This is a genomic window from Nocardia sp. NPDC052254 (assembly GCF_040679495.1).
GTDB lineage: Bacteria > Actinomycetota > Actinomycetes > Mycobacteriales > Mycobacteriaceae > Nocardia.
Genome location: NZ_JBFAUW010000026.1, coordinates 1 through 43086, shown reverse-complemented (window position 1 = coordinate 43086; position 43086 = coordinate 1). Strand labels below are relative to the sequence as shown.

Here is a 43086-nt window from a genome sequence, read left to right as displayed (position 1 = left end):
CCCCGGCCTGCAATACCTCGCCGCCAACTACGAAGCCGACCAACACGGCAACCTCGCTCCCACAGCGCAGACACCAACCGGCTACGGCACACACGCCCTGTCCCAGTTCCCCATCCGCGGAAACCCCGACACACCCGAACCCGCCGCCGGTCTCGGTCCATCGCGCCGCGATCCGAAGCCCGAGGACGGTACCCGGACGGTGAGCGGCCGGGCCACTCCCGGCCCCTCACCGTGGTCGGCCGCCACGCCCGAGCCCAGACGCGGTGGCAGTGCGCGGACCACCACCGGCGATAGCGGCACCGGTGACACCATCGCCCCGCCCCCCACCGCGACCCCCTGGACGGAAAAAGGTGGCGCAGCGGGTCCGGAGAAGTCGACCGGCACTCCGACGGCGACGCAGCCGACCGGCCGAAGGCCCGATCGCAGTGGCAATTCCGTGTCACGCTCGAATTGGCGGCAGCACAAGATGCGCGAGATCGGGATCGCCACCGACCGCTATCACCGGCCCGAGACGCGGGCCGCCGCGCTGGCTGCCCTGGACGCCACACTCACGGTGCTGTCCAAGTTGTTCCCGGAAGCGACGACCGAGCAGATCTACCGAACAACCGGTGCACGGGAAAACCCCCTCTGGGGAGGGGCGATGCCGGATCACGTGACGCTCGAAACATTGCGCAGAGAAGGCAATCTGCGCGAGATCATGGCCGCATACCTCAATCTCACCGTACGCAACGCCGAACTACGTTACGGTACAACAGGTTTCACCCTGGACGAAGGTATCGCCCGACTACTGAACCGACCGGACTGGGAGCAGGCCGCACGCGAGCTGGAAGCCGATATCGATGTCGACATGCTGCGGGCGGCGATCCGAGAATTCCGGAAGGACCATCCGGACAAGCCCATCACCGCGGCCGATCTGCGCGAGGTTCGGTATACGCGCGTCCGGAACAGCCACGCCGACGCCATATTCGACGCATACGACATACGCAAGGAAATCAGCTACAACCGTACGCCGGTCGACCAGCGACGCCGGTCGCTGACCTCCCGCGACCTGGCGGCAATGGGTACGCCGCTGTCACCACGCGAGTTCGCCGCGCTCATCGCACGCCCGCGGGTCCTGCGTATCGAACGGATCGAAACTCCGACCGGCCGCGAGTTCCGGCGCGATCACCGCGGCCGTGTCGACGCGGATCGGCTCGAGGCACAGCTACGAGAGACAGATCCCACAGTCGAATACGTCGTGCCGGTCTACGCGGTCGATGAATCCGGTGCGCGTATTCGTGATGACGACGGCATCTGCCCGGTGGAATTCGTCGAGGTGTACCACCATGCCGGATACATCGATCCGGTCAACGCGGGACGATTGGACCACACGAAGTTCACGGTGGAACTGTCCTGGCGGCAAGGCAGCGCCCTGGTCGAATTCAAAGCGACGTCGGATTACTTCCGCCGGGTCGCCGTCGAACTGGGAACAGCGCTGACAGCGGGGATTTCGGGCACAACCACTCGCATGCTGTGGCGTCTTCTCCTGCTGCGCCCGGACGGGGTGCCCGAGCGCGACTTCATCGACGCGATGGTGGCTTTCATGGTGCCCCATCATCATTCGCTCTACGAGATCGAGCTGGGGCTGCGCATGATGGGCCGTTCGCTGCTCGATGACCCTGACGACGGTGTTGTCGACGCCGAGGTCCTCGCCGCGGTGTACGACGCTCTGGATCCCGGGCCGGAATCGGCACATCGGCCACCGGCCGATGGTGTCCCCGTCTATTCCGGACCGGCGCCGGCCGAACCCGAACCGCCCGCCGGCATGGTGCGGGCTCGAGCGGCCACATACGGACGCGCCCACGATGTGCCCGTGCCGGCCGACCATCTGCCGGTCCTGCAGATCGAGCAGCTCGACCCCGGGTACGCGCTGCCACGGACCCGAAGCGGCCTGGTCGACCTCAGCGCACTCGAAACACAGCTGAAGGCAGCCGATCCGGCGGTCGAACATGTCGCGGTGACATACGCCGACGACGAGCGCACCGTCGAGGCGGTCCTGGTCCACCGGCGCGTCGGAACGGTCGATCCGGGCAATGCTCGACGACTGGACCCCGCTCGCTACATCGTCCCCGGCGCCGACGACATCGCCGGGACGACACCGCGGCCGTCGACCACCGGCACCGAGCCACAGGCGACCACGTGGCCCGGGCGGGCGGCGATGCCGACCGCCGCCGACCGGATCACCCGGCAGTTCGAGAGAGCCGCCACCATCGCCCCGCCCAATGTCACCAAGGGCGAATCACCATGGGTTTTCAACCGTTTCGACCCGGGCACCACTCCACCCGGCGCCGCGGACGCGCGCGCCGGCCGACCCGGTGATGCCGCCACCGACGCGGACGAGCAACTGATCGGAGAGATCTATCACCGGGTCGGCGATCGAGAGCTGGCTCGCACGATCATCGCCACCGCACGGGCACAACGACCGGCCACACCCGATCAGCTCCGAGTGACCGCTCGCGAGCTGGCTGTACAACATGGTCGCTTCGCGCGTATGCGGCAAGCGGTCCTGATCGACCTCGTCATCGGAGCCGACGACTGGAATGACGCCAACGGCCGGCGTGTCCACGTCGACGCGACGCTGATCGAGGCTGTGCATTCCGCAACGCGCGAGCAGTGGGACCGCGCGCTGGCCACACTCGATCCGGGTCGCGCCGAACCACTGATGCGCGAGTACTGGGAGGGACAGCGTCCCGACTACGCCCCCGGCGGCCCCCGTCACGCGGCGGTGCTCGAACTCGCCACGGCGTTACGCGGTACACAATCCGCGGAGCGCGATCGAGAGTCCACGAACCCGGCACCGCGAAGTTCCGATCGCGAGGGGGAAGCCGCCGCGTCCCAGCAGATCCCCGGTCTCCGCCCGCGAGACGAATACCGTTTCCTCGGTGGCGAATCCGGCGTCGAACTCGACGACGAGATGGCACACACTCTCATCGCGACGGCGCTGAGCAGTATGGACGAGGCGGTATCGGGTAGCTGGAATCTCAATATCCCGGTCGGTGACCCCGAGACCGGCCGATTCATGGTGCGGATCGCGAAACATGGTGGTGACGGCATGGACACCCGGGTCGCCGCGGAATGGCGGATCCTGGAACTCCTGGCCGAATTCGGTGTCGGGAACATCCCCCGGGTGTACCGGGTTCTGCCGGATGTCGAACTTCCCGACGGTAGCCGTGCCACCGTTCAGATTCAGAGCTTCTTCGACGACGCCGTGACCGTCGCCGATATGAGCCGTACGACGGTTCCGCTCGACCGTGTCCTCGAAGGTATCAGGCAGATCCGGCGCGAACTGAGCTGCACACAGATCGGCGAGGGTGATCCGGGACTGTTCATTCGGCAATTGGTCGCGGAGAAGCGGAAACTGTGGAATTCACTGCGCGCCGAATTCGGCCCGGTCTTCGATCGACTGCGGGTCTCGGAGGATCCGTTCGAATACGTCGTCGAGCAGTCCCGAGGTCTGGACCCGGTTCGGTTCGCAGTCATCCACGGCGACCTGCATTTCGGGAATCTGATGCTCACCTTGGTCGACGGGCAGCTGGTGGTCGACACCACCGAAGTCGTGGCGCTCGATTGGGAGATGGCCCGCTTCGGCGACAGCGCCTACGACCCGGAGTGGTTCAACCACCTCGCCGGCCGGACCGGCCTGGCCGACGAGTTGCCCGGCGGGCACGTCTACGCGCTCTTCTTCGATGTGCAACGGATAATCCACGACACGGTGCGCCTGGCACGTGCGGCGGCAGTCGGGCGGCTGACCCCCGCACAGATCAAGTTCGCGCAGACGGAGCTTTTCAATGCGCTCATCGCCGCATCGGTCGAATGGCACGACGACCGGCATCGGAGCGTATCTCCCGCGCTGACGAACTACCGCTTCTTCGAAGCGATCGAAGCAACGAATCCGCCGCCGGCGCAATGGACCGAGCCCACCTTCGCCCCCGCCACCGACCTCCCTGCCAACAGCCTCCCGTACAGGTTCTCCGCCGCCGCCAGCGGTCTGCCCGGGCCCGCCCCCACACCGATCACCCCACCGGCCGAACTGTCCTCGCACGACCTGGCGACCGTGGCGGACCGCGTCACGCCACTGAGCGCGCACTCATTCGATGCACTGCTGGAGCGGCTGCGAGCACTGTCCGACGATGAGGCGCGCACCCTTCTGGACGATCTCGCCGGCGCGGTCGTCACCTCGGTGAACATGCTTCGCCGCGGCGAGACCATGCCGTCACGGCAGCTGGCGAACACCTTGCGGGTGTTGAACGTCCTCCTGCTGGAAGTTCAGGCGCGACCGGGCAATTCGCCCGCACCGATCGACGACTACTCGACGTTGTTCCGCACAGCCCGCCAGCTCGTCGACCGGATCCCACTGCAGCGATCGATCGCCGCCGCCGGTGATGCCCTGATCGACGGTGTGGGAGCCCTGACCGTGCTGGACCCGATCTTCGCGATGTCAACGCTGGAGGAGTTCGTCACGCGGGCGCACCGGGCCGCGGTGCTGATGGAACGACTCCACACCCAGGTGCCATGGCATCTCGAGGCGACAGCCGACGACACGGCCGAACCGGACAGCGATCATCGGGGCCCGGTCCGGGCCGCCGATCGCAACCTGGTGATCCTGGAAGAGACGTGGCAGTCATATTTCGCCCGAGCCGACGTACTCGACAGATTCCTGCGGAACGACCGCGCCTCGACGACCACTCAGGAACTCCCCGCGCTGTTCCGCGAGCACGCCGATCTGACCGCGGCATTCGACCGTGCGCACCAGGGCACCGATGCCGAATTCGCCGGATCCGCCGCATTCCACCTGGCGAGCCTGATCGATGTGGCGTCCTACTACCTGATCAACACCCGCGACACCGCCACCGGTGTCGAACTCATCGGGCGCCTCTGCGACGATCTCGCCGCAGTGAGCGAGCGGCTGCCGCGTCTGCATATCGAAGAAACCGTCGACCAGTTGCGCAAGCTGCACATCGTACTGAGCGATCTGCGCGACACCATGGCCGGTTATGCCAGTCCCCGCCCGATTCGGAAGGAGGCCATTCTCGCGCTCGATCGCAACTCCGCGATGATGACCGCGCTCGACCATGTCCTGGCCGACCTGCGCACGGCGGGCGGCCTGTTGCCGCCGCAGGCCGGCGACGACAACAACGGCGCCCCGCCCGAAGGCCGACCGATTGCGATCACCACCGAGCTGGCCGACGCACTCCTGCGCGAGGCCACTTTCGGTGGCCTGCAGATTCGGTTGGCGGAACTCACCGACGCCGAGGCGACAACCCTGCTCGCACGGATACGCGCCCGGCTCGACGAACAGCTCGCGGCACTGGACCGCGGCGTCGCCCCATCCGGCACCGAAATGGCCGATGACACAAGGCTGCTCAACGGACTCGTAGCCGAGTTGACGCTCCGCATCGGATCTCAGCTCCCGGAGCACATCCCCGACTACCGAGCCCTTTTCGATGTCAGCACCAAGCTGGCGGCGGTGGCACCGATCGTCGCCGACATCGCGAAAGCCACGAGCACACTGTTCGACAGCGTTGGCACCGTCACCGACCGAGGCGTGGATCTGTCGCACCTGCTCGTCTTCGCCTCCCAGATCACGCGAACAGCGGACCAGATCGACGACAAGGTGCGCCATATTCGCGCGATCCGTCTTCTTCCAGGCAGCGACCGCGGTGTTCGAGCACTCGACGGTGAACCACTCCCCGCGCACCGAAACGCGGTGACGGGACTGCTGGCCAAACTCGACCGCGGCTGGCGCGTCGACCACGCGGCCATCGATGCGGCGGTGCGGACCCACCGGCACAGCTCCCCGACAGCCTTCGAGCTGTTCGCGACGGTGAATCGGACGGCGGCGGCCTTCGAGGAGGCGAAAGCGGCGTCGGAGATATCGAATCGCGAGTTCGGGGCACTGGCCGCCGACCACGTGTACGCAACTCTCGACGCCGCGGCCCACCTGCTGATTTACCGCCACCATACGTTTGCCGGCCGGGAAATGCTGGCCCGAGCCGTCGACATTCTCGGCCGCACCGCGAGCCGGCTGTCCGGCCGGGCGAGCGCCGAGCATGCGGCATTCGAACTCGGACGCTCGATCGATTTCGCGCGCCGCGGTGCGGACCGCTTCGCGGTCGATCAGACCGACATCATCATGCTGCTGCACCGCGACAGCCCTACGGCCCATGCTCTGGGTAAGGCACTCCACGAGCTTCGATACCCGGACGATCCGGCGACACCGCTGTCGTGGTTCGGCCAGCTGCCACCGACATGGCACCGATTCCACGCGAGCAAGTTCAGCCAGACCGATGTCGAACTCGTGGCCGCGAACCGGACTGTCACCGGGGATGACGAACTCATCGTCCCCGGAAACCCGGACGGGACTGCCGGCACCGGCAGCGAGGACCCATTCGTTGTCGCCGCAACCTCGAACGACGACGCCACCAGCGACGAGGACGAATTCGTCATCGTCGGCACACCGGACGACATCGGCGAACCGGCCGACCGGATCGAGGACGAGCACGTTGCCTCGGCCCGAGATCGCTTGCGTCGCGACACCACCGCCTTCGAACGAGCACGCTCCGAAAACAGCTCCGACCTCGACCTCACCACCGCAACCGCCAACTACGTCACCGATCTACTCACCGTCGCCACCCACGAATTCACCAGCGCCGGAACGCACACCGGAATCGAGCACCTCGGCTGGGCGATCGACGCGCTCGGTGTGGCCGCCGAACGCCTGCCCAACCACCCCGTGCTCACCGACGCCACCCACGCCCTGCGACAACTCCACCAGCAACTCACCACCGCGAAACGCGCCGCCGTTCGCGATATCGCCCGCACCGCACTCACCGGAAACACCCCTCTGCACAACACGATCGACGAAGCCCTGGCACTGCTACGTCGCATCGGATGCGCCACCCACGCCGCCCGGACCCTTTGGGCCTACGGCAACGACGAACAGGACGAACTCGAGAACGAGAACATCACCACCGGCGAGCGCCTCGAAGATGTCATCGTCGCCCGGCTGCGCAAGATGCCCGACGGCGCCGACTGGCTCCACGACATCGCAGAGAAGCTCGAACGAGACGGCACGGCGGTCCTCACCGCCGACAACGGCCGAAACGCCCACGCCTGGGTCATCACCAACATCAACGGCCTGCTGTTCATCACCGACACCCTCATCGACACCGAACCGGGCATCCCCCGCACCCGCGAGCTCACCGACGACTGGCAGACCGAATACGACATCACCCGCGACACCTTCCACGTCGCCTACTTCGACAAGCACGTCGTCGCGAAAGCCGAGCACGCTTTCGACACCGAAGCAGAACCCGGGCTCCCCACCAACCTCCAAGGTCCGGCCGGCACCCCTGACCGCGAACCGGACACCTCCGGTAGCCGACTGCATGTCGACACTCCCTACGAAGAGCTGACCGAGCTGGTCAAAGTCGCTTTCGCGCGGGGGAACCGGGATCGAGCGATCGAAGTACTGCGAGAGCGGTTCGGCGACAAGATATATCGCTGGCTTTCGCGCGGCTACGGCGAAGGCAGGTTGGCCCGAGAACTCACCGACGAAATGATCACACGCGCCGTCGATGGCATCCCGCTGAAACCCGCCGACCTTCATATCGAACGCTGGATCATCGCCAAAGCCACCCGCCTCATGCGCGAGTACGACGCTTTCGTCGAATTCCGGGATCGGCTCGTCCGAGTGGCCACGTCGTATGACTTCAGCACTCCCGATCGCGACCAACTCGGCCAGGCAACCGTCGCGGAGCTCGAACTCGCACTGGAGTCCATCCGCCTCACCGGCGAGGGGCGAGCGAAATTGGACGCGCTCAGATCGGGTTCGCACGTTTCGAGCACCGAACCCGCGGCAATCGAGAGCGACGGATCTCCCGATCCGGAGCTGGCCACAGCCCTACACCTTCTCACCCGAGAGTTGCGGCTGGCCGGCACCAACATGCGCAGGGGCACCGCTGCCGAGGTGTTGAGAAGGCTCGCCAGCGCCCCGGATGAACAGATTGCGCAGGAGCTGAACCTCACCGCGGCGGGGCTCAATCAGATATTCATCGAACTCGCGCGGCAATTGGGCATCGATTATCACCACGAGCTGGCCCGAGCGGCACAGCAGCGGATGGACTCCGACCCGACCTGGTCATCGCGATTGGCCGCGCGCCATATCGAGCTCATCGGCTTGTTGAACCAGGGCATGACCGCGAAGCAATGCGCAGCAGCGATGGGGTTGTCTGTCATCACCGTGCGCGGTTATATCCAACGAATAAGCGCCAGGTCGGGCATCAAGCTGCGCGACTTCGTGCTTCTGCACGCTGCCCGACGGGGGATCGTCGAAACACCGATCGGAGAAATCGCCCGGATACGACTGACCGATCGCGAAAAACAAATCATCGTCGCTCGCGCACAGGATCTTTCCTACACCGAGATATCCGAGCAACTGGGAATCACCAGGACCACGGCGGAAGACTTCGGAAAAGATATTCTCGCCAAATTATCGACCGGAAATTGGAAAGAAGTATTCGATTTTGCGATCACCGAGGGCCTCATCGAGAAACATCCTGATGAGATTCGATGGGAGAAAATCCTCCTACTCCTCGCCGGCGGACACACCAGAACCAGCGCCGCCGCCGCGCTGAATCGGTCGTACCAATGGCTGATTCGGCACACTGCCAGCCTCGCGTCCGAGCTCGGCACTGTCGACAAAACCAGTGCGCTGGTGACGTACGGAATACATCGCGGGCTCATAGACGCACCCGCACAGTTCCCCATCGAACTGACGCCGCTGGAACGATTCTTCCTCACAGCCATTGCATACGGAGCGACGCACGAACAAATCGCGGAGCAGGTCTCCATGTCGAAATCCAACGTCACTGGGCGAATTATTTCGCTGCGCAATCGAACCCACTCCGCGACCACAGCCGAACTGATCACGAAGACAGTCGAACAACTATATTTCGCGCCCAATCACTCCCACGTGCTGAGCCTGCTCGGCACGGCGACAGATGCCGAAATTTCAGAAGAATTGAGCATCAGCCGAAGAGCCTTGTATCGTCTGTACAACGAGATCGCGCACAATTTGTATATCGATTACCATAGCGCGCTCGCCGCGGCGGCGGAGCACAGCGAATCCGAGGGCACTCCACCGCGGTTTCAAGCCCGCCATCTGGAACTGATCGACCTGTTCCGGCGAGGAAAGACTCCCGGCGAGTGCGCCGCACTCATGGGATTGTCGACCAATAGCATCCACAGATATACACAGGAAATCGGCAACACGCTGGGCTTGAAACTGCGGGATGTGATACGCGAGCGCGCAATCCGGCTGGGGATGATCGAGGGATCGCCGGAGGAAGACGGGCGGATACGACTGTCCGATCGCGAAATACAGGTGGTCGAAGCCCGCGCGCAAAACATGTCCTACGCCGACATCGCCGAACAGCTCGATATTTCGAGAGAAACAGCATGGGACATCGCAGGCAACATATTCCGCAAACTCTCCACAGACAGCTGGCCGGAGGTATTCGCATTCGCGGTCGGCGAAGATCTGCTTCTGGAATACCCGGAAGAGAAGCTTCGACGCGACATTCTGACACTTCTCGCGGCGGGCCACACCATCCCCGGTGCCGCAGCCGCCCTGGACCGGTCACACGATTGGCTACTCCACCGCGCCGCCGACCTGTCGAGGGAGCTCGCTACCGTCGTCCACAGCACCGCCACCACGTGGACAGTCGACCACAGCACCGCGCTGGTGGTGGCCGGAATTCGGCGCGAGCTCATCGATGCCCCTCCGCAGTTTCCCATCGTCCTGACGCCACGGCAACGAGCGATCGTCACAGCGAAGGCATTGGGTAATACAGTCGAGCAGATCGCTGAGGACGTGGACCTGGGTACCACCCAGATCAGAAACATACTCGCCCAACTGCGAGAAACCACCCACTCCGCGACCACAACCCAACTTGTCGCGAAGACAATCCACCAGCTCGACACGACCACCACCGATTCCGACGAGCAACAGCACGCCGAATTGATGCGCATCGTCGCCATGATCGCGCGCGGCTACGACCGGAGCGAGATAGCTTCCGCATTCGACCGGCCTCGCTCCTGGGTCGACGTCCGGCTCTCGGCACTCGCGGAAATTCTCCAGGTTCCCAACCATCTGGCGGCACTGGCCGCGGCCACCGTCCGCGCCGGTGTCATCGCACCTCTGCCCACGTCGGTCGAGCCTGCACTCGACGATCCCCGCGCACGCCGGATCATCCAGCTCAAGGCCGCGGGGAGATCCGACCGGGCGATCGCGAAGGAACTGCGGGTATCCACCTGGACCGTGCACACCACGATCGCGCGCCTGCGAGCGCTGACCGGCAGTGGTACCACAGCGGAGCTGATCGCCATGACGATTCGACAGGTGGATGCTGGGGCAGCCGAGCATCCCGGCCCCGAGGCCACTTCGGGCGGTACCACTCTGGCAATCCTGCGTGACCTGGCACAGGCGGTGCGGCTGCACACAGCCACCGATCGCGAGCGCACGTTCATTCGCCAGGCCGCGGCCGGTCGCTCGTTCAAGCAGATCGCCGACGAGTGGGGCGTCTCCGATTCCACCGTGCGCAGCGACCTCATGGCGCTCGCGAGCAAACTCGGTACCGACCAGGACACGCTGCTCCAGACCGCCAGGGATATCCGGTCACCGGACATCGGCACCGAACCGACCGGCGGTTTCGACCTGCTGTCCCCGAGGGAAAAGGAGATCCTCCGACTGCTGCCTCGCCGGCTTTCGGACGCGGCCATGGCCGAAGAACTCGGCATGTCCACCAATGCGGTGGGGATGGCGAAGTTCAAGATGCGAAACAAACTCGGTGTCAGGGATATCGACACGATCATCAAGTGGGCGGTGCGGGGCGGTTTCGCCGAGGCGCCCGGCGGCGGCGGTCAGCCGGCCACCACGACCACAGCCAACGCCGCGGAACTGCGCGCACGGGTCGCTCCATTGCTGGCGACAGCGAGCCCCGACATGGCCACGTCCGGGGAGGCACCGGCCGACAACCCGGCAGGCGCCCCCGCGCCCGGCACGGATTCACCCGTTCCGACCACGCCCGCCTCGCCTGCGCACGCTCGTTCCACGTCGGCACCCGCCGCACCTACGCCCTCCGACGAGGCTCCCGGTCCGCCACGCCGCACGCCTGCCGGTACACCGGATCCGGCGGCGGACCCACTCGACAACCCGCCGGGTCGCGACTCGACGCGCGACGCCCCGGCGGCCACACCCGGCGCCGGGCGCCGGGCGGCAGCACAGACGCCGTGGGGCCGTCGGCCCGGCACCGAGAGTGCCGCCGCACCGAAGCCCGCATCACGAGCCACGCCCTGGAGTGGGGTTCCTCAGCCCACCACCGGCGGCCGGGGCGACAACGCGGTCCAGGCAGCGAGCAATCCCCCGTCCAACTCCGGCCACGCCGCGCCGCACATGTCCGCGCCCTCCGAGCCTTCGACCGACGCACCGCCGAAGGCAAACAGTGGCCGACGATTCGCAATTCCTCCAGAAGAGGCCCGGCAGTTGCTCGAACAGATCCGGAACCGGAAGCCGGATTTCGATGGAACCGGCAGCGACGTCTATCGGGTCGACACAAGCGCGGGCCCAGCGGTGATAAGAGCCAAAAAGGGCGAACGTCCAGCGAGCTTCATGCGAAATTGGATGCACGAGAATGCGGCGATCGAATACGCGCGTGCGGGCAACGTGAGAACACCCGAGATCCTCCACGCTGGAGTGGACCCCAATACGTCCCGCGAATTTACGATAATGAGGTTTGTTCCCGGCAAGACTCCCGCCAGCGACGATCCCCAGCTGATCGATTGGCTACCCGATCTTTTGGATCAGGTTCAGTTGACGTCAGCGCAGCCCTTGCCGGAAGAAATGGCAATCGATATTCCAACATGGCAGCGACTGGTGATCCAGCATGCCGACAACGAGTACTACAAACTGCCGCGAGATCAGCTGTCGAAACTCCGGGAGCTCGGCATCGGCCCGTTGTCGGACTACATTCAGGCCGACGACAGCCGTGCGGGCGAACCGGTCATCTTTGTCCACAATGATCTTTGGCCTCCCAACATTCGGCTCGATGATGAAGGAAAAGTTTGGATACTGGATTGGGAACGTGCCGGGGCAGGCGATCCGTTCTATGACGCGTCATTCTTCCTGGAGCGTCTGTGGGGGACGGAAGAGGCGACCCGAGCTCGAGCTACCGAAATGTGGATCGATCGGATACCATCCGCGAATCCTGCCGTCGATCCCGGGGCGGTCCTCGCCATGTACCGTACGATCTCCGACTGGAGGGGGACCGTGCACAGCGCGGAGGACCTGGTACCCAAGGTGCGCGAGAAGAATAACTTGGACACCTGGGTCGATCTGCTTCACGCGCGATTCTCTCGGCAGTCCGGTTTTCCCGACTTTTCACGGGATGAACTACACACCCGGCTAAGCGGATGGCTGAACGAGCCGGAGTAGGCGGTAAGCCCCGTTCGGCGACCGACCGCGAAGACGGCCGCGCTCGGCCCCACCGGTCGTACCATGGCTCTCATGACCGAACGCGACATCCTCGCCCATATCCAGGACCTGGTGAAGCAGGAACATCAGCTGCGGTCCAAGACCACGAGCGGAGACCTCGACCCCGAGGCCGAACGCGCGAAACTGGCCGATCTCGAGGTGATGCTCGATCAGTGCTGGGATCTGCTGCGACAGCGCCGAGCCCGGCTCGACCAGGGGACGAACCCGGACGAGGCCCAGGCCAACCCCGTCAAGCAGGTCGAAGGGTACCTGCAGTAACGGTTACCATCGGGTGATGGTTGACATCTCGACCGCCGACGGCGTTGTCCGCGGTCTCCGCCGGCGTCGGATCGCTCAGTGGCGGTCCATTCCGTATGCCGCGCCAGCGGTCGGTGACCTGCGATTCCGTGCCCCGCAGCCGGTCGAGCCGTGGTCGGGGGTGCGGGAGGCCACCGAATACGGCTTCGCCGCGATGCAGCAGCGCGACGGCGCTCGGATCGGGCCACGCGGGCCGCAGCCCACCAGCGAGGACTGCCTGACTCTCAATGTCACCGCACCGCTGGCCCCGGCCGCCGCACCGCGTCCGGTCATGGTCTTCATCCACGGCGGTGGCTATGTGCTGGGCACGTCGGCGCTGCGGCTGTACTCGGGTGGCAGGCTCGCACTGCGCGGCGATGTGGTCGTGGTGTCGTTCAATTACCGGCTCGGCGCCTTCGGGTACGTCGATTTCAGCGAATTCGCCACCCCGGAAAGGTCTTTCGATTCCAATCTGGGTCTGCGCGATCAGGTCGCGGCACTGGAATGGGTGCAGCGCAATATCGCGGCCTTCGGCGGTGACCCGAACAATGTCACGATCTTCGGCGAATCGGCCGGAGCGCATGCGGTGGTGAGCCTGCTGGCCACCCCCGCCGCGGCCGGGCTGTTCCATCGCGCGATCGCTCAGAGCGCACCGGCGGACTGGTCGATGACCGCGGCGGAGGCGCGTAGTTTCGCCCGGCGCTGCGTGGACAATCTCGGCGCCACACCGGATCGGGCCGTTCAGGCGCTGACCACGGCCGGCGCCAACGAGATCCGCAAGGCCGCCGATCGTGCGATCGGCGAGGTGCTGTGGCAGCAGCCGGGGAGCTTTCCCGCCGCACCGGTCGTCGACGGCGATTTCCTGCCCCGGGATCCGATCGATGCCATCGCGGGCGGGCACGCGCATGCCGTCCCGCTGATCATCGGCACCAACCGCAACGAGGCGACGCTGTTCAAACGCTTCGATCGCAGTCTGCCCACCACACCGGAGCAGTTGCACGTGGCGCTGGCACGCTGCGGCGACGCCGATCTCGAAAAGCGCGTCGTGGCGGCCTATCCCGGCTATCCGGACCGCCGGGTCGCGGTGCGTATGGGTGGCGACTTCGTCTTCTGGCGGCCCACCATCGAGGTGCTGGAAGGCCACAGCCGGCACGCTCCGACCTATGCCTACCGGCTCGACTTCGCCCCGCGCGCAGTGCAATTGGCGGGATTCGGCGCCACCCACGCGCTCGATCTGATTCCGGTGTTCGGTGGCGTCGACAGCGTCATCGGCCGCGGACTGGGCGCGGCGGGTGGATACCGCGACTTCCTGGCGGTGCAGCGCGAATTCCAGGACAACTGGCTGGAATTCGCCAAGAAGGGGCAGCCGTTGCCATCCTGGCCGCAGTACACCGAGCAACGTCGCAACACCCGGATCATCGACAGCCCGGCTCGGATCGAGGTCGATCCCGATCGGACCAGACGCCTTGCCTGGCATGGAGTTCGAGTTCCGGCGCTGGTCTGATCTATTTCAGCAGCCTGGACATGCGCCGGTCGGCGAGGATCTTGCCGCCGGTCTGACAGGTCGGGCAGTACTGGAAGGATTTGTCGGCGTAGGCGACCTCGCGCACCGTGTCACCGCACACCGGGCACGGCAGCCCGGTCCGCGCGTGCACCCGCATTCCCGAGCGCTTCTCCCCCTTGAGCCGGGCCGCGTCCTGGCCGACGGATCGGGTGATCGCGTCGGTGAGGATCTCGCGCATCGCCCGGTACAGATCGGCGACCTTGTCCGCGCTCAGGGCGGATGCGGTCGCGAACGGGGAAAGCCTTGCCGCATGGAGGATTTCGTCGGAGTAAGCATTGCCGATACCGGCCAGGACGGTCTGGTCGGCCAATACCGTCTTCAATCGCTGCGAGGTGCCGGCGAGCAGTTCGGCGAACCGGTCCTCGGAGATCGCGAGTGCGTCGGGGCCGAGGCGGGCGATACTCGGCACGGACCGCGGTTCCTCGGTGATCCAGACCGCGAGCCGTTTCTTGGTTCCGGCCTCGGTGAGATCGAAGGCGGGGGTGGCGCCCTCGCGGGTGAAGAAGTGGACGCGCAACGCCAGCGGGCCTTTACCCGGTTTCGGCGGTGCCGCGCCGGGCTCGTCGATCCAGCGCAGCCAGCCGCCGCGAGACAGATGGGTGATCAGCCAGAGACCGTCGCAATTCAGGCCGAGATGCTTACCCCAGTGCGCCGCACCGGTGACATCGCGGCCGGACAGCGCGGTCGCCGGCGGGTCGAATGTCTTGAGCACACTCAGTGCCGCGACATCCACCCGCCCGACGACCGCGCCGACGGCGTGCTCGACCAGGAACTGTTCGAGCGCCATGATCTCCGGCAACTCGGGCACTCCAGCAGCTTACCGGCGTGCGCCGACAACTCCGCCGTACCGCGAATCGCGGAGGATCACACCGCGGCCGGGCCCGGCTGCGGCGGGGTGGCGACACCCGGCACGACCGCGCCCTCGATCGCACCGACTCCGGCGCCGATCGCGGCACCGGCGGCGGCCGCGGGTGCCGCGATCACCGCGTAACCGATGGCCGCGCCGACGAGCGGCATCACCACCAGGCCCGCGGGCAGGAACGGAATACCGGCCACCAGGCCCGCGACCCCGCCGATCACCGCGCTGGTGGACGCGATGGGGCTGCTGACGATGTTGCCGACACTGGAGCCGATCACGGCGCCGCCGAGGGTGTCCGCGGCGATGCGATCCGAACGCGACGGCGCGAAACCGACCGAGTCCAGCCCCTGGGCCAGTCCCGCCTCGCTCTGTGCCGCCGAATCGTTGATCTGCGCGGTCAGCTGCGGATCGATGAAATCGGGCCGCTGCGTCTGGACCGAGCCGATCCGGATCGTGTTGTCGGGCGCCTTGATCGGCGCGACGGCCGGGGCCATGTGCGCGAGGTCGGGCATGTGCAGCGCGCTCGGGTCGACCGCGGCGGGTGCGGCGAGATCGGGGACCGCACGAGTCCCGCCGACGATGTTGCGGCCCGAGGTGACCCCGGCGGAAGCCACGGGATTCGGTGCCGGAGCGGCGGCCGGGGCCGGTGCGACATCGTCGATCGGCGCGACCGCCGGATCCGCGGCCGACGCCGGCTGGAACTGCCACGGCGCCGACGGCGTGGCACGCGACAGCGCCTGAGCCGCGGCGTCGAGTGGATTCGGTGCCGACATCACCTGGTTGGCGGTGGCCAGCGCGTCATCCAGCGGTGAGACACCGGGCTGTGCGGCGGGCGCGTCCGGCGCCTCCGCTCCCGCGGCGGCCGACTGCCATAGCGCCATACTCAGCGGCAATGCGCTGATCACGAGTAGAGATCCGCCGCGTTTGTACCACTGCCCCGATGCCGCAGAATGCCGCCCTGCCATGAACAACCTCCCAGTCGGATACCGATTCGATGACAGTCATTCGCACCGGCTGGTGGTGCGGATCACATTGCGGCGAATATTTTCCGAAGGCGTCCGAAAGGTCCGTTCAGGTGGCGGGTTCACATCATCGCTGTGCCGTCCTGCGGAGTAAGTAGATGTCGAAGACCCAGCCCTTGGCGGCGCGCAGTTCCTCGCGTCGGCGCTCGATGGAATCCGCCACCTCGCGCAGCGGGCCCTCGATCAGCGTCTGATCCGGCAGGCCGAGATTGGCGCCCCACCAGATGTGCAGATCCCCGGCGGGAATCCGCGCGAACGAGCATTCGCCGTCGAGCATCACCACCGTCGACCCGTCGGCGGCGGCGCCCTCGGCGCGCAGGCGACGTCCGGTGGTGATGTGCACGGGCTCGCCGATCTCGTGCAGAACGACCCGATGTGCGGCGGCCAGGGCCTGCACGCTGGTGACCCCCGGAATCACCGTGCAGTCGAACTCGGCCCCGGCGGTACGGACGTGCCCGACCATCCGCAGCGTGCTGTCGTAGAGAGCGGGATCGCCCCAGACCAGAATGGCGCCGACCCCGGTCGTGGTGTCGAACGCCGCCCCGAGCAGTTCGGCGCGGCGCCGATGCCAGTCGGCGACCACCTCGCGATAGTCACCGGCGTCGTCGCCGACGCGGTCGCGAGGCGGATCGGCGATCTCGACCACTCGATGCCCGGGACTCGCGTACGCGTCGAGCATGGCCGCGCGAACCTCGGTCAGCTCCCGCTTCACCTCGCCCTTGCCGATGACGAAGAAGGTGTCGGCCTCGCGGATCGCCTCGATCGCCTGCACCGTCAGCTGCCGCCGATCACCGGCGCCGATTCCGATCACATAGAGCTTTCGCACGATGATCAAGCTATTGGCGTCTGCCCGGCGACCTGCGACCGGGATCCCCTCGCCCGGGATCGGTACCCCGCGGATCACCGTGGCCGAGTCGCGCCGCGTGGCCCGCGACTAAGCTGCCAGTCATGGACAGCGCACCCATCGATCCCACAGCTTCCGGTGCGCACCCCACCGGCGGCGCCATGTCCGGGAAGACGGACAGCCAGTACGAGGATCTGCTGCGGCTGGTCCTCGAGCACGGGACTCCCAAGGCGGATCGCACCGGTACGGGCACACGATCGGTCTTCGGGCACCAGCTGCGCTACGACCTGTCGGCCGGATTCCCCCTGGTCACCACGAAACGGGTCCATCTGAAGTCGATCGTGTACGAACTGCTGTGGTTCCTGCGCGGCGATTCCAATGTCGAGTGGTTGCACGAGCACGGCGTCACCATCTGGGACGAGTGGGCCGATCACATGGGTGATCTCGGCCCGGTCTACGGCGTGCAGTGGCGCAGCTGGCCCACTCCCGACGGCAACCACATCGATCAGATCTCGCAGGTGCTGCACACCCTGCGCACCGATCCGGATTCGCGGCGCATCATGGTGTCCGCGTGGAATGTGGCGGAACTGGACAAGATGGCGCTGGCGCCGTGCCACGCGTTCTTCCAGTTCCACGTGGCCGACGGCAGACTCTCGTGCCAGCTGTATCAGCGCAGTGCCGATCTGTTCCTCGGGGTGCCGTTCAATATCGCCAGTTACGCGCTGCTGACCCACATGGTGGCGCAGCAGACCGAACTCGAACCCGGTGACTTCATCTGGACCGGCGGCGACTGTCACATCTACGACAATCACGTCGAGCAGGTGCGCGAACAGCTGAGCCGCGCACCGTATGCGTTCCCGCGGTTGCATCTGCGGCCCGCGCCCAGCCTGTTCGATTACGCGTACGAGGATGTGGAGATCGTGGACTACCGCCATCATCCGGCGATCAAGGCTCCGGTGGCCGTATGAGCCGGGTGGGACTGATCTGGGCGCAGACACCGGCCGGAGTGATCGGCGTCGACAACGCCATCCCGTGGCGGGTGCCCGAGGACATGGCGCATTTCCGGACCGTCACCGCGGACCATCCGGTCCTGATGGGCCGGCGCACCTGGGATTCGCTGCCCGCCAAATTCCGGCCCCTGCCGGGGCGGCGCAATATCGTGATCACCCGGCAGGCGGACTGGTCGGCTCCCGGCGCCGAGCGCGCCGAGTCGATCTCCGGCGCGATCGCACTGGCCGCGGCCGATACCGTCTGGATCATGGGCGGCGGCGAAATCTACCGCGAGGCAATGGATTACGCGACAGATCTGATGGTGACCGATATCGACGCCGATATCGCCGGCGACGTGTACGCGCCCGCGATCGACGGTGACTGGACGGTCGAGGACGCACCCTGGCAGGTGTCCCGCTCGGGATTGCGCTACCGCATCCGGCGCTTCGCTCGCGACAGCGCGCCCGCCGTCGCCCGCTGATCGCCGCGGCGGGTATCGAACCCGAATCGCATCGGCGAAACGCCCGAACGCGCGAGATGGGTCCGGCATACTCAGCGATATCCAGCCTGTGACACAGCCCGATGCCGGGAACCGCGAGAGGCAGATCATGGACAAGAAATCGCTGACGGCGGTGGCTCGCCAGCAGCTGAAGACAGCCGCATCCGCCTCGAGTGGACGTAGTTCGCAGACCATCTACGGTGGCCACACCCACAGCCTGCGCCAGACCGTGATCGCGCTGACCGCCGGGCAGAGCCTGGCCGAACACGAAACCCAGAGCGAGGCCACACTGCAGGTCCTCACCGGGACCCTGATCCTGATCAGCGGCACCAACGAGTGGAAGGGATCGCCGGGAGATCTGCTGGTGATCCCCTCGGCACGGCACAGCGTGAAGGCGATCGACGACGCGGTATTCCTGCTGACCGTCGCGAAATGAGCCCGCTCGCCCGGGCGGGTGAAACCGGCCTCGCCAGGGCATCGTGGCAGGCCGCACGCCGGTGGTAGCGGTGTCGGCGCACCGCGGATCGCCGACCGTGTGCACGGATTGTCGGCCGCGGACCGTACCCTGTTGATCATGGGTGAGCCGCAGCCGATCCTCGATCCGCTATCGCGCGCCGCGACCTTCCTCGTCGTGACCATCGACGAGGGGGGCGAGCCGGCGGTACGCGATCTGCTCGCCGATCTCGCGGGATTGCGACGGTCGGTCGGCTTCCGGGTTCCGGATGCGCACCTGACCTGCGTCACCAGTATCGGTTCCGCCGCGTGGGATCGGCTTTTCGCCGGTCCGAAACCCGCTGAGCTGCACGAATTCCCGGGCTACGTCGGCGCCCGTCATGAAGCACCGGCCACCCCGGGCGATCTGCTGTTCCACCTCAAGAGCGATACGCCGGATGCCTGCTTCGAGCTGGCCATGGCGATCGGTTCGCGCCTGAGTGGTGCGGCGACGATCGTCGACGAGACCGTCGGGTTCCGGTATTTCGAGCAGCGGGATCTGCTCGGATTCGTCGACGGCACCGAGAATCCCGAGGGTTCCGATGCCGTGGCCGCGGCGCTGATCGGCGACGACGATCCCGAATTCGCCGGTGGCAGTTATGTTGTCGTGCAGAAGTATCTGCACGATCTGCAGGCGTGGAATGCGCTGACGGTCGAGGAGCAGCAGCTGGTCATCGGCCGCACGAAACTCGAGGATCTGGAACTGTCCGACGAGGACAAGCCCGCGAATTCCCATGTCGCGGTGAACACTCTCATCGATCCCGACGGCACCGAGCGGCAGATCCTGCGCGCCAACATGCCCTTCGGCAGTGTGCGCGAAGGGGAATTCGGCACGTACTACATCGCGTACGCGGCCACTCCGGAGGTCACCGAACGCATGCTCATCCGGATGTTCGTCGGCAGCGACCAGGCGTCCTACGACCGCATCCTCGATTTCTCCACCGCGATCACCGGCACCCTGTTGTTCACCCCGCCCGCCGGGTTCTTCGACAACCTCCCGGATGCCCCCGATCAGGACCGGGAGTCCACGGCAGCCACCGAGCTGCCCGCGGCCGCGCCGACCGGCGACGGCTCCCTCGGTATCGGCACGTTGAAAAGGATCCCGCTATGAACAATCTGCACCGCGAGCTCGCGCCGATCACTTCCGAAGCGTGGTCGGCCATCGAGGAGGAGGCGACGCGGACCTTCCGGCGGCATATCGCCGGTCGCCGGGTGGTGGATCTGTCCGGTCCGCACGGCACCGACTACTCCGCGGTCGGGTTGGGCCGCACCACCGTCATCGATGCCCCGGATCGAGACGTTCAGGCACGACAGCGCCTGGTCGCACCGCTGGTGGAGCTGCGGGTGCCCTTCACACTGTCTCGCGAGGAGCTCGACAACGTCGAGCGGGGCGCGCAGGACGCAGATCTGGACGCGGTCAAGGACGCCGCCAGGAAGATCGCGTTCGCCGAGGATCGTGCGGTCTTCGAGGGCTACCCGGCGGCGGGCATCACCGGTATCCGGGCGGCCTCCTCGAACGCTCCGGTCGCCGTGCCGAGTGAGACCCGGCTGATTCCCGAGGCGCTGTCCCAGGCACTCAGTGAACTGCGGCTGGCCGGTGTGGACGGTCCCTATTCGGTGCTGTTGAGCGCCGAGCTGTACACCGCGGTCAGCGAGACCTCCGACCACGGCTATCCGATCCGCACACATATCGAGCGGCTGATTCCGGACGGCCAGATCATCTGGGCGCCCGCGATCGACGGCGCGTTCGTGCTCACCACGCGCGGCGGCGACTTCGACCTGCAACTGGGCCAGGATCTGTCGATCGGCTATCTGTCCCACGATGCCGACACGGTGCAGCTGTACTTCCAGGAGAGCCTGACCTTCCTGGTCTACACCGCCGAGGCCGCGGTCCCACTGGCCGGCTGAGCACCGCGCACCCGCCGCCTCCGCATTCCGAGAGCAGATGGACAAAGGTCTCGGAATCGGTACCGTGGACGCGACATGTCGGCGGGTGCGGAGGGACAGAGCATGAGCGACGAGGGGCAGCCCACGCCGGACGAACGATCCGAGACCGCCCCCCGAACCGAGGATCCGCCGCGGCAGGTACGGGCGGGCGTCGTGACCGGCCGCCGGACCGTCGCCTACGCCTCGCTCGCGGCGCTGTCGGTTGTGGTGATCTGTGCTGCGGCGGCCGCCCTGTTCGGATGGCCACGTATCTTCCCGGCGCTGCTGGTGGGTGCGGTCGTGGCGACCGCACTGCTGGTGGCATTGTTCGGCCGTGACGCCGTGGTACTCACCGATCGCGCGATCTACCGCCGCACCCCGTGGGCGGAATCCCGGCTGGAATGGGATCGGGTGGTGGCCGGACGTTTCGCCCTCGACGAGCAGGCTCGCTGGTCGCTGGCCCTGGATCTGTCCGGTGGCGACGAGCAGCACTCCGAGCTGGTGCTGTTGAACATCCCGCCGGTCCGGCATCCGGTGTCGAACGCCTACGAGCAGCGCAAACGCGAGCAGGTCGCCGAGATCCGGCGCATCCTGCGGGACAAGCGCATTCCGGTGACGCTGCTGCCCGAGATCGCGACGGCGCTGCACGATCATTGGAAACTGGCGCCCGCCGCCCGGTGACAAGCTTTCGTCCGCACGAATCCGACCGCGATGTGAAGGTGTCGTCCATGATTCGTACCGCCGCCCTGGCGCATGTGCGTGATCGCCGTCTGCTGCAGGCACGTTCGGCCGGCAAGGATGTGTTCTACATGGCCGGCGGGAAGATCGATCCCGGTGAGTCGCCGACGCAGGCGCTGTATCGCGAGGTCCGGGAGGAACTCGGCGTGGATGTGACGGCGCACGACGAACTCGGGATCTTCGAGTGCGAGGCCTACGGGCATACTCCCGGCACCGCCCTGCACATGACGTGTTTCACCGCCGAACTCACCGGTGAACCCACCCCGAGCAGCGAGATCGCCGAACTGCGCTATTTCACGGTGGCCGAGTACGCGGCGATGCCGCAGGTGGCCCCCGGCTCGATGCTGGTGTTCCGTCATCTGGCCGAACTCGGGCTCATCGACTGAGGAATACCGGTGCCGGTCCGCTAGCTCCGGCCGGAATCGGATTCGACCGGTTCGGCCCCCGTATCCGGTTCGGCGATGCCGGCGGCGGGCGCCGGTACCGCATCGTCGGGCACCGCACTCGCATCCCGCTTCGGTTCCAGGGGAATTCGAGTGGCCGCGAGGAAGGCCAGCAGTAATGCGATCGCCGCGCCGAGCAGGGCCACGCGGGTGGCGTCGGCGAATCCCGCGGCCAGCGCATCGGTGACCACGCCGGGTGCGTGCCCGGCGCGCAGACCGCCGATCGCACCGCCCGCCGAGTCGCGGGTCGCCTCGGCCACGGCATCGGCGGCGCCGGGGACCAGCCCACCGACGGTGCCGAGCCGGTCGGGCAGGAAGTGGCCGAGTGCGATCGACAGCGTGCCGCCGAGCACCGCCACCCCGAGCGCGGCACCCGCACAGCGCGCGGTCAGCACGGTCGCCGACCCCGCGTCCGAGGAACTGCGGGGTGCGGCGATCGAGAGCCGTCCGGTCAGTGGTGGGGTCGCGAAGCCGATTCCGATGCCGTAACAGGTGAGCAGTATCGCCGGCACCCAGGCCGATGTGGTCGCCGTCAGGGCGAAGGCGGTCACCAAGATCGTGATCATCGCGATCGCCAGCCCGACCCGCACCCGCCACACCGGATGCAGCGGCCGCGCCGGGCCGAGACTCAGCAGGCCCGCCACCAGGGCCCCACCGGTCAGCGCCGCCACGACGAAACCGCTGCGCAGCGTGGACAATCCGAGACTGTTCACCAGATACAACGGCAGCGCGAACAGCAGGCCGAACTGCGCGAAGGCCACCAGGAACATCGCGGCGTCACCCCAGTGCCGGGGTTCACCCAACCGCGAGAAGTCCACCAGCGCGGCATGTTCCACCTTCACCCGGTGTCGTTCCCAGAATACGAACAGCACCAGCAGGAATACCCCGATGACGAGAATCAGAGGCAACGGAGACGTCGACGAGTTCATCGACCATTTCAGTCCGAGGACGGTGAATTGCAGCTGCGGCTTGCCCCAGCCGTACCGTTGCGCCTCGACGAGGGCGTAGATCGTCAGTGCGAAACCGGCGGTGGCCAGAAGCCAGCCGTCCACGTCCGGTCCGGATGCCGCTGCGCCGATCCGGGTTTCGGGAAGTACTCGGCTGCCGATCAGCACCACGATGCCGATCGGCACATTGATCAGGAAGATCCACGGCCAGGTGAACGAGTGGGTGAACCACCCGCCCAGCAGTGCGCCGACGACCGCGCTCGCCGCGATCGCGATCCCCCAGACCGTGAATGCCACCGCACGGTGACGTCCCCGCAAGGCCGTCAGCATCACCGACAGCGATCCGGCCAGCACCGCGGCGGCACCCACTCCCTGCACGATCCGGCCCCAGACCAAGGGACCGGGGGTATCGGCGGCGGCGGCGATGATGCTGCCGACGACGAAGAGCACAACCCCCGCGATGAGCGTCATGCGTCGGCCGAATCGGTCACCCATCCGGCTCAGCACGATCAGCAACACCGCGATCAGCAGCGGATACACGCACAGGACCCATTGCGCCTGGGTGAAATCGAGGTCCAGGTCGTCGATGATCGACGGCAGCGAGACGCCGACGATGGTGCCGTCCATGGTCACCATGGCCACCGCCAGCGCCAAGACCGCGATCATCATCCGGCGCTGGGGGGCGACCGGCGGAATGTACGTCCCGGTCGACTCGGGCTCAACGCCTGTTCGAGCGTGGTCAGCCATGCGCCGCTCCCGTCGTCGACCCTATGTCGCTGGGAAGTAACTGGTATCGGTTGAGTCTACCAAGACACATATAACGGACAGGCCGCTCTCAGCGACGAGAAGGCCGATGAGCGGGGTCGGCCCGGCACCGACCGAGACCGTATAAGACCAGCTCACAGCGAGTTTTAACCGATGACAATCGCCGCGATACACCGCCCGGTTCCGGTCGGGAGCCACCTCGGAGTGCGGGCGACGGACTCGACCGCGTGCGGGTTGCCTGGGCTTCTGCGCATACTGGAAACGAGGGACGACGAACAGGTCGATCTCGCTGTACGGCTCGTTGCGATCATCCGAGAGTCGGACAGCCGGACAATCCGTGCCCTTCCATCGAAGGAGCGAAGATGAAGAGGCTGATTGCCGGAAGCCTCACCGCCCTGGCGATGTTCGGAGCGCCGGTCGGATATGAAGCCGACACCGCCGACGCCCAGTCCGCGGATCTCATCACCGTGGGACCGGGTACCGCAATCCTGTCGCCGCTGCCGTGCACCATCGCCACGACCGGGCACGATGCGGCGGGCAACACCGTGGCGCTCACCGCCGGGCATTGCATGCTGATCCCGGGATCCGACGTGTTCGTGGGACCGATCAAGATCGGGCACTATGCGTCGTGGACGAGCAACTGGGCTCTGCTGCAATCGGATTCCTCCACCGACTGGGCGATCATCCAGCTCGATCCGGATATCCGCACCGACAAGATGATCCCCGGCGGGGCCACGATCACCACACTCGGCACCAACCCCGCCGCCGGGCCGCTGACCAAGTTCGGCACCACCACCCGCACGACACAGGGCACCGTGAACGAGACGACGAACAACGTCATCCACGCCACGAACACATCACTGTGGGGCGATTCGGGTGGGCCCGCCTACATCGACCACGCCCTGGTGGGACTGACATCCGCGATCGATCTGTCCTCGCTCTCATCGGGCATCGACACCCTCTTCTCCGGCATCGACGGAATCCTGTCGGACCTCGACTCGCGACCGGGCATCGTCGGATACGGATTCTCGATCGGCTGACCGCGCGGACGAATCGTCAGTCCGTGACCCGCCCCGCCTCGGGGAAGGTGGCATCTCGAATGCGGCGGAGACCGGCGATCATGGCCTCGCACTGCTCGGGTGTCAGCGAGCCGTAGAACCAGGTGTCGACGACCTTCAGATACTCCGGCAGCACCTTCGCCACCCGAGTCGCACCGGCGGCGGTCAGCGCGGCGTAGGAGCTGCGCCGGTCGGCGGGATCGGGTACGCGGCGGGCGAATCCGTTGCGCTCGAGCCGGTCCACCAGCCGGGTCACGCCGCTGGTGGACAACTGGGTCTGATCGGCCAGGTCGGTCATCCGCAGCCGCCGGCCGGGTGAGCGGCTCAGGCGCATGAGGGCGGCGAAGTCCAGAACGGATATGCCGTGGTCGGACCAGATGGCTTCGAGTTTGCGCTGGATCCCGTTGGTCGCCTCGAACAGGATCCCGATATCGGTGAGGCGGGGGTCGTCGAAGACATCGGCGTCGGTCTGGTCCACCCGATCAGCCTACCGTGCTGTTGCCGCGCGGATAGTTGACGTGAGGAACATTTTGCATATTATTGCTGCGGGGATATTCCTCATATCAACTAAATGGAGATGTCATGAACAGCACCTGGCTCGCCGGATTCCGCTCCGCGATCATCAGCCCCTACGAGCAGTTCCAGTTGACCGAGCCGCGTGGATTCGAGGATCGGACGGTGCGGCAGGTGCTGCACATGGCCGGCGGCGGACAGCGGCTGCGCATCCGGTTGAGCAACCGCTACGGACGGGATGCGCTGGCGATCGGCGCGGCCCGCATCGCGCTGCGCAAGACCGGCGCCACCCCGATCGCCGAGACCGACACCGTGGTGCGCTTCGGCGGCGCGGATCACGTGAGCATTCCGGCAGGTGGCGAATTGATCAGCGACACCGTCGATCTCGCGGTCGCCGCCGGAGAGGATCTCCTGCTGAGCATGTATCTGCCCGGCCCCACCGGCCTGGCCACCTTCTCCCATCAGGCCATGGAGATCTCCTACGTCGCCGTGGGCGACCGGACCGCGGATCTCGAACTGCCCGGGGCCGAGGAGGTATCGTCGCGCTTCTACGTCACCGGCGTGGATGTCCTCGGCGCGGTCGGGACACCGGTGGTGGTGGCGTTCGGGGATTCCTGGTTCGACGGTGCGGGAACGACCGTGGGCGCGAACCGCCGCTCGGTGGACGCGCTGAACTCACTACTGTCCCGGGGCTGGGTGGTCAATCAGGGCATCAGCGGGAACCAGTTGCTCACCGACGAGGTCGGCGAACACGCGCTGGGACGCTTCGACCGTGATGTACTCGCGGTGCCCGGGGTCACCCATGTGGTGATCAACCTCGGCATCAACGATCTCGGACTGGGCGAGACGGCCACGGCGGACGATCTGATCGCGGGGTACACCGAACTCGCCGCACGGGCGCACGCCGCGGGACTTCCGATCTACGCGAATACGATCGGGCCGTTCGCGGGCGTGATCTATCCCGAGGTGAACGCCGCGCCCGCGTTGCCCGTGCGCAACGAGGTCAACCACTGGTTGCGCGGCACAACAGTTTTCGATGCGGTCTTCGATGTGGCGACAGCGGTGGCGGATCCGGAGCGGCCGGACCACATCCGCCCGGATCTCGACAGCGGCGACGGCCTGCACCTCAACGACACCGGGGCGCAGATCATGGCCCGGACCATGCGACTGCCGCTCAGCGGGGTGTGATCTCGGCCAGTAGTTCCGGTCCGCGCGCCTGCACCCGATTCTCGACCAGGCGCGCGGACAGCACCGCCGCTCCGATTCCCACTGCCACACCGACCGGCAGAGCACACCACTGGATCAGCGCGTTGTGCAGGAATGTGCCGAGTGCGAGCAGGCCGTACGCCGGGAGGCCGACCAGGAGCTGGCCGAATCCGACTGCCAGCTGCATCAGCGCCCGGGTGCATCCCGGATTGCCGGTGTTGCTCGCGAACGGGTTACCGCGTTGCTGCGGCAGGGGATACGCGGCGTACACGGACTGGAAGATCGCCGCGGCCACGCCGACGCCCAGCAGCACCGGCAGAATCGAGACCACCCAGGGGTACAGCCGCGCCTGGCCGGCCACACCGGGCATGACGAGGGTCAGCACCACCGCCAGTGGACTCACCACCAGCAACCAGGCGATCATCCGGCCGCGCACGTCCGAGCGCACGGCGCCGGGGATCACGAGGGTGTGCCAGAGCGCGGTGCCGTCGAAGGCGAACATGTTGGCACAGGCCATCGCGGCCATCCACACCACGAAGGCACCCGCGAACGGCAGTGTGGCACCGGCGTTCTGCAGTCCCAGGAAGATCGGCAGCACCACGCCGATGAGGATCAGTGGCAGCAACGTCGCGCGTCGCCGGCCGTCGCGCCACCATGTGCGCAACTCCTTGAGTACCACGGCGCCGACCGGAGTCGGCGGAACCAACCGCTCGAGCCTGCCCGAACCCGCTTGTGCGCGAACCGGTCCGGCGGGTGCCTCGGTCGTGGTGAGGCGGCGGCGCAGCAGGACGGCCCAGATCTGCCACAGCAGCGCCACCAGGGCGGTGAGTCCGGCCAGGGCGAGCAGGCCGTACCACCAGCGCCCTTCGGCGGCGGCCTGCACCGCGTACGGCGCCCAGCCCGACGGCAGTGCGCGCAGCGTGATGCCCAGACCGGGCGAGACATGTTCCAGGCGTGGGCCCAGGTAGGTCAGCAACAGTTGCAGCGGGTAGTAGGCCAGACCGGTGAGGCCCGCGAGCAGCACGCCCAGATCGCGACCGCGCCGCGACCGCATGGCCGCGCCGATCCAGGCCAGAACGACCCGGGACAGCAGCACCACGAACGCCAGCTGCAGCACCGTGCCGAAGACGGCGAATACGGTTGGCAGCGCGCCCAATTGGCTGGCCAGCGCCACCAGACCACCGAACGCGATCAGATTGACGGCACCGGCGGGACCGGTCACGGCGACCGCCGCCAGGCCGATCGACAGCTGCCGGCTGCTCACCGGCAGCAGCCGGAAGTGTTCCGGTTGCAGGGTCTCGTCGCTGCTGCCGAGCAGGACCGGACCGCACAACCAGCCCAGGGTCCACACCGCATACAGGGTGGCCGCGACATTGATCGCACCGCGGGCATCCCAGCCGTGCCCGGCCGATGCCATCAGCGCGACCGTCATCGCGGCGGCCAGGAGTCCGAAGACCAGGCCCAGCCAGAAGCCCACCGCCGCACGGCCGTTGCTCATCGCGCGGGCGGTGAGCCGCCAGCGCATCCGGATCAGGACGCCAACCACGACAGTCCCTCGTCGCCCCCGATGCGGCCGCCCACCAGGCGGACGAAGGCATCCTCCAGACTGCCGTCACCGCGGACCTCGGCCACCGATCCGGCGGCCACCACCCGGCCTTTGTCGATCACCGCGAGGTGATCGCAGAGATTCTCCACCAGGGCCATCACATGACTGGACAGCACCACCGCACCACCACCGCCGACGAAGCGCTGCAGGATGGTGCGAATCGTGCTGGCCGACACCGGATCCACCGCCTCGAAGGGTTCGTCGAGCACGAGCAGTTTCGGTGCGTGCAACAGTGCCGTCGCGAGACCGATCTTCTTGCGCATACCGGCCGAATAGTCCACGACGAGCGTGTTCTCGGCACCGGCGAGTTCGAGTACGGCCAGCAACTCCTGCGCCCGCTCGGCCACGGTGGCCGGCGGCATACCGCGCAACAGACCTGTGTAGGTGAGCAATTCGCGCCCGGTGAGCCGCTCCGGCAGCGCCAGCCCGTCCGGGAGCACCCCGACAATCGTCTTGGCGCGCAACGGATCCGCCCACACATCGGCACCGAAGATGTGCGCCTGTCCGGCGTCGGGCCGCAGCAGCCCGACCGCCATCGACAGCGTCGTCGTCTTACCCGCCCCGTTCGGGCCGACCAGGCCGAAGAACGACCCCGGCGGGACGACCAGGCTCACCCCGTCGACCACCCACGGCCCGCCGAATCGTTTGTAGAGTCCGCTCAATTGCAGAGCGGGCGTACCACCGGCTTCCATATCCCCTCCTCCGCGGACCCGTGGCCCGCTCCCGTGACAATGCGCCAGTTCACCGAGCGGCGCAACCGCTCGACAGCGTGTCGGCCCCGCGGTCCCGTGCCGGGAAACAGCCGCACCCCGTTCGAGATGCGGCTGCCGCCCGGCACGGCTCGCTCACTCCGCGACGATCACGTCGATCTCGTCGCCGGCGGCATCGGTCGATTCGCCCGCACCGACGAACCAGTGGCTCACCTCGCCGTCGGCCAGATCGCTTTCGGTATCGCCGCTGGGCAGGACCGACAGCGCACCCGCCGTCGACACCGCGAGGAATTCGGCCAGCGCTGCCGGACCTGCCGACGCGGTGGTGTACGTGGTCGACTCGTAGTCGATCTCGTGCTCACCGCGCAACGTGTCCGCGTGGGCGAGGGCCTGATCCTGGCTCAGGGTGCGCAGGCCGTCGGCGGTGCGGACGACGAACGCCGGGTGATCGTCGGCCAGCGGCCGGATCCGATCGGCGTAGGACACCGGATGCGACTGTGCCGCATCGATTTCCGCCCGCACCTTCGGATCGGTCGGCACCAGCCAGCGCACCGACTTCGCCGCCGGTTCCAGCGCGATACCGAATCCGGCTCCGGCGGAGACGATCTCACCGAAGGACAGTCCCTCGGCCAGCAGCGCCGCCGCACCGGCCTTCTGGATCGCCCACAGGGCGACCACCGCGTCCACCGAGTGCGGTAGTGCCACCGCCACGATGTCGCCCGGTCCCACACCGCGTCCGATCAGCACCCGGGCCAGCTTCGAGGACCTCGAATCGACCTCGTGGTAGGCGATTTCCGCATCGCCGGACAGCAGTGCCGGCGCCTGCGGATCATCCTCGACCACCTTGCCGAGGACATTGGCCACCGTGCGGGTGCCGACCCGAGCGGGCTCGGCAGCCGCAGCGGCACCGACCTGCGATTCCGCGAGGATGCGGTCCTGCTCGGCCTGATCGAGGATGCCGATCGCGCCCACCGGACGCTCGGAATCGTCCAGCAGCGCCGTGAGCACCCGAACCAGGCGATCGGCCAGCATCCGCACATCCTCCGCGGAGAAGCGGCTGGTCAGATACTCCAGGTTCAGTCCGATGGTCGCGTTCGCGGTGACCCAGAGGGTCATCGGGTAGTGCGTGGCGCCGACGAAGTCGACGCCGGTCACCGACATACCGTCGATCGAGGTGACTGCCTCGATCGATTCGCTGTCCACCGGATAGGACTCGAAGACCACCAGCGAGTCGAAGGCCACGGCCGGGCCGCTCACGCGCTGAATATCGGTGAGCCCGACATAGTGGTGCTCCAGCAGCGTCGCCTGCTCCCGCTGCAGCGTCGTCAGCATCTGCGACACCGTGTTCCGGTCGTCGAGGTGCACCCGGACCGGCAGCGTGTTGATGAACAGGCCGACCATGGATTCGACACCCGGCAGCTCCGGCGGGCGACCCGAGACCGTGGCGCCGAACACCACATCCTCGCGGTTCGTCAAACGACCGAGCAACAGCCCCCACGACGCCTGGATGAGCGTGTTCACCGTGATACCCAGATCCGCGCAGAACTTGTTCAGACGCTGTGTGAGGGCGGTGTCGAGTTCGGTCGACAGCTTGTCGGAGCCGTAGGTCTCCACCGACAGCGACTGGGAGGCCAGCTGGGTGGGTTCGGTGACCCCGGACATGGCCTCCTGCCAGGCCCGCAGTGAATCGTCCATGTCGCGGGTCGACAACCAGGCCAGGAAATCCCGGTACGAGTTGACTTCCGGCAACGCCGATCCGTCACCGCTGGTGGCGTACAGCACCAGCAGATCGCGCATCAGCAGTGGCATCGACCAGCCGTCGAAGACGATGTGATGCGCCGTGATCGCCAACTGCCAATGCCGCTCGTCCGCATCACCGGTCCGGTACAGCGTGAACCGCAACAGCGGCGCGGTCGCCATGTCGAATCGGGTGCCGCGGTCCTCCGCGAGCCGATCCCGCAGCGCTGCTTCACCCTCCTCGGCCGGCAGACCGGTCAGGTCCACATCCCGCCACGGGACGGTCACCTCGTCCAGCACCAGCTGCACCGGCCGGCCGTCGGCATCGGCGGTGAAGGCGACCCGCAGGTTGTCATAGCGATCGAGCATGGCCTGTGCGGCCGCGCGCAGTCGTTCGACCTGGAGTGAGCCCTCGAACGCGATGATCGCCTGCTGGCCGTACACATCGACGGTGGACTGGGTCATCATCGCGTGGAACAGCAGACCGGACTGCAGCGGCGACAAGGGCCACACCTCGGTCAAGCTCGGATACTCCCGCTCCCAGCGACCGCGCTCCTCCGGATCGACCTCGACCAGTGGACCGTCCGGCAATTCGAGTTCCGGTCCGGTGCCCGCGGTCGCGACCGCGGCCAGTCCGGCGATCGTGGGGTGCTCGAAGACGTCACGCGCCTTGAACGACACACCACGGGCCTTCGACCGCGACACCAGCTGGATCGACAGGATGCTGTTACCACCCACCGAGAAGAAGTCGTCGTCCACACCGATGGTGCCGCCGGTCCGATCCAGCCCGAGCACGTCGGTGAAAACCTCCACCAGCGTCTGCTCGATCGGGGTCGACGCGGCACGGTAGACCGTGCTCTCGAACTGCGGCTCCGGCAACGCTTTTCGATCGAGCTTGCCGTTGACGTTGAGCGGCAGGGCGTCGAGGACCACGAAGGCGACCGGCACCATGTAGGACGGCAGGGCCGAACCCAGCTCGGCCTTCACTCGATCGACGTCGACATCGGCGGCATCCGACGTTCCCACCACGTAGCCGACCAAGCGATCGCCGAGGTGGGCGTCGGACTTCGCCACCACCGCGGCCTGCGCGATCTGCGGCAGCGCCAGCAACGCGGCCTCGATCTCGCCCAGCTCGATCCGGAAACCACGGATCTTGACCTGGAAGTCGGTGCGGCCCCGGTAATCCAGCTCACCGTCGCCGGTCCACGCGACCAGGTCACCGGTGCGGTACATGCGGGCGCCGGAGGTGAACGGGTCGGCCACGAACCGATCCGCGGTCAGATCCGGGCGGCCGAAGTAGCCGCGAGCCAGCTGGGCGCCGGCCAGATACAGCTCACCCGGAACCCCGGCGGGCACCGGCCGCAACCGGGCATCGAGCACGTACACCCGGCTGTTCCACTCGGGTGCGCCGATGGACACCGACGCGGTGTCGGCATCGGTGACCTCATGGCTGGTGATCGATACCGCGGCCTCGGTCGGACCGTAGAGGTTGAACAGGCCCGCCGAATTCCCGCCGCGGAAGCGCTGCGCCGTCGCAGCGGGCAGCGCCTCACCGATCGCCAGCACTCGCCGCAGGGAATCCGGCAGTGTCCCACCGGATTCGGTCAGCAACGCATCCAGCATGGACGGAACCACGTGCAAGGTGGTCACACCCGCACTCCGCATCAGCGTGTTCAGGTACTCCGGATCCTGGTTGCCCTCCGCGGTGGCGATGACCAACCGGCCACCACACGCGGCGGCGGTCCAGAACTCCCAGACCGACAGGTCGAAGGTCGCCGCCGTCTTCAGCAGCACCGCGTCATCGACACCGAGACCGAATTCCGCCGTCTTCCACAACAACTGGTTGACGATCGCCCCGTGTGACACCGCCACGCCCTTCGGACGCCCGGTCGAACCCGAGGTGAAGATGACATACGCCGTGTTCTGCGGACGCAGTGGCGCGACCCGCTCGGCATCCTCGACCGGCGAGGCGTCGGTGCCGAGCACGAGCTCGTCGATCCGGATCACCGGTGCGACATCGGTGGTGAACGCCGCATCGGCGTCGGTCAGCACACACACGGGCTCGGCCGTCTCCAGGACATGGCCGGTCCGCTCCGCGGGCTGATCCGGATCCACCGGCACGTACGCGCCGCCGGCGGTGGACACCGCGTACATCGCGACCACCAGATCCACCGATCGCCGCATCGCCAGCGCAACACGCGCCTCCGGCCCCACACCGATCGAGATCAGGTGCCGGGCAAGACGATTCACCCGCTGATCGAGGTCCTCGTAGGTCAGGCCCACACCGTCGGGGCCGACCAGTGCCACCGCGTCCGGTGCCTCCGATACGGCCTCGTCCAGCAGCGAGACGAGCGTCAGGGAACCATCCACCTCGTGCTCGGTGGCGTTCCACTCGGTGAGCAGCGCCGAACGCTCACCCGAACGCAGCAGCTCCAGATCGCCGACCGCGGTCGATGGACTCGCGACGATCTCGCGCAGCAGCCGCACGAAACGATCCGCGAAACCCTCGACGGTAGCGGCGTCGAACAAGCTGGTGGCATAGGTGACAGCACCACTGATGCCCGCGGGGGCGCCCGCTTCGTCGTAGCCGTCGGATACGACCAGATGCAGATCGAACTGCGAGAGCTGGGTGTCGAAGTCCAGCCCCGACAAGCTCAGGCCGGGCAGTTCCAGACTGGTTCGCGCCAGGTTCTGGAACGACAGACCGACCTGGAACAGCGGGTGATTCGCGGTCGAGCGAACCGGGTTCAACACCTCGACCAGCCGTTCGAACGGAACGTCCGCGTGGGCGAAGGCCTGCAGATCGGACTCCCGCTGCCGCGACAGCAGCCCCTCGAACGGTTCATCGGCATCCACCTGTGTCCGGAACACGAGGGTGTTGACGAACATGCCGATCAGATCGTCGAGCTCGCGTGCACCTCGACCCGCCATCGGCGTACCGATCGCGATGTCGTCGGTGCCCGAAAGCCGAGCCAGCAGGACCGCGAACGCCGTGTGCACGACCATGAACAGCGTCGCATTCGAACCACGCGCCAGTTCCGACAGCGCTCGATGCAGATCGGCATCGATCTCGACCGGTACCTTGTCACCGGCGAAGGACTGGGTCGCGGGCCGAGGCCGGTCCGCGGGCAGATCCAGCTGATCGGGCAGGTCCGCGAGGGTGGTCTTCCAGTACTCGATCTGCTTGGCAGCCGGCGAATCCGGATCGTCCTCGCTGCCGAGCACCGTCCGCTGCCACACGCTGTAGTCCGCGTACTGCACCGTCAGCGGCGCCCAGTCGGGCGCTTCACCCGCGGCACGGGCAGCGTAGGCGGTCATGATGTCGCGAGTCAGCGGTGCCATCGACGAACCGTCACCGGAGATGTGGTGCACGGTCATCGCGAGCACGTACTCGGTCGCGGCAGTGGTGTCGCCCGGATCGGTGTCACGCGGACGCTGCGCATCGGTGATCTCGAACACCGCGACCCGCAGCGGCACCGCACGGGTCACGTCGAACGATGTCGACAGCACCTCGAGCACCGCGGCCTCGACCGCTGTCGCGGCGACCGTGCGGAACTCCAGTTCCGGAACCGCCTGGCCGACCGGAAGCACAACCTGCACCGGACCACCGTCGGTCTCGGGGTAGATCGTTCGCAGCACCTCGTGGCGAGCGACCACGTCACCGATCGCCGCGCGCAGCGCCGGGAGATCGAGCACACCGGTCAGTCGCAGCGCCACCGGCACGTTGTAGGCCGAGGAATCCTGGTCGAACTGGTTCAGGAACCACATCCGCTGCTGTGCGAGCGACAGCGGAATCCGTTCGGGCCGGGCGATACTGCCGAGCGCCGGTGCATCGGCGTCACGGGTCTGCGATTCGACAGCCGCCGCGAAGGCCGCGACCGTCGACCGCTCGAACAGCACCCGCACCGGCACCCGGATATCCATCGCAGCACCCGCGCGAGCGATGACCTGCGTCGCGATGAGCGAGTTACCACCGAGCGCGAAGAAGTCGTCGTCCGCGCCGATCCGCTCGACACCGAGGACCTCGGCGAAGATACCCGCCACGATCTCCTCGATCGGGGTGGACGGCGCCCGGAATTCCTGTCGTGTGAAGGTCGGCTTCGGCAGCGCCTTGCGATCCAGTTTGCCGCTCGGGTTGAGCGGGAAGGCCGCCAGCTCGATGATCTGGGACGGGACCATGTAGGAGGGCAGGCGGTGGGCCGAAACCTCCAGCAGGGTCGACTGATCGAGTGACGCGCCGGGAACCGGAACCGCGTAGACCACCAGCTGATCACCGAGTTCGGAATCGACCACCAGAGCGACGGCCTGGCTGACCGACGGCTGCGCGAGCAGCACCGACTCGATCTCACCCAGCTCGATGCGCTGACCGCGGAACTTCACCTGGAAGTCGGCCCGGCCGATGTACTCGAGCACACCGGTGGTGCCCTCGGCGCCGGCGACCTCGCGCCAGACCACCAGGTCGCCGGTGCGATACATGCGCTCGCCGGTACCGAACGGGTTGGCCACGAACCGATCCGAGGTCAGATCCGGACGGCGGACGTAACCGCGTGCAAGCTGATCACCGGCCAGATACAGTTCGCCGACCACACCGGCGGGGACCGGCCGCAACCGCGAATCCAGCACGTACAGCTGCGAATTGTCCTCGGGCCGGCCGATCGGCACGCTCGAGGTCTCGGCACCGGTAGCGGTCCAGTGTGCCACGGTGATCGCGGCCTCGGTCGGACCGTACAGATTGTGCACCTCGGCGTCGGTGATCGCGCGCACCGCCGCGACCGTCTCCGGCGGTAGTGCCTCACCGGCCGCGAACACCGTCCGCAGGCTCGGCATGGCACCGGCCGGCGTGTGCGCGGCGAGCACCGTCAGCATCGACGGGACGAAGTCGGTGAAGGTCACCTCCTGTGCGGCAATGGTTTCCGCCAGGTACAGCGGATCCCGATGTCCGTCCGGGGTCGCGACCACCAGTTTCGCGCCGACCCGAAGCGGCATGAAGTAACCCCACAGCGAGACGTCGAACGTGGTCGGCGTCTTCTGCAGATACACATCGTCGGCGGACATCGGGTATGCCGACAGCATGACGGTGATCTGGTTGTGGATCGCCGCGTGCGAGACCGAGACACCCTTCGGGCGACCCGTCGAACCCGAGGTGAACAGCACGTAGGCCGGGTTCTGCGGATGCACGGGTGCGAGCAGCTCGTCCGCGCGCACCGCCGTGACCTCGAAACCGTCCAGATCCACCGTGTCGAGGTTCATCACCTCGACATCGACGGGCACCGGCACCGCATCCACGGTCCGCGTCAGCACACACACCGGCTGCGCGGTCTCGAGCACGTGCGCGATGCGCTCGGCCGGATGATCGGGATCCAGCGGAACGTACGCACCGCCGGCGGTCACGATCGCGTACATCGACACCACCAGATCGAGCGAGCGACGCATCGCCAGACCGACCAGCGATTCCGGCCCCACGCCCTCCCAGATCAGCCGTCGGGCAAGTAGATTCACCCGCTCGTCGAACTCCCGATAGGTGAGCTCCGCACCCTCGTAGGAGACCGCGATCCGGTCCGGATGTGCCGTCACGGCGGCTCGATAGCCGTCGAGCAGCAGCTGCGGTGCGACCGGCTGACGAGTGTCGTTCCACTCCAGCACGATTCGATCACGTTCGGCCGCGTCGAGCAGGATGTCGACCTCACCCACCGGCATGACGGGATCGCCGACCAGCGATTCGAGCACCCCGACCAACCGATCGGCGAGGGTCCGCACCTGGGCGGTGAAGAAGCTGCCGACCTGGTACTTGAGTGCGATGTTGATCGTCGACTCCACCGTGACCAGCACAGTCATCGAGTAGTGGGTGTTGTCGTCGACCCGCACACCGGTCACCGACATTCCGTCGAGAGCGCTCGCCGCGGCGATCGAATCCTCGTCGATCGGATAGGACTCGAAGATCAACAGCGTATCGAAGAGCGCACCCGCGCCGGCGGATCGCTGAATCTCGGCGAGACCCAGGTAGTGGTGGTCGAGTAGGTCGGCCTGCTCACCTTGCAGCGTGGTCAGGAAATCGGCGATGCCGATCCGGTCGTCCGCCCGCACCCGCACCGGGAGCGTGTTGATGAACAGACCCACCATCGACTCGATACTCGCCAACTCCGCGGGCCGTCCGGAGACGGTGGTGCCGAATACGACATCCGACCGTCCGGTCAACCGGCCCAGCAGGATGCCCCATGCGGCCTGCATCAGGGTGTTCACGGTGACACCCAGCTCGGCCGCCCGCGCGACGATGTGCGCGGTGCGCTCGGCATCGATATCGACGACCAGCTTGCCGATCTCGTCCTGTTCGTCCGCACTGCGCTTCGGCTGGGTGACGAGCTGAGTCGGCTCGGAGACGCCCGACAGCGCGCGCGTCCAGGTCCGCAGGGATTCCGCACGATCGCGCCCGGCCAGCCAGACCAGGAAGTTGCGGTAGGACGGAATCCGCGGGAGCGCGGACAGATCGGCGCGAACCGCGTACAGCACCAGCAGATCCCGCATCAGCAGTGGCATGGACCAGCCGTCGAGCAGGATGTGATGGGTGGTGATGACCAGCTGCCACACGGCGTCATCGGTCCGGTAGAGCGTGAACCGCATCAGCGGCGGCACCGTCAGATCGAAATGGCGTTCCCGATCGGCGACGCTACGCCGCTCGAACTCCGGAATCCGTTGCGCCGGTGCCATATCGGTGAGATCCACCGACTGCCACGGCACCTCCACCCGGTCGAGGACCACCTGGACGGCACGGCCACCGGCATCGGTGACGAAGGCCGTCCGCAGGTTCGGATAGCGGTCGAGGATCGCTTGGGCGGCGGCACGCAGGCGCGGTTCGTCCAGTTCTCCGGTCAGCTCGACCGTTGCCTGCATGGTGTAGACGTCCACGGTCGACTGGGTCAGCTGAGCGTGGAACAGCAGGCCGGACTGCAACGGCGACAGCGACCACACATCCGACAGCGACGGATACTCGCGCTCCCAGATCTCGATCTCGGACTGGCCGACCTGCACCAGCGGCAGATCCGACGGAGTGAGTCCACCGGCCTGCGGACGCTGCGCGTGCGTGGCCAGGGCAGTCAGCGCCGAGGTCCACAGCTCGGCGAATTCCAGCGCCCGTTCGCGGCTCAGCAGACCCGACGGGTACGCGATGGATGCGCCCAGCTGCGGTCCGTCCGGTCCGTCGGAGACGATCGCGTTGATCGAGATCACGCCCGGGGCGGGCATATCCGCGTCACCGGCGGCTTCGAGCCGGCCGAGATCGTCGACCGGCGCCCAGTCCAGCTCACGCAGCTGGGCGGCGAGATCACCGGTTTCCGCGGTCGTGCCGGACGCGACCCGGCCCAGATAGTTGAAGCTGATCTGGGCGCTGCCGCCGAGTTGTGCGGCGGTCTCCGGGTTCAGGTACCGCAGCAGACCGTAGCCGATGCCCTTGTCGGGCACGGCCAGCATCTGCTCCTTGACCGATTTCACGATGTCGCCCAGGGCTTTTCCGCCCTCGAACGCCTCGACGAGATCGGCGCCGGCGAGATCGAGCCGTACCGGACCGGCACTGGTGAACCAGCCGATCGTGCGGGACAGATCGGCGCCGGGGGCCACCTCTTCCTCGCGGCCATGGCCCTCGAGGTGCACCAGCACCTGATCCAGGGCCGCACCGCGCCAACGCGTTACCGCCATGGCCAGCGCCGACAGCAGACCGTCGTTCACACCACCGTGGTACCGGGCCGGGGCCGTGGTGAGCACGGCATCGGTCGCCTCGGCGGACAGGGTCACCTCGACCTGCTCCAGCGTTGCGACGGTGTCCAGGGCCGGATCGAACGTCCGGGAACCGAGGTCCGGATCGGGCGTCGCGCAGACCTGTTGCCAGAACGACAGTTCCGCCACCCGCTCCGGGCGGTGCGCCGCGTCGACCAGCGCGTTCGCCCAGCGTCGCAGGGAGGTGCCGTTGGCCGGGAGCGCCACCGGCTGCCCGGCGGCCGACTGCGACCACGCGGTAGCGAGATCCGGCACCAGAATGCGCCAGGACACACCATCGATGACGAAGTGATGCGCCACGATCAGCAACACATCGCGGCGACCGGCGGCCCGGTCCTCGGCGCCGAAAGCGAACCAGACGAACTGCAGCATCACCGCGGCGGCCGGATCGAGGCGATCCAGCGCCGCGTCGGCCTCGCGGCTCGCCAGCGCGGTCAGCGCGGCGGCATCGGTTCCGGTCGGTACGTCGATCCGGTCGACGAGCGCTCCGGCATTGATCGAACCGGCTTCCAGCGCCTCGAAAGTCCAACCGGCAGTGACAGATTCGTCGGAACGCAACCGGGTGCGCAGCACATCGTGGTGGTCGATCACCGCGCCGATGGTGCCGACCAGGGTGTCCCGGTCGATCCCGTCGGGCATACGCAGAGCCACCGACTGCGAGAACCGGCGGTAGGACGCGCCACCGTCCAGGATCGAGGCCATGATCGGAGTGAGCGGGATCTCGCCGACCCCGCCACCGGGCAGCTCCGCGAGCTTCGGTACATCCGATTGCTCACCGCGCGTGGCGATCTCGGCGAGCGCGGCGACGGTGCGGCGCTCGAAGACATCGCGCGGGGTGAAGACCACGCCGCGTGCCTTGGCACGCGACACGAGCTGGATCGACAGGATCGAATCACCGCCGAGGCCGAAGAACGAATCGTCCAGGCCCACCTGTCCGGCACCGAGCACCTCGGCGAACACCGCCGCGATGATCGCCTCGACCTCGGTGGACGGCGCCCGGAACTCCCGTGTCGCGAGCTGCGGTTCCGGCAGTGCCCTGCGGTCGAGTTTGCCGACCGGGGTCAGCGGAATCTCGTCCAGCACCACGACCGCCGCCGGGACCATGTGCGGCGGCAGGCTCGCTGCCACATACTCGGTCAGCTGCGCCGGATCCGGCGCACTGCCCGGCGTGCCCAGCACGTAGGAGACCAGAATCGTCGCGCCCGCATCGGTTTCGCGGCCGAGGGTGGTCGCGAATTCGACATCCGGATGGCTGCCCAGCACCGCGTCGATCTCACCGAGTTCGATACGGAAACCGCGAACCTTGACCTGGAAGTCGCTGCGGCCGACGTAATCCAGCTCCCACCGCACGGTGGCGCCGGCGTTGTCGCCGCCCTGCCCCGGCTCCGCGAACCAGCGCACCACGTCACCGGTGCGATACATCCGCGCACCCGGCGCACCCCATGGGTTGGGGACGAAACGGTCCGCGGTCAGCCCGGACCGGCGCTGATAGCCGCGAGCGAGTGCGCCACCGGCCAGATACAACTCACCGGCCACACCCGGGGGCACCGGGTTCATGCGTGCGTCCAGCACCAGCGCCGACATGCCGTGTACCGGCGTGCCGATGGTGATGTGCCGGCCCGGCAACAGGCGAGCGTAGGAGGAGATGATCGTGGTCTCGGTCGGGCCGTAGGCGTTGAAGTACTTGCGCCCCGGCTGCCACTTGGCCAGCAGCTCCGGCGTGGTCACATCGCCACCGACCGACGCCACCAGCAGTTGCCGCTGGTCGGCCGGATCCATCGTGCCCAGCACCGCGGGCGTGATGATGGTGTGGGTGACCTGCTCGGTACGCAGCAACTGAGCCAGATCCGGCCCACCGATGATTTCGGCGGGCACGATCACCAGGGTGGCGCCGGTGTACAGCGCACACACCCACTCGAGCACCGACGGGTCGAAGCTCGGCGAGCAGATCTGCAGGAACCGATGCTGCGGCTCCAGTTCGTACAGCCCGGTGGCCACATCGGCGAGGCCGCCGAGACCCGCGTGGGTGACGGTGACGCCCTTGGGCAGACCGGTGGAACCGGAGGTGTAGATCACGTAGGCCGGATGCGACATCCGCAGCGGCAGAATCCGATCGGCGTCGGTCACCGGCGCGGGCGCCTGCGCGGCGCACAGCTGTGCCGTCGACTCGTCGTCGAGCAGCAGCCAGTCCACATCCCCGGGCAGGGCATCGATATGCGCCGAGCTCGTAATACCCAGTACCGCACCGGAATCGGTGAGCATGTGCCGCATCCGATCCTCGGGGTAGTTGGGATCGACCGGTACGTGCGCACCACCGGCCTTGGTCACCGCCAGCACTGCCAGCACCATCTCGTACGAGCGGCCGAACGACACCGCGACCAGCTTCTCCGGTCCGACACCCCGATCGATCAGGACCCGCGCCAGGCGCGAGGACTGCTCGTCGAGTTCGCCGTAGGTGATGGATCGGCCGTTGTACCGCACCGCGATTCGCTCGCGGCCCAGGCGCACACCATGACTCATCAGATCCGGCAACAGGCCGGTCGCCATCACCTCGTCGCCGTGGACGTGGGTGAGCAGCTCGTACTCCGCGTCGTCCAGCAACGCCAGATCACCGACCGGAGTCGCGGGCTCGGTCGCGATCGCCGTCAGCAGGCGGGTGAGCCGCTGCGCGAAATCGGAGATCGTGTCCTCGTCGAAGAGATCGCGCGCATAGGAGAACTCGGCCTGCATGCCCTCGCCGTCGGCGGCTTCGCGCACCGTCAGCGACAGGTCGAACTTCTCGGTGTCGACATCGAATTCCAGCCCCGACACCTGCAGTCCGGGGAGTTCGAAATTGCCCTCGGGCAGGTTCGCGAACGACAGCGCCACCTGGAACAGCGGGTGGCGAGCCGTCGAGCGTTCGGGGGCGATCAACTCGACCAGGCGCTCGAACGGGATATCGGCGTGGGCGAATGCCTGCAGATCGGCGTCCTTGGCGCGGGCGAGCAGTTCACCGAAGGTCTCGCCGCCCGTCACCTGCGTGCGCAGCACCAGGGTGTTGACGAACATACCGATCAGGTCGTCGACCTCGGCCTCGCCGCGACCCGCGATCGGGGTGCCGATCGCGATGTCGTCAGTGCCCGACAACCGGGCCAGCAGTACGGCGAGCGCACTGTGGACGACCATGAACATCGTGGCGTTGTGCTCGCGGGCCAACTGCCGCAACTGCCGATGCAGCGCCGCGTCGACGTCGAATGTGACCCGGCCGCCCCGGAACGACTGGGCGGTCGGCCGTGCCCGGTCCGCGGGCAGATTCAGCTCATCCGGTAGTCCGGCCAGCGCTGAACGCCAGTAGTCCGCCTGGGCGCGCAGCAAACTATCCGGATCGTCCTCGGAGCCGAGTAGATCGCGCTGCCAGATGCTGAAATCGGCGTACTGCACCGGAAGTGGCGCCCACGACGGATCCTCCCCCGCGGCGCGAGCGGCGTAGGCGAGCATCAGATCCCGGGTCAGCGGACCCAGCGACCAGCCGTCGGCCGCGATGTGCTGCGCGACGAAGACGAGCACGAATTCGGTCGCGTCCACTTGCAGCAGGCGGATCCGGAACGGAATCTCGGTGGTCACGTCGAATCCGGTCGTCACCATCTCGGCGACCGTGGACATCACCTCGTCCGCAGTGGTCGGCACCACGTCCAACCGGGTCGGCACCTGCGTCGGCGACAGCACCTGCTGCACCGGCCCGTCGGCCGTCTCGGGATAAATGGTGCGCAGAATCTCGTGTCGCGCAACGAGATCGGCGACAGCGGCCGCCAACGCGGCGACGTCCAGATCGCCGGACAGCCGGATCGCGGCGGGAACATTGTCCACCGCGGAGGTGGTGTCGAACTGGTTGAGGAACCACATCCGGGTCTGCGCCAGTGACAGCGCCACCCGTTCCGGACGTGGTTGCGGGACGAGCGCCGGTCGGCCACCGCCGCCGGCGTGCTGCGCCAGCGCGGCCGCCAGGCCGGCCACGGTGGACGCCTCGAACAACGTCCGCACCGCGACCTTGGTGTCCAGCAGCGCACCGAGACGGGCCGCGACCTGGGTGGCCAGCAGCGAGTTACCGCCGAGGCCGAAGAAATCGTCGTCCGCGCCGACCCGCTCGATGCTCAGCACCTCGCCGTAGACGGTCGCGACCGCTTCCTCGATCGGCGTCGAGGGCGCACGGAACACCGCGGTCTCGAACTCCGGCTCCGGCAGCGCACGCCGATCCAGCTTGCCGTTGACATTGAGCGGCAACGCATCCAACTCGACGAAGGCCGACGGCACCATGTACGACGGCAACGCCACGCTCAGCTGCGCGCGCACATGACCGGCGTCGATCGGGGTTCCGGCCGGAACCAGATACGCCACCAGTCGGTCCCCGGTCCGCGGATCCGACTTCGCCAACACCGCCACCTGCGCGATCTCCGGCAACGCCAACAACGCCGCCTCGATCTCACCCAACTCGATACGGAAACCACGAATCTTCACCTGGAAATCGGTACGACCCCGATACTCCAGTTCACCCG

Annotated in this window: 20 protein-coding genes; 12 read left to right on the top strand and 8 right to left on the bottom strand. The window is 67.1% G+C overall.

The features are described from left to right. Window positions 1-436: 436 nt before the first annotated feature. The 3 genes from AB0L57_RS32345 to AB0L57_RS32335 all read left to right on the top strand — a co-directional run bounded on the left by AB0L57_RS32345 (window position 437) and on the right by AB0L57_RS32335 (window position 14372). On the top strand, window positions 437-12532 hold the full coding sequence (locus AB0L57_RS32345; RefSeq protein ID WP_364970507.1) for a LuxR C-terminal-related transcriptional regulator: 12096 nt from the start codon (window positions 437-439) through the stop codon (window positions 12530-12532). Window positions 12533-12604: 72 nt separating this feature from the next. Next, the gene (locus AB0L57_RS32340) at window positions 12605-12850 is read left to right on the top strand and encodes a DUF2630 family protein (protein ID WP_364970505.1); all 246 of its coding nucleotides are present in this window, start codon (window positions 12605-12607) and stop codon (window positions 12848-12850) included. Between the two features lie 16 nt (window positions 12851-12866). Then, window positions 12867-14372, top strand: a complete 1506-nt coding sequence (locus tag AB0L57_RS32335; RefSeq protein WP_364970502.1) for a carboxylesterase/lipase family protein — start codon at window positions 12867-12869, stop codon at window positions 14370-14372. 1 nt (window position 14373) lies between these two features. Here AB0L57_RS32335 and AB0L57_RS32330 read toward each other — a convergent pair whose 3' ends face one another. The 3 genes from AB0L57_RS32330 to cobF all read right to left on the bottom strand — a co-directional run bounded on the left by AB0L57_RS32330 (window position 14374) and on the right by cobF (window position 17139). Beyond that, the gene (locus AB0L57_RS32330) at window positions 14374-15240 is read right to left on the bottom strand and encodes a DNA-formamidopyrimidine glycosylase family protein (protein WP_364970500.1); all 867 of its coding nucleotides are present in this window, start codon (window positions 15238-15240) and stop codon (window positions 14374-14376) included. Between the two features lie 56 nt (window positions 15241-15296). Then, entirely contained in the window at window positions 15297-16256 is a 960-nt protein-coding gene (locus tag AB0L57_RS32325; protein WP_364970496.1) for a hypothetical protein, read from the bottom strand. Between the two features lie 124 nt (window positions 16257-16380). Beyond that, window positions 16381-17139, bottom strand: a complete 759-nt coding sequence (gene cobF, locus AB0L57_RS32320; RefSeq protein WP_364970493.1) for a precorrin-6A synthase (deacetylating) — start codon at window positions 17137-17139, stop codon at window positions 16381-16383. 179 nt (window positions 17140-17318) lie between these two features. Here cobF and AB0L57_RS32315 point away from each other — a divergent pair, with 179 nt between their 5' ends. From AB0L57_RS32315 to AB0L57_RS32285, 7 genes are all read left to right on the top strand, one after another. After that, complete coding sequence (locus AB0L57_RS32315; protein WP_364970513.1) at window positions 17319-18125, top strand: thymidylate synthase; 807 nt, start codon at window positions 17319-17321, stop codon at window positions 18123-18125. Next, on the top strand, window positions 18122-18628 hold the full coding sequence (locus AB0L57_RS32310) for a dihydrofolate reductase (RefSeq protein ID WP_364970490.1): 507 nt from the start codon (window positions 18122-18124) through the stop codon (window positions 18626-18628). Before AB0L57_RS32315 ends, AB0L57_RS32310 begins: the two co-directional genes overlap by 4 nt. Window positions 18629-18755: 127 nt before the next feature. Further along, window positions 18756-19082, top strand: coding sequence for a cupin domain-containing protein (locus AB0L57_RS32305; RefSeq protein WP_364970487.1), 327 nt, complete (start codon window positions 18756-18758; stop codon window positions 19080-19082). 138 nt (window positions 19083-19220) lie between these two features. Then, window positions 19221-20249, top strand: coding sequence for a Dyp-type peroxidase (locus AB0L57_RS32300; protein WP_364970484.1), 1029 nt, complete (start codon window positions 19221-19223; stop codon window positions 20247-20249). Further along, a complete protein-coding gene (locus AB0L57_RS32295) occupies window positions 20246-21046 on the top strand; it encodes a family 1 encapsulin nanocompartment shell protein (RefSeq protein WP_364970482.1) in 801 nt (266 codons plus the stop codon). Before AB0L57_RS32300 ends, AB0L57_RS32295 begins: the two co-directional genes overlap by 4 nt. A 102-nt stretch (window positions 21047-21148) precedes the next feature. Next, window positions 21149-21745 carry a hypothetical protein gene (locus tag AB0L57_RS32290; RefSeq protein ID WP_364970479.1) on the top strand — a complete coding sequence of 199 codons (597 nt, stop codon included), beginning with the start codon at window positions 21149-21151 and terminating at the stop codon, window positions 21743-21745. A gap of 47 nt (window positions 21746-21792) precedes the next feature. Then, complete coding sequence (locus AB0L57_RS32285; protein ID WP_364970477.1) at window positions 21793-22188, top strand: NUDIX domain-containing protein; 396 nt, start codon at window positions 21793-21795, stop codon at window positions 22186-22188. 20 nt (window positions 22189-22208) lie between these two features. Here AB0L57_RS32285 and AB0L57_RS32280 read toward each other — a convergent pair whose 3' ends face one another. Beyond that, window positions 22209-23939 (bottom strand): MFS transporter, encoded by a 1731-nt coding sequence (locus tag AB0L57_RS32280; protein WP_364970475.1) that lies wholly within the window; start codon window positions 23937-23939, stop codon window positions 22209-22211. A 380-nt stretch (window positions 23940-24319) separates the two neighbouring features. On the opposite strand from AB0L57_RS32280, the gene AB0L57_RS32275 reads away from it, so the two are divergent. Beyond that, window positions 24320-24997: a hypothetical protein gene (locus AB0L57_RS32275; protein WP_364970472.1), complete on the top strand. Its 678-nt coding sequence runs from the start codon at window positions 24320-24322 to the stop codon at window positions 24995-24997. Between the two features lie 16 nt (window positions 24998-25013). Here the strand turns inward: AB0L57_RS32275 and AB0L57_RS32270 are convergent, their stop codons facing one another. Then, window positions 25014-25493 (bottom strand): MarR family transcriptional regulator, encoded by a 480-nt coding sequence (locus tag AB0L57_RS32270; protein ID WP_364970470.1) that lies wholly within the window; start codon window positions 25491-25493, stop codon window positions 25014-25016. Window positions 25494-25597: 104 nt separating this feature from the next. Between AB0L57_RS32270 and AB0L57_RS32265 the strand changes: the two genes are divergently transcribed. Then, the gene (locus AB0L57_RS32265) at window positions 25598-26716 is read left to right on the top strand and encodes a GDSL-type esterase/lipase family protein (protein ID WP_364970467.1); all 1119 of its coding nucleotides are present in this window, start codon (window positions 25598-25600) and stop codon (window positions 26714-26716) included. On the opposite strand, the gene AB0L57_RS32260 is transcribed toward AB0L57_RS32265, so the two are convergent. The 3 genes from AB0L57_RS32260 to AB0L57_RS32250 form a co-directional block, all read right to left on the bottom strand. Next, window positions 26703-28280 carry a hypothetical protein gene (locus tag AB0L57_RS32260; RefSeq protein WP_364970465.1) on the bottom strand — a complete coding sequence of 526 codons (1578 nt, stop codon included), beginning with the start codon at window positions 28278-28280 and terminating at the stop codon, window positions 26703-26705. The two genes, AB0L57_RS32265 and AB0L57_RS32260, sit on opposite strands and share 14 nt — an antisense overlap. Continuing rightward, entirely contained in the window at window positions 28265-29032 is a 768-nt protein-coding gene (locus AB0L57_RS32255; RefSeq protein ID WP_364970462.1) for an ABC transporter ATP-binding protein, read from the bottom strand. The genes AB0L57_RS32260 and AB0L57_RS32255 overlap by 16 nt, the downstream gene beginning before the upstream one ends. Window positions 29033-29185: 153 nt before the next feature. Further along, complete coding sequence (locus tag AB0L57_RS32250) at window positions 29186-43078, bottom strand: amino acid adenylation domain-containing protein (RefSeq protein WP_364970510.1); 13893 nt, start codon at window positions 43076-43078, stop codon at window positions 29186-29188. Window positions 43079-43086 lie beyond the last annotated feature (8 nt).

Excerpts from the sequence above, each read along its gene's own strand:
- AB0L57_RS32340 (WP_364970505.1), top strand. The coding sequence starts at position 12,605 with ATGACCGAACGCGACATCCTCGCCCATATCCAGGACCTGGTGAAGCAG.
- AB0L57_RS32335 (WP_364970502.1), top strand. The coding sequence starts at position 12,867 with ATGGTTGACATCTCGACCGCCGACGGCGTTGTCCGCGGTCTCCGCCGG.
- AB0L57_RS32325 (WP_364970496.1), bottom strand. The coding sequence starts at position 16,256 with ATGGCAGGGCGGCATTCTGCGGCATCGGGGCAGTGGTACAAACGCGGC.
- AB0L57_RS32315 (WP_364970513.1), top strand. The coding sequence starts at position 17,319 with ATGTCCGGGAAGACGGACAGCCAGTACGAGGATCTGCTGCGGCTGGTC.
- AB0L57_RS32310 (WP_364970490.1), top strand. The coding sequence starts at position 18,122 with ATGAGCCGGGTGGGACTGATCTGGGCGCAGACACCGGCCGGAGTGATC.
- AB0L57_RS32305 (WP_364970487.1), top strand. The coding sequence starts at position 18,756 with ATGGACAAGAAATCGCTGACGGCGGTGGCTCGCCAGCAGCTGAAGACA.
- AB0L57_RS32300 (WP_364970484.1), top strand. The coding sequence starts at position 19,221 with ATGGGTGAGCCGCAGCCGATCCTCGATCCGCTATCGCGCGCCGCGACC.
- AB0L57_RS32295 (WP_364970482.1), top strand. The coding sequence starts at position 20,246 with ATGAACAATCTGCACCGCGAGCTCGCGCCGATCACTTCCGAAGCGTGG.
- AB0L57_RS32290 (WP_364970479.1), top strand. The coding sequence starts at position 21,149 with ATGAGCGACGAGGGGCAGCCCACGCCGGACGAACGATCCGAGACCGCC.
- AB0L57_RS32285 (WP_364970477.1), top strand. The coding sequence starts at position 21,793 with ATGATTCGTACCGCCGCCCTGGCGCATGTGCGTGATCGCCGTCTGCTG.
- AB0L57_RS32280 (WP_364970475.1), bottom strand. The coding sequence starts at position 23,939 with ATGGCTGACCACGCTCGAACAGGCGTTGAGCCCGAGTCGACCGGGACG.
- AB0L57_RS32275 (WP_364970472.1), top strand. The coding sequence starts at position 24,320 with ATGAAGAGGCTGATTGCCGGAAGCCTCACCGCCCTGGCGATGTTCGGA.
- AB0L57_RS32265 (WP_364970467.1), top strand. The coding sequence starts at position 25,598 with ATGAACAGCACCTGGCTCGCCGGATTCCGCTCCGCGATCATCAGCCCC.
- AB0L57_RS32255 (WP_364970462.1), bottom strand. The coding sequence starts at position 29,032 with ATGGAAGCCGGTGGTACGCCCGCTCTGCAATTGAGCGGACTCTACAAA.